Below are 56,425 nucleotides of genomic sequence, written 5' to 3'. Positions count from 1 at the left end.
TGATCCGATCCTGCCCCGACTCCGCTCGGTCCATGACGGGTGGCCCCCCGCGGCACGGAAGACCAGTGTCCGGGTGCCCCAGAAACGCAGCAGGGTGGCCAGCGTCATGCCGATTCCCGCGCCGGAGACGGTGTCGGCGCGCTGCGAGGTGAAGCCGAGGCCGTAGTGGCTGACGGCCAGGCAGCCCACCTGGACGGCGGCTCCGGCGAGGTTCACCGCGAAGAAGAGGGCGTACGACCGGGCTCCGCGCGTGCGCGTGTGCCGGTAGGTGCCGAGCGCGTGGCCGGCGTACGCGACCGAGCAGCCGGCGAGGAAGGAGAGCGCCTTGGCGGTGAGCGGGTCCAGTCCCGCCGGTCCGCGCAGCAGGGTGAACAGGCCGAGGTCGGCGGCGTAGGCGAGGAGTCCGACGCAGGCGAAGGAGAGCAGTTCCCGGCGGTCGGCTACCAATTGCCGACCGCCGCGGCGTACATCGCCGCCCAGACCAGGCCGATGCAGGCCAGGGCCCGGTCGCGCAGCACGACGTCCTCGGGCTCGCCGGCGGTGCCGCGGTCGGCGAAGACGGCGTACCTGAGGACGGCCAGGATGAAGGCGATCATGGAGAGTTGCCGCCAGGGCAGCACGCTGGTGTGCGGGACCCCGCCCTCCTCCAGGGCCCACAGGCAGTAGCCGAGGACGGCGACACCGGCCGCGAGCTGCCAGACGAACCGCAGGTAGCCGGTGGTGTACTCGGTGAGCAGCGCACGCGTGGCGCCCGGCTTCCCGGCCATCTGCACGGCTTCCGAGTAGCGCTTGGCGGAGACCATGAAGAGCGCGCCGAAGCCGGTGGTGATCAGAAACCAGCGGCTCAGGGGGATGCCGAGGGCGAGTCCGCCGATCACCGCGCGCATCAGGAAGCCGGTCGTGACGACGACGAGGTCGACCACCAGGACGTGCTTGAGGGCGAGGCAGTACGCCAGTTGCATGACCAGGTAGGCGGTCAGCAGGGCCGCGACCGCCGGTGAGCAGAGCCGGGCGGCCGCGAGGGGGGCGAGGACGCCGAGGGCGCCTCCCGCGGCGTACGCGACGGGTACGGGGACCCGGCCGGCGGCGACCGGGCGGTGCCGTTTGACCGGGTGGGCGCGGTCGGCCTCGGCGTCGCGGGCGTCGTTGACGAGGTAGACGGCGCTCGCGCAGGCGGTGAACAGGACGAAGACCAGGGCGAGGCGGCCCAGGGCGGGCGCGGAGGACAGTTCCCCGGCGGCTGCCGGGGCGGCGAGGACGAGGACGTTCTTGACCCACTGCCGGGGGCGTGCGGTGCGGACCAGGCCGCCCAGCAGGCCGCCGTAGCGGGGCGGGGCGGGGCGCTGCCGTTCGTCGCCGCGCTGTCCGAGGACCACCGTCTCAGTCACGGGCGCCGCCCCGCATCCAGTCGGCGCCCAGCGTGGCGGTGAGGGCGCCCAGCGCGGCGCCCGCCGCCACGTCGGAGGGGTAGTGGACGCCGCTGACCAGCCGGGACAGGCAGACCGCGGCGGCGACCGGCCAGACGGCGCGTACCCCGAGGGCGCCGAAGGCGAGGGCGGCGGCGGTGGCCGAGGTGGCGTGCGCGCTGGGGAAGGAGTACCGGCCGGCGGTGCGCATCAGGGGCCGGACGTGCGCGGGGCGCGGGCGGCGCACGACGCGCTTCACGCCCATGCCGGCGAGGTGGGCGCCCGCGGTGAGGGCGGTGCCGCGCAGCCAGGCGCCGCGCCGGGCGCCGTCCACGGCGGCTCCGGTGAGCCCGGCCGCGAGCCACAGCGCCCCGTGCTCGCCGGCGAAGGACAGGGCGCGGGCGGCACCGGCGACGCGGGGGTCGGCGGCGTACGCCGTGAGCGCCGAGACGATCCGGTGGTCCAGGTCGTCGGGGTGGTCGTCGAGGTCGTCCATGTGGACCCACTGTTCACCTCCGTACCGCCGGAACTCCGGAAAAACTCCGGCACTATTGAGCGACATCCCATTAATCACCCATTTCGGGGATGCAGTGGATGTTTCAGAACGAATGAGTGACAAAGGGGCGATACGGTCACCGCCATGTCCGCCGACACCGCTCCTCCCGCCGAAGGGGGCCCCGCCGTCGACCCGGGGCCCGTCGATCCGGGGCCCGTCACCTCGTGGGGGCCCGTCACCGGGTGGGGCCGCACCGCGCCCACCGCCGCCCTTCTGATCCGCCCCCGGACGTACGAGGAGGCGGCCGTCGCCGTCCGCGAGTGCGGCGCGCGGGGCGCCATCCCCCGGGGTCTTGGCCGGGCGTACGGCGACGCGGCGCAGAACGCGGGCGGCGCCGTGCTGGACATGACCGGCCTGGACCGCATCCACGCCATCGACGTCGAGGGCGGCACGGTGCTGTGCGACGCGGGTGTCTCCCTGCACCGGCTCATGGAGGTGCTGCTGCCGCTCGGCTGGTTCGTGCCGGTGACCCCCGGCACCCGGTACGTCACCGTCGGCGGGGCCGTCGGCGCCGACATCCACGGCAAGAACCACCACGTCGGCGGCGGTTTCTCCCGGCATGTGCTCGCCCTGGAGCTGCTCACCGCCGACGGGCGGGTGCGGAGCGTGGCGCGGGGCACGCCGCTGTTCGAGGCGACCACCGGCGGCATGGGCCTGACCGGCGTGATCCTCACCGCGACGGTGCGGCTCCAGCCGGTGCGGACCTCCCTGATGCTGGTGGACACCGAACGCGCCGACGACCTCGACGACCTGATGGCACGGCTCGCCGCCACCGACCACCGCTACCGTTACTCGGTCGCCTGGATCGACCTCCTCGCGCGCGGCGCCGCCACCGGGCGGGCCGTGCTCACGCGTGGCGACCACGCCCCCCTGGACGCGCTGCCCCGCCGCGCGCGGGCGCGGCGTGACCCGCTGGCCTTCCGCACCTCCCGGCTTCCGGCCGCCCCCTCCTTCGTCCCGGAGGGCCTGCTGACCCGGACGACGGTGGGCCTCTTCAACGAGTTCTGGTACCGCAAGGCCCCCCGGGCACGGACCGGCCGCCTCCAGCCCCTCCCGGCCTTCTTCCACCCCCTGGACGGTGTCCCGCACTGGAACCGGATCTACGGCCGCGGCGGCTTCGTCCAGTACCAGTTCGTCGTCGGCCACGGCCAGGAGGAGGCGCTGCACCGCATCGTGCGCCGGATCTCCGAGCGGCGCTGCCCGTCCTTCCTGGCGGTCCTCAAACGCTTCGGCGACGCCGACCCGGGCTGGCTCTCCTTCCCGGTGCCCGGCTGGACGCTGGCCCTGGACATCCCGGCCGGCCTGCCCGGTCTCGGCGCCTTCCTGGACGAGCTGGACGAGGAGGTGGCGGCGGCCGGCGGCCGGGTCTACCTCGCCAAGGACTCCCGGCTCCGCCCCGAACTGCTCACCGCGATGTATCCGCGCGTGGACGACTTCCGCGCCCTGCGCGCGGAACTGGACCCGCGCGGGGTGTTCACGTCCGACCTGTCCCGCCGGCTCGCTCTGTGAACCGGCCCGGGTAAACCCCTCAGCCCCTCCAAGAGATCAGGAGCCGCCGTGAAGGACGCCTTCGGCCTCCCCCAGTCCCTTCTCGTCCTCGGCGGTACGTCCGAGATCGCGCTGGCCACCGCGCGGCGCCTGATCGGCCGCCGCACCCGCACCGTCTGGCTGGCCGGCCGCCCCTCCCCCGGTCTCGACCTGGCCGCCGAGGAGCTGCGCGGACTCGGCGCCGAGGTCCGCACCGTCGCCTTCGACGCCCTGGACCCGGAGTCCCACGAGACCGTGCTCGGCAAGGTCTTCGCGGAGGGCGACGTCGACATGGTGCTGCTCGCCTTCGGCATCCTCGGCGACCAGGCGCACGACGAACGGCAGCCGGTGAGCGCCGTGCGGGTCGCCCAGACCAACTACACCGGCGCCGTCTCCGCCGGCCTGGTCGGCGCCGCCGCGCTCCAGGCGCAGGGCCACGGCTCGCTGGTCGTGCTCTCCTCCGTCGCCGGGGAGCGGGCCCGCCGCGCCAACTTCATCTACGGCTCCAGCAAGGCCGGCCTGGACGCCTTCGCCCAGGGGTTGGGCGACGCGCTGCACGGCACCGGCGTGCACGTCATGGTCGTACGCCCCGGCTTCGTCCGGTCGCGGATGACCGAGGGCCTGCCGGAGGCGCCGCTGGCGACCACCCCGGAGGCGGTCGCCGCGGCCGTGGAGCTGGGGCTGCGGCGGCGCTCGGAGACGGTGTGGGTGCCGGGCGCGCTGCGCCTGGTGATGTCCGCCCTGCGGCACCTGCCGCGGGGGGTGTTCCGGCGCCTGCCGGCGTAGCCGGACGAGGGTGCCGGGTCAGCGCGTGGGAAGTGAGCCGCGTTCGGCGTGGCCGCCCTGGGGCGGGACGACCGTGCTGCCGAAGGGGAACTCGCGCAGCTTGCGCCAGACCCCGTCGGCGCCCTGCTCGTAGAGCGCGAACCCGGTGCACGGCCACTCGGCCGTGTAGTCGGCCAGCTCCTCGAAGGCGCGGTCCATCGCCGCCTCCTCGATGCCGTGCGCCACCGTGACGTGCGGGTGGTACGGGAACTGCAGGTCGCGGGCGACCGGCCCGGAGGCGTCGCGGACCTGCTTCTGCAGCCAGGTGCAGGACTCGGCGCCCGCCACCACCTGGACGAAGACGACCGGCGACAGGGGACGGAACGTCCCGGTGCCGGAGAGCCGCATCGGGAAGGGCCGCCCGGCGGCCGCCACCTCCGCGAGGTGCGCCTCGATCGAGAGCAGCGCCGCGGCGTCGACCTCCGTCGGCGGCAACAGGGTGACGTGCGTGGGGATGCCGTGCGCGGCGGCGTCGCCGAAGCCCGCGCGCAGCTCCTGAAGCCGGCTGCCGTGGGGCTCCGGGACCGCGATCGACACGCCGATCGTTACGGTCCCCACGTCGTCTCCTGTCTTCTCATCGGTGTCGCCTTGTTGTCGACTGTACGGCCACGGCCGGGCCCCGGGCAGGCGCAGCCGACGTGATGTGCGGCGCGTGCGGGCGCGTTCAGTGCTTGGCGGGCAGGAAACCCACCCGCTCGTAGGTCCGGGAGAGGGTTTCCGCGGCGACGGCCCGCGCCTTCTCCGCGCCCTTGGCCAGGAGCGAGTCGAGCGTCTCCGGGTCGTCCAGGTAGCTCTGGGTGCGCTCCCGGAACGGTGTCACGAAGTCGACCACGACCTCGGAGAGGTCCGTCTTGAGCGCGCCGTAGCCCTTGCCCGCGTACTTCTCCTCCAGTTCCGCGATGCCCGCCCCGGTGAGGGTCGAGTAGATGGTGAGGAGGTTGCTGACGCCGGGCTTGGCGGCGGGGTCGTAGCGGACGACCGTGTCGGTGTCGGTGACGGCGCCCCTGACCTTCTTGGCGGTGGTCTTCGGTTCGTCCAGCAGGTTGATCAGGCCCTTGGGTGTGGACGCCGACTTGCTCATCTTGGCCGACGGCTCCTGGAGGTCGAAGATCTTCGCCGTCTCCTTGAGGATGTACGGCTCGGGGACCGTGAAGGTCTCCCCGAAGCGGCCGTTGAAACGCTCGGCGAGGTCGCGGGTCAGCTCGATGTGCTGGCGCTGGTCCTCGCCGACCGGGACCTCGTGGGCCTGGTAGAGGAGGATGTCCGCGACCTGGAGGATCGGGTAGGTGAACAGGCCCACGGAGGCCCGCTCGGCGCCCTGCTTGGCGGACTTGTCCTTGAACTGGGTCATGCGGCCGGCCTCGCCGAAGCCGGTCAGGCAGTTCATGATCCAGGCGAGCTGGGCGTGCTCGGGGACGTGGCTCTGGACGAAGAGCGTGCAGCGGTCCGGGTCGAGCCCGGCGGCCAGGAGCTGCGCGGCGGCCAGCCGGGTGTTGGCCCGCAGTTCCCTCGGGTCCTGCGGGACCGTGATCGCGTGCAGGTCGACGACCATGTAGAACGCGTCGTGGGTCTCTTGCAGGGCCACCCACTGGCGGACCGCGCCCAGGTAGTTGCCGAGGTGGAACGAGCCGGCGGTGGGCTGGATTCCGGAGAGCACGCGGGGACGTTCAGAGGCCATGCCCGTCATTCTCTCAGGTTCCGCGGGCCGCTCCGGAACGGGCCGGGCACCGGCCGGGCACGAGGGGGAAACGATCGTGCCCGGCGGGGTCACGGATCAGCCGAGGTCGATCTCCGGGTACAGCGGGAAGCCGGCCACCAGGTCGGTGGCGCGCCGGGAGATCTCGTCCGCGACCTTCGGGTCCAGGACGTGCTGGGCCTTGGAGGGGGCGCCCGACTTGGTGGTGCCGGGCCCGGTGGCGGTCAGGACGCGGTCGATGAGGCCGGCGACCTCGTCCATCTCGGCGGTGCCCAGGCCGCGGGTGGTCAGGGCGGGGGTGCCGATCCGGATGCCGGAGGTGTACCAGGCGCCGTTGGGGTCGGCCGGGACGGCGTTGCGGTTGGTGACGATGCCGGAGTCGAGGAGCGCGGCCTCGGCCTGCCGGCCGGTGAGGCCGTAGGAGCCGGCGACGTCGATCAGGTTGAGGTGGTTGTCGGTGCCGCCGGTGACCAGGGTGGCGCCGCGCTTGAGCAGGCCCTCGGCGAGCGCGCGGGCGTTGTCCACGATGCGCTGGGCGTAGTCCTGGAAGGCGGGCTGCCGGGCCTCGGCGAGGGCGACGGCCTTGGCGGCCATGACGTGCGGGAGCGGGCCGCCGAGGACCATGGGGCAGCCGCGGTCGACCTGGTCCTTGAGGGAGTCGTCGCACAGCACCATGCCGCCGCGCGGGCCGCGCAGCGACTTGTGGGTGGTGGTGGTGACGATCTGGGCGTGCGGGACCGGGTCGAAGTCGCCGGTCAGCACCTTGCCGGCGACGAGGCCGGCGAAGTGCGCCATGTCCACCATGAGCGTCGCGCCGACCTCGTCGGCGATCTCGCGCATGATCCGGAAGTTCACCAGCCGGGGGTAGGCGGAGTAGCCGGCGACGAGGATCAGCGGCTTGAACTCGCGGGCGGTGGCGCGCAGGGCCTCGTAGTCGATCAGGCCGGTGGCGGGGTCGGTGCCGTAGGAGCGCTGGTCGAACATCTTGCCGGAGATGTTCGGGCGGAAGCCGTGGGTGAGGTGGCCGCCGGCGTCCAGGGACATGCCGAGCATCCGCTGGTTGCCGAAGGCGCCGCGCAGTTCGGCCCAGTCGGCGTCGGTGAGGTCGTTGATCTGGCGGACGCCGGTCTTCCGCAGGAAGGGCACCTCGACGCGGGCGCCGAGGACGGCCCAGAAGGCGACGAGGTTGGCGTCGATGCCGGAGTGCGGCTGGACGTAGGCGTGGCGGGCGCCGAACAGCTCCCTGGCGTGCTCGGCGGCCAGCGACTCGACGGTGTCGACGTTGCGGCAGCCGGCGTAGAAGCGGCGGCCGACGGTGCCCTCGGCGTACTTGTCGCTGAACCAGTTGCCCATCGCCAGGAGGGTGGCCGGGGAGGCGTAGTTCTCGGAGGCGATCAGCTTGAGCATCTCGCGCTGGTCGGCGACCTCCTGCCCGATGGCGTCGGCGACGCGCGGCTCGACGGCGCGGATCACGTCGAGGGCGGCGCGGTAGGCGGTGGACGCGGGGGACAGGGGCGCGGACGTGTCAGACATCGGGGACCTCCGGACGTGGCGTTCGGCGTACACGGTTCGGCCCAGGCGCACGGCACACATTCCCGTTCGGGCCGCTCCCCGATGGTCGGTCCCATCCCAGCGCGCCAGTCACGGCCCCGCCGTCAGCCTACCGGACCGCGTCCGCCGGGGGCCGGACGGCCGCCACGGGCTGCCGTACGGCCGTCATCGGCTGCCGTACGGCCGTCACCGGTTGCCGTACGCCGTCACAGGATCACGTGCGGCAGGAAGCGGGCGTACTCGTCGGTGATCAGGCCGGCCGACTCCCGGATGCCGAGGCCCGCCGACTCGTTCTCCACCACCCAGGCGCCGAGGACCACGCGGTTGCCGTCGAAGTCGGGCAGCGGGGCCAGCTCCTGGTAGCAGCAGGGTTCGTCGCGGGGGCCGGGGGCGGTGCCGGCCTGGTGGATCGTGACGCCCGCGCCCTCGCGGCCCAGGAGGGGCTTGGCGACCCAGCCGGTGCCGCCGGCCAGCTCGCGGGGGCCGTCCAGGTAGGCCGGGAGGAGGTGGGGGTGGCCGGGGTACAGCTCCCAGAGGATGGCGAGCAGGGCCTTGTTGCTGAGCAGCATCTTCCAGGCGGGTTCGATCCACAGGGTGGTGCCGGTGCCGCCGCCGTTGTCGAGGGTGTCCAGGACGTGGCCGGCGAAGCGGTCGGTGGTGAGCCACTCCCACGGGTAGAGCTTGAAGCAGCTTCGGATGAAGCGGAGCCTGTTGTCGACGAAGCGGCCGGAGAGGCGGTCCCAGCCGATCTCCTCCACGGAGATCCAGTCGGTCTCCAGGCCGGCCTGCTCGGCGGTCTCCTTGAGGTAGGCGACGGTCATGAGGTCCTCGCCGAGTTCGTCGGCGGAGGAGTGCGCGAAGTACAGGGGGCTGCCCGGGGGCAGCAGGGCGGCCTGCTTCTTCCAGGCGTCGATCAGCCGCTCGTGCAGGGAGTTCCACTGGTCGGCGCCGGGGAAGCGCTCCTCCATCCAGAACCACTGCGGGGACGCCGCCTCGACCAGGGAGGTGGGGGTGTCGGCGTTGTACTCCAGCAGCTTGGCCGGGCCGGTGCCGTCGTACCGCAGGTCGAAGCGGGCGTAGACGGAGGGGAGTTCGGCGCGGCGCCGCCAGGCCTCGGCGACCGCGCGGGCCACCTGGGGGTCGGTGATGCCGAGGTCGGCGAAGCGGTCGGCGGCGACGATGTGCTCGGCGGCGGCCAGGCACATCCGGTGCAGTTCCTCGACCGTCTCCTCCAGCGCCTCGATCTCCGCCAGGGAGAAGACGTAGTAGGCGCTCTCGTCCCAGTAGGGGCGCAGGGAGCCGTCGGGGTAGCGGGTGAGGGGGTAGATCAGCCCCTGTTCCTCGACGGTCTGCTGCCAGCCGGGGCGGGGCTCGATGGTGCGGCGTTCCATGGGCGCGTCCTCGCTTCGCGGGCGGTGTGCGGCGGCCGGCTCAGCCGCCGCCGCTGCCGGACGAGGAGCAGCCGAGGCCGCCGCGGTCGACGGCCTCGTCGCGGCTGAAGGTGCCGTCGTCGGCGTAGCCGCGGCTGACGTCGGCGTCGTAGTACCAGTCGGCGTCGGAGACGGTGGAGCGGACGTTCCCCTTGCCCTTGCCCTTGCCCTTGCTCTTGCCCTTGCCCTTGCTCTTGCCCTTGCTGACGGAGCCCGAGGAACCGCTGCCGGAGTTGCAGTTCTTGTCGGCGACGACCTTGTAGCCGTTGGTGAAGTCGTAGCTGTCGCGGTCGACGCAGCGGCGGTCCGGGTCCGAACCGCACGCGCTCAGGGTCGCCGCGAGGACTCCCATCCCGCCGAGCACCACCGTGCTCGACCGCAGCCGCCGCCGGGTCTCCGCCATGTTCCTGTCTCCCCGTCGTCCGGTCGTATGAAGGCAGTACGAAAGGCAGTTGGGCCGTTCAGGTGTACGGCCACCGCCGGGGGTGGATGCTACGGCAGTACGCGGCACAGGGCGTCGAGCGCCCCCGTCCAGGCGTGGTCGGGCGGGGTGCCGTAGCCGACGACGACGGCGTCGAGCGGGTCGAGCACCGCCTGCGGGTGGCGGAACCTGGCCAGGCCGTACAGGGCGATGTTCTGCCAGGTGGCGAGACGGACGACGGAGCGTTCGGTGCCGGCGGGCAGGCGGAGCACGGCGTGCTGGCCGGCCGCGATGCCGGTGGCCCGGGTTCCGGGAGCGCGGGCGGCGAGCGCGGTGACCAGGGCGTCGCGGCGGCGGCGGTAGCGCAGGCGGGCGGCGCGCAGATGCCGGTCGTAGGCGCCGGAGGTGAGGAACTCGGCGAGGGTGAGCTGCTCCAGGGCGCCGCAGACGTCGACGTGTCCCTTGGCGGCCACCACCTCGTCGACGAACCCCGGGGGGAGCACCGCCCAGCCCAGGCGCAGGCCGGGGGCGAGGGACTTGCTGGCGGTGCCGAGGTGGACGACGCGGTCGGGGTCGAGGCCCTGGAGGGCGCCGACGGGCTGGCGGTCGTAGCGGAACTCGCCGTCGTAGTCGTCCTCCAGGACCAGGGCGCCGGTGCGGCGGGCCCAGTCCACGACGGCCGCGCGCCGGTCGGGGTGGAGGGCCAGGCCCATGGGGAACTGGTGGGCGGGGGTGAGCAGCACCGCCCCGGCCTCCCCGGCGGGTGCGCGGGGGTCGGTGCCCAGGTCGTCGTAGGGCAGTGGGACGGTGCGCAGTCCGGCGGCGGTGAGCAGGTCGCGGTGGACGTCCAGGCCGTAGGACTCGACGGCGACGGTGTGCACGCCCCGGCTCCGCAGGGCCTGGCCGAGCAGCGACAGGGCGTGCGCGAAGCCGCCGCTGACCAGGATGTGCTCGGGGTGGGCGCGTACGCCTCGGGCCCGGGAGAGGTAGCCGGCGAGGGCGGCGCGCAGTTCGGGGCGGCCGCGCGGGTCGCCGTAGCCGAGGGCCTCGTGGGGGGCGGCGGTGAGGGCGCGGCGGGCGGCCTTGAGCCACTCGGCGCGGGGGAAGGAGGAGAGGTCGGGGTTGCCGGGGCGCAGGTCGTAGGCGGGGCGGGCGGGCGCCTCGGTGCGGGGCGCGGGGGCGGTGGGCGGGGTGGCGACCGCGCGGTCGGCGACCCGGGTGCCGGAGCCCTGGCGGGCGGTGAGCCAGCCCTCGGCGACGAGGTCGGCGTAGGCGTCGGCGACGGTGTTGCGGGCGATACCGAGGTCGGCGGCGAGGGTGCGGGAGGAGGGCAGCCGGGTGCGGGGGGCGAGGCGGCCGGTGCGGACGGCGTCGCGCAGGGCGTCGGTCAGTCCCCGGCGCAGGCCCGGACCGGTCGGTTCCAGATGCAGGTCGATGCCGAGAGTGGCCCAGGGTTCCGCCATGGAAATGGACCATACTCCTGGGCTGCTTCGTTCCTAGGGTCGAGACCATGACGACCACGACCACGACCACGACCGAGACCACCGGGACAGCGGGCGGCGGGACCGCGGGGGGCGGGACCGCCGGGACCGCGGGGGGCGGGACCGCCGGGACCGCGGGGGGCGGGGCCCCCGCCACCGGCCGTTACGCCGAGGAGCACCCGCCCCGCCTTCAGTGGGCCAAGCACGCCCCCGACGTGTACAAGGCGATGCTGGGGCTCGACGCCGCTGCCCGGCGGGGGCTGGACGGGAAGCTGTGCGAGCTGGTGAAGATCCGCGCCTCGCAGCTCAACCACTGCGCGTTCTGCCTGGACATGCACACCAAGGACGCGCTCGCGGCGGGCGAGAGCGTCGAGCGGATCGTGCAGCTCAGCGCCTGGGACGAGTCGCGGCACTTCTACACGGAGAAGGAGCTGGCGGCGATCGAGCTGACCGAGGCGGTCACCGTGCTGACCGACGGTTTCGTGCCGGACGAGGTGTACGGGAGGGCGGCCGCGCACTTCGAGGAGGCGGAGCTGACGCGGTTGATCGCCGCGATCACGGTGATCAACGCGTGGAACCGGTTCGGTGTGACCTGCCGGCTGGCGCCGGGGCACTACCGGGCGGGGCAGCACGCGTGACGGCTCGTACGACGCATCTGGACAGCCGGGGTCCGCTCCGCGATGCGGGCGGTGAGCGCCGCCGCGAAGAAGGGGTTCGGTGATCCGGCCCTCGCGGAGCCGGTGCGGATCCGCGCCTCGCGGATCAACCACTGCGCGTTCTGCCTCTGCGGCCGCTGGTCACGGGCCGGGAGGAGGCGGGGCGGGCCGGGTGGGTCAGCCGGTGAACCAGCGGACGGGCTTGGGCGCGAGGTTCTGGTAGACGTGTTTGCTCTCGCGGTACTCGGCGAGGCCCGCGGGGCCCAGTTCGCGGCCGGTGCCGCTCTTGCCGAAGCCGCCCCACTCCGCCTGCGGGAGGTAGGGGTGGAAGTCGTTGATCCATACGGTGCCGTGGCGCAGGCGTCCCGCGACCCGGCGCGCACGGCCCGCGTCGGCGGTCCAGACGGCGCCCGCGAGCCCGTACTCCGTGTCGTTGGCGAGGGCGACGGCCTCGTCCTCGGTGCGGAAGGTCTCGACGGTGAGGACCGGTCCGAAGACCTCCTCGCGGACCACCCGCATCTCCCGGTGGCAGTGGTCGAGGACGGTCGGTTCGTAGAAGTAGCCCTCGGCGGGGCGGACGGCGGACGGCTCGGGGCGGCGGCCGCCGCAGCGTGACAGGGCGCCCTCGGCGAGCGCGGAGGCGACGTACTCCTCGGTCCTGGCGCGCTGCGCCGCGGAGACGAGGGGGCCGCACTCGACGCCGTCCTCGGTGCCGCGGCCGAGGCGGATGCGGGCGGCGCGGCGGGCGAGTTCGGCGACGAAGCGTTCCCGCAGCGGCTCCTCGACGATGAGGCGGGAGCCGGCCGAGCAGACCTGGCCGCTGTGCAGGAACGCGGCGTTGAGGGCCTGGTCGACGGCGGTGTCGAAACCCTCGTCGGTGGCGCAGGCGTCGGCGAAGACGACATTGGGGTTCTTGCCGCCGAGTTCGAGGGCGACCTTCTTCACGGTGTCGGCGGCGGCCCGGGCCACCTTGACGCCGCTGGTCAGGCCGCCGGTGAAGGAGACCAGGTCGACGCCGGGGTGCTCGGCGAGCCGGGCGCCGACGGTGTGGCCGGGCCCGGTGACGAGGCCCGCGACCCCGGCCGGCAGCCCCGCCTCCACCAGCAGGCCGATCAGGGCGACCGTGGTCAGCGGGGTGATCTCGCTGGGCTTGAGTACGAAGGTGTTGCCGGCCGCGAGCGCGGGCGCGACCTTCCAGCTCGCCTGGAGCAGCGGATAGTTCCAGGGCGTGATCAGCGCGCAGACGCCGACGGGTTCGTGGACGACGACGCTGTGGATGTCGGGCGTGCCGGCGTCGACCACCCGGCCCGGTGCCTCGGCGGCGATCAGGTCGGCGAAGTAGCGGAAGGCGTCGGCGACGCAGTCCACGTCGACCCGGCCCTCCTCGACCGTCTTGCCCGCGTCCCGGCTCTCCAGCAGGCCGATCCGCTCCCGGTCGCGCGTGAGGAGAGCGGCGACGCGGCGCAGCAGGGCGGCGCGTTCGGCGACCGGGGTGTGGGGCCAGGGGCCCTCGTCGAAGGCGCGGCGCGCGGCGGCCACCGCGAGGTCGGCGTCCTGCTCGTCGCCCTCCGCGACGACGGCGAACGGCCGGGCGTCCGCCGGGTCCACGATCTCCCGCGTGGCACCGGAGGACGCGGCCCGCCACTCGCCGCCCACATGAACGGTCCGCTGCGCCCGCTCGGCCTGTGGTGCCGTTCCGTCCGCCGTGATGCGCGCCATGATCCGGTACGTACCTTCCCTCTTCGCTGTTCCCTCGGACCTCGGGGTCACCGAGGGACCCGTCCGGCGTGACCGGAAGGGCCCCCGGCCGGCGTGACCGGAAGGGCCCCCGTCCGGCGTGACCGGAAGGGCCCCCGTCCGGCGTACCGGAAGGGGGCCCGTCGACTGCTGCGGGTGGGGCTCAGAGGAGGCCGAGGGCGCGGACCGCGTCGCGCTCCTCCGCCAGCTCCTGGACGGAGGCGTCGATACGGGAGCGGGAGAAGTCGTTGATCTCCAGGCCCTGGACGATCTCGTACGTGCCGTCCTTGACGGTGACCGGGAAGGAGGAGATGAGGCCCTCGGGGACGCCGTAGGAGCCGTCGGACGGGATGCCCATGGAGACCCAGTCGCCGTCGGCCGTGCCGTTGACCCAGGTGTGCACGTGGTCGATGGCGGCGTTGGCGGCGGAGGCGGCCGACGAGGCGCCGCGGGCCTCGATGATGGCCGCGCCGCGCTTGGCGACGGTCGGGATGAACTCCTCGGCCAGCCACTTCTCGTCGTTGACGGCCTCGGCGGCGTTCTTGCCGGCGACCGTGGCGTGGAAGATGTCCGGGTACTGGGTGGCGGAGTGGTTGCCCCAGATCGTCAGCTTCCTGATCTCCGAGACCGGGACGCCGGTCTTCTTCGAGAGCTGGGTCAGCGCGCGGTTGTGGTCCAGTCGGGTCATCGCGGTGAACCGCTCGGCGGGCACGTCCGGCGCGGCGGCCTGGGCGATCAGCGCGTTGGTGTTGGCCGGGTTGCCCACGACCAGGACGCGTACGTCGTCGGCGGCGTGGTCGTTGATGGCCTTGCCCTGCGGCTTGAAGATGCCGCCGTTGGCCTCCAGGAGGTCACCGCGCTCCATGCCCTTGGTGCGGGGGCGGGCGCCGACGAGCAGACCGACGTTGGTGCCGTCGAAGGCGACGTTCGGGTCGTCGGTGATCTCGATGCCCTGCAGCAGGGGGAACGCGCAGTCGTCCAGCTCCATCGCCGTGCCCTCGGCGGCCTTCAGCGCGGGAGTGATCTCCAGCAGGCGCAGCTTGACCGGCACGTCCGCGCCGAGGAGCTGGCCGGAGGCGATGCGGAAGAGGAGGGCGTAACCGATCTGGCCGGCCGCGCCGGTGACGGTGACGTTCACGGGAGTGCGGGTCATGGCGTTCTCCGTATGGCTGCTGGCGGTGGGGCGTCCCAGCCCCGCTACGTTTGATCGATCTCTCGGTATCAAGAGACCGACCCGGCGGTCAGGCTATCGCGCATCCAGGATGCCGGACGTCCGGGTCGGTGTGGCCCGGCCCACAGGGCCGCGGTCCGCGGCGGGGCGGTCCGGGGCGGTCCGGGGGACGGCGTTCGTGGCGTGACTGCCGCGCACACCGAGAGGCGGTCGCCTGTCCGGGGGGGGAACGGAGACGACCGCCTTGAGGGGGCGCCCGTTGACGGGCTCCCGTGGGGGTACTGTGCGCGTGCCCGGGACGGCGTCGGTCATGCCTGTCCCCGGCGCGTGGATTTCTGCGGCTGGTAGCGCGGTGCGCCACGGCGGTGGTGCTGTGCGCGCCGCCCGCGCCGCCCGCGCGGGTCGCGTGCGCCGCCCCGCCCGCGCCCGGGGCCCTGCTCCGTACAGCCCTGCTCCCCGTGCAGCCCTACTCCGTGCAGCCCTTCTGTCCGGACGCCAGTGTCACGCACGCCGTGGCGTCGGTGGCGTTCTTGACCGCCACCATCGGCGTGTACGCGATCGTGTCGCCGGCCGTGGTGATCGAGCCGGTCAGTTCGGCCTCGCCCACGCTCACCGCGACCTCGTCGCCCTGTCCGGCCTGGGTGACCCGGCCCCAGGCGGTGCCGCAGGTCTCGCTGTACCGGACCTCGACCAGGGCCGTGCCGACGGTGACCGTCCGTTCGGTGGTCACGAGGTCGCCGCCGCACCCCATGGCCTCGGCGTCCTTGCCGGTGCACTGGTCGCCGCCGCACTTCACCCCGGGCGGCAGGTCGGCGTCGGTGCTGAGGGTGGGCGAGGGTGAGGGTTCGGCCCGGCGCTCCCCTTCTCCCCTGTCATCGAGCAGGAGGAAGGCGCCGACGAGCACCACCAGGACACCGACCGCACCCGCGACGAACGTCGTCAGCCGCTTGCCGCCGCGCCGGGGCGAGGCACCTCCCCGGCCACCGGGCGGCGGCCCGACCCGCCCGCCCGGTCCGTCCGGCCCGCCGGAGGGCCGGACGGTTCGCGGACGCGGGGCACGCGCGGTGCCCGGACCGCCCAGAGCCATCGTGGCGTCCCGCACGGGAACGCCGGCCGTGCCGTTCGCACCGGGGCCGCCGGGCCTGCCGCCGGGTGCCACGGCCTGGCCCCGGCCGGAGGGCGACGGTCCCCGGTAGCCCGCCATTCCCCAGGAGTTGACGCCGGACGGAGTTCCGGGGACCGCGTCGGAAGGCTCCTCGGGGGCCGCCGGCGCCACGGTGGCACCGCCGCCCCCCTTGCCTCCGTTCCCGATGCTCCAAGCGGGACCGTTCCGCCGGCCCGCCGAGTCGGCGCTGTCCGCGGCCGTCGGCTGCGCGGGGACCGGCGGCAGCGTGGGCGCCACCCCGGCCGGTCCCGCGATCCCGGTCATGAGCACGGCGCTGCCGCCGCGCCTGCCGCCCCGGCCACCACTCGCACCCGCCCCGCCCCCGGCACCCCCGGCGCCCTCGGTGCCCGCAGTGCCCCCGGCCCCGTCCCCGGCCTCCCCCCTGACCTCATCCTCGGTCCCCGCAGGAGGCGCACCCAGTGCCGTGCGCGCCTGCGAGATCCGGATCGCCTCCATGGTCAGGTCGTGCCGCATCTCCGAGCGGCTCCACACCCGTTCGGCCAGCTCCCACATGGTGGTCAGGTGGACCGGATTGGTCCGGGTGACCTCGGCCAGCGCCACGACCGCGCCCTTGGGCGCCAGCAGCCGGCCGTTGAGGTACCGCTCCCAGGACGTCTTGCTGTAGCCCGTGGCGTCGGCCAGCGCCGCGATGCTCAGTTCGCCGCGGTCGACGAGCCGGCGCAACTGGCCGGCGAACTCTCTGATCTGTGGATCGAGTTCGTCGGGCAGGGCCTTCCAACGAGGCATTGCTTCTCCTCTTCCCCCCGGACGACGTGCTGGTCGTTCCCGGTGCGCGGTGCTCTGCGCCGAGTCTTCCACCGGCGCTCCCGTGCGCCCAAACGAACAGCGGGCCGACTGCGCGAGACGCCCCGAGCCGTCCCGATTGACCAAGTCAACCCGATGTCGGGCGGCTTGACGAGCTATCCGCGAACTTGTCGGCACTTCGTCATACGCATCGCACATGTACGGTCACGCCGGGCGCACGGGCCACCCAGTTCACGTACTCGGTAGCGGAACTGTCACTTCCGTGCCACAGCGCCCGGACAGGCGTTGAACAGCCGGTCCGGCGTGCAGGAGGGTGGAGCACGGACCGCGGCCCGTCCTCCCACGGGGGAGAGGACGGGCCGCGGTCCACGGCATCCGGTCCGTGGGGGATACGGGTACGGGCTACTCGCTGCTCACCGTGAAGTGCAGCGTGTCCTTCAGGAACGGGATCTGCAGCAGCGGATCGGGCTGGACCATCATCGCCAGCAGGACGATGACCAGGCCGAGCACGCCGTAGGTGGCGATGTCGGTGAAGCGGGACCGTACGGCGAGCATGCCGACGTCCGGCACGAACCAGCGCAGCGCGGCGCCGCCCAGCAGCGCGAGGCCGATGACGAGCGTCCCGAGCCGGAACAGGTCCAGCGCGGTCAGCAGCAGCCCGAGCCCGACCACGCCGACCACGGCGAGCACCGGCCACTGCCGGGCGGGTGCCGGGGCGTCGCGGGGCGCGGCCCGGCCGCCGCCCTCGGGGCGGGCGGTGTCCCGGGTGAACAGCGGGAAGCGGCGCGTGGTGCGGCGCGGCCTGCCCTGGGCGTCGGGGGCGCTGACCGGGTCCCGGACGGTGAGCGCGCCGGCGCCCTCACCGAAGTCCCCGGCCTCGTCGAGATCCCTCACCGCGTCGACGTCGCCCGTCCCCTCGGCGTCCCCCGCCGCGTCGAAATCCCTCGCCGCGTCGGCGGCCGTCCCCCCGGACACCTCACGCCCGTCGGCCGCGGGGCCCGCGGCCTCGTGCGTGGCCTTTCCCTCAGCCGGCACTGCGCTCGGCCGCCTCGACCACGTTCACGAGAAGCTGGGCCCGGGTCATGGGGCCGACGCCGCCGGGGTTCGGGGAGATCCAGCCGGCGACCTCGGCGACACCCGGGTGGACGTCGCCCACGATCTTGCCCTCGGCGTTGCGCGAGACGCCGACGTCGAGGACAGCCGCGCCCGGCTTGACGTCCTCGGGGCGGACCAGGTGCGGGAAGCCGGCCGCGGCGACGATGATGTCCGCCCGCCTGAGGTGGGCGGCGAGGTCACGGGTGCCGGTGTGGCACTGGGTCACGGTGGCGTTCTCGCTGCGCCGGGTGAGCAGCAGCGGCATCGGCCGGCCGATGGTGACACCGCGGCCGACGACCACGACCTCCGCGCCCTTGATCTCGACGCCGTGGCGGCGCAGCAGGGTGAGGATGCCGTTGGGGGTGCAGGGCAGCGGCGCCGGCTCGCCCAGGACGAGGCGGCCGAGGTTCATCGGGTGCAGGCCGTCGGCGTCCTTGTCGGGGTCGATCAGCTCCAGGATGCGGTTCTCGTCGATGCCCTTGGGCAGCGGGAGCTGGACCAGGTAGCCGGTGCAGGCCGGGTCCTCGTTCAGCTCGCGGACGACCGCCTCGATCTCCTCCTGCGTCGCCGTGGCCGGCAGTTCGCGCTGGATGGAGGCGATGCCGACCTGGGCGCAGTCGCGGTGCTTGCCGGCGACGTACTTCTGGCTGCCGGGGTCGTCACCGACGAGGACGGTGCCGAGGCCGGGCGTGATGCCCTTCTCCTTCAGCGCCGCCACGCGGGCGGCCAGTTCGGACTTGATCGCGGCTGCGGTGGCCTTGCCATCGAGAATCTGGGCGGTCATGCCCCCATCCTCGCGGATGACCGGCCTTCTGTTCCAATCCGTCCGCCGTGCGGTCACCGGCCACGAGGCGACCCGGAGGCGATCAGGAGGCGGCCGGGAGGCGATCAGGAGGCAACCGGGCAGGCCGGGACGGGTCCCGCCGTATCCGCCCATGATCACGGATGTTGCACTTGCACAACGGGTGAAGCCGGTGGCTGGACAAGGAAAGGGCCGGTCACGAACGATTGACGGGCACAGTGCCGCGGGGCAGTACCGGGGGGGACGAACCGCATCGCAGACCTTCCTCCGAGCCGTGCCGCGCGTCGTCCCCGCAGGTGATCGCAAACGGAGGAAGGACCGCCATGAGTTTCGGCGACCCGAACAACCCCTACGGCCCCCCGCAGGGCCAGCCGGGACATGACGCCCCGCAGGGCCGGCCCGGACACGACGCGCCGCAGGGCCAGCAGCCACCCGGGTACGGCTATCCGCAGGGCCAACAGCCCGGGTACGGCTACCCGCAGCAGCCCGCCGGCCAGCCCGGTTACGGCTACCCCTCGGCGCCGCCGGTCCAGGGCTACGGCGGCGGGGGTTACCCGGCCCCGCCCGCGGTCATGCCCGGCAGTGTGCGGGCCGCGCGCGTGATGCTGTTCGTGCTCGGCGCGCTCCAGGCGCTCGGCGGCATCGCGCTGATGGCGGCCAGCGCCTGGTTCGCCGACCGCTTCGAGGACACGATCTCCTCCGACTCGTCCCTCTCCGCCGAGGACGTGGACACCGCGACCAGCGTCGGTACGGGCGTCATCATCGGCATGGGCGTGCTCGTCCTCGCGTTCGCGGTCTGGGCGATCCTCACCGGCGTCAAGATCGCCACCGGCCGGGGCGGGGCGCGGGTCTCCGCGATCATCTACTCCTCGCTGGTCGTGCTGTTCTCCCTGCTCAGCCTGCTCACCGCCAACGTCTTCGCGCTGATCAGCCTGGTCCTCGGCATCCTGATCATCGTGTTCTGCGCCAACAAGAACGGCAGCTACTGGTTCAACCGGCCGCAGTACTGATCCGCTCCGCGCCACCGCGCGCTCCCGGTCGTCACGTCTCAGGGCCGTGTCTCACCCGAACGAGGGGGACACGGCCCTGACGCGTCGCCCTACTCTGAGGTAGGTAGCCGTCAGGCACGGGGAGACGCACCTTGTACAGCATCATCGTGGTACCTCCGCCGACCACGGAGCGCGGACGCGACGACACCGGCAGCGACCGTACGCAGCTCCGGCTCGCGCCCGGCGAACGGCTCGTCTTCGGGCGGGCCGCGCCCCCGGGCGGCCTGCCGATCGCGCACGAGGGGGTCTCCCGGAGAGCCGGTGAGATCATCGCGCGGGGCACCTTCTGGACGCTCAGCAACCTCTCGGCCCACCAGACGTACGTGGTGGAGAACCCGGAGGGGGCCGGCGAGCACATCAAGGTGGCGCCGGGCCGGCTGGACGCACCCGTGCCGTTCGAGTTCTCGCGGATCGTGCTGCCCGCGGCCGGTGACCTGCTGCCGCTGGAGGTGTGGGCGCCGCGCCACGACTATCTGCGCGACGAGGACGGCGCCGCCGAGGGCGAGGTGACCGCCCCGGCCTTCTCCGTGGACCGCACCAAGCGCTACTTCGCCGTCCTGGCCGCCCTGTGCGAGCCACGCCTGCGCGGTACGCCGCACGCCGCGCTGCCCACCGTCGAGCAGGTCGTGGAGCGGCTCCGCCCGGCCTGGCCGGCCGCCTCCCGCACCTCGGTGCAGTGGAACATCGACTACCTCGCGGTGAAACTGCGGCTGAAGCCGGGCCCGGAGACCGCGGAGCCCGGCCCGCGCCTGAACGGCAAGAAGGAGACGCTGGTCTCCCTGGCGCTCCGCTTCGACCTGGTCCGGGAGGACGACCTGGTCGTCCTGGCGAGACCGGCGGCACCCGCGTCCGGGCGGGCCGCGCGGTGACCGAGGTGTACGCCGTGCCGGTCCCGAAGGGGTACCGGGTGGGCGACTGGGAGGTGCGGGAGCCGATCGCGACGGGGGCGTTCGGCAGCGTGTACGAGGGACGGCACCGGCCGGCCGGCGGCGGGGCGGCCGAGGGACTGCCGAGGACGGCGGCGCTGAAGTTCCTGCCGACCGGCACCGCGACCCCGCGCCGCCTCGCCCACCTGCGCGAGCTGATCGACCGCGAGGTCGAGCTGCTGCGCCGCCTCAGGCAGCCCCGGCTGATCCGGATATACGACACCCTCACCGTCGACGACCCCGCCCGGCCCGCCCTCGACGGCGCCACCGTCCTCGTCCTGGAGCGGGCGGAGCGTTCGCTGGCCGCGCTGCTCGCCGGGCCGCCCCGGCCGGCCGCCGGGCCCGCGCTGCTGGCGCAGATCTGCGAGGGTCTGGCCCAGTTGCACGGGGCGGGCTGGGTGCACGGAGACCTGAAACCGGCCAACGTGCTGCTGATGAAGGACGGCTCGGCCCGGCTGGCCGACTTCAACATGGCCGCCGAACTGGAGGGCACCCACGCCTACACCCCGGCCTTCTCCACCCCCGACTACACCCCGCCCGAGCTGCTCTGGTCGGAGATCGGGGAGCGCGGCCACCGCATCCGCCCCTCCACCGACGTGTGGGCGTTCGGCATCCTCGCCCACCTGGTCCTCACGGGGACGTTCCCGCTGCCCGGCGGCAGCCCGACGGCCCGCCGGGACGCGGCGGTCGCCTACGCCCGGGGCGACGAGGAGCTGCGCCTGTCGCCCGGACTGCCGGAACCCTGGCGGGAGATCGTGCGCGCCTGCCTGGCCCGTACGCACCGCGAGCGGGTCGGCACGCCCGCGCTGGCGCGGCGGGTGGCCGCCGTCTCCGGCGGGGCGGGCCGGTTCCCGCCGCGCCGCGCCCGCGTCCGCAGCCGTGCCCGTACCCGTGGCTGGCGGACGGCGGTCGCCGGCGCGGCCGCGGTCGTCGCGCTCGGCTACGGCGTCAGCGTGCTGACCGGTGCCGGGGCCGGGCGGGGGGCCGGCGGTGCGAGCGCCGGCGGCGCCGTGAACGTCGCCGCGGCCTCCTACGGCGCCGAGGAACTGCGCACCGACCGGGGCGTGCCGCCCGCCTACCGCCTGCTGATCGTCGAGACGGCACGCGACTGCGGCCGCAAGGAGGTCTCCGCGGTCCTGATCGCGGCGATACTGAAGGTGGAGAGCGACTTCGATCCGCTGCTCGCCGATCCCGCGACGGACGAGTACGGCATCGCCCGCTGGACCCCGTCCGTGCTTCGCTGGTGGATGAACGAGGACGGCTCCCCCGGCGAGACCGTCCCCGAACCCCCGTTCCCGCCCGCGGAGTCCGTGCCGGCGATGGGCCGTTACCTGTGCTGGATCGCGCCCCGCCTGGACACCGCCCTGCCGGGCGACCGGCGGACGCTGATCGCCGCCGCCTACCGGACCTCGTACCGGAAGGTGAACGACGCGGGCGGAGTTCCCCCGAAGCAACGTGCCTACGCCGCCCGCGTCGGTCACTACCTCAAGGAGTACACCCCGCCGGGACGCGAGTGACCCTGAGAGTTGCGAGGTACCCCGCGGCGGCCGTCCCGGGCACGGTGAGAGCACACCGCTTCGGCGGAACGACCACCGACGTTCATGGGGGAACACCAGTGAACATCCTCAAGTCCGCAGTAACGCTCGTCGCCGGCGCCGCCGCTCTGATCGCCGGCACCACGGTCGCGGCCACCGCCGCCGACCCGGCCGGCCTCCGGGCCGCCTCTCTGCGGCAGGCCGCCGACAAGGTGCTCGCCGACCGTCACCAGCCCCTGAGCGTGTCCGCCGACGCCGTCCGCTACGAGGGCCTGACCGTCACCGACGCGCCCAGGACCAAGGCGGCCCAGGACCTCGCCTGCGCCTACGGCCACCTGTGCATGATCGTCAACGGCACCAAGTTCGACTTCTACAAGTGCCAGACGTGGAACGTGACCAACTGGTCCGGCAACGGCCCGTTCACCAACAACCAGACCTCGGGCACGGTCGCCAAGTTCAACAACAAGGACGGCAGCGTCCGCTGGACGTCGAGGGCCTACCAGGCCGGCACGGCCACCTGGGACCCGATCTGGTCCGTGCGCCCCTGCTGATCCGCCCGCAGGCCGCATGGCCCCCGGCCCCGGGGACGGCCGGGGGCCATGCCCGCGCCCGCGAACCCGCTGAATCCGCCGACCCGGGAGGAGGCGGTCCTCGTGGATCGGACAGGGGGACGAGTCCATGTACAGCGTCATCGTCGTGCCGCCGGCCTGTGCCGGGCCGGCGGGTCAGATCAGGATCAGCTCGGGTGAGCGGCTCCCGTTCGGCCGCGAGGAGACGGACGGCGGCCTGACGATCGCGCACGAGGGGGTGCCCCGGATCGCCGGGGAGGTCACCGCGCACCGGAACTTCTGGCTGCTGACCAACCTCAGCCAGGACCAGACCTACGTGGTGGAGAACCCGGAGGGCGCCGGTGAGCACCTCAAGGTCGCGCCCGGCCGGGTGGACGCGCCGGTGCCGTTCGAGTTCGCCCGCGTGGTCCTGCCGGCCTCGCGCGACCTGCTCACCTTCGACGTGTGGGCACCGCGCCACACCTTCCGCGGCGTCGCCCGGCACGGACTCTCCGGAGCCCTGACCGCGCCCGCCTTCACCCTCGACCGGGGCAAGCGGTACTTCCTGGTCCTGACCGCCCTGTGCGAACCGCGCCTGCGCGGCGAGCCGCACGCCCCGCCGCCGGCGGTGGAGGAGCTGGTGGAGCGGCTGCGCCCGGTGTGGCCCGCGGTCAACCGCTCCGCCGTCTACTGGAACGTCGACTACCTCGCCCTGAAACTCGGGCTGCGACCCGGCCCCGGTGGCGCCGAGCCCGGCCGGCGCGTCCACGGCCGGAAGGAGACCCTGGTCTCGCTGGCCCTCCGCTTCGACCTGGTGCGCGAGGACGACCTCGCCGTGCTGAGCGGCGAAGGGGCCCGCGGCCCGAGCGCTCCGGACGGTGTTTCCGCACCGCGCGAAGACCGTGCGGAGGAAGACCGTGCGAAGGGGGACCGTGCGAGGGGGGACCGTGCGAGGGGGGACCGTGCGAGGGGGGACCGTGCGAGGGGGGACAGGACATGCGCGACGACGTGCTTCTGAGCGTTCCGAAGGGCTATCGGGTCGGCCGCTGGGAGGTCGGCGACCCGCTCGCCTCGGGCGCGTCCGCCACCGTCTACGCGGGCCGGCTGGTCGGATCCGGTCCGGCCGGACTCCCCCGCCGGGCCGCGCTGAAGTTCCTGCCCACCGGCGCCCGTTCCCCGCACCGGGCGCGCGAACTGGCCTGCCGGGAGATCGAGCTGCTGGGTCGGCTGCGCTCGCCGCGGCTGATCCGGATGTACGAGACCCTGACCGTCGACGCCCCTGAGGTCCCGGAGCTGGACGGCGCCACCGTCCTCGTACTGGAACGGGCCGAGGGGTCCCTGGACGCCGTGGCGCCCGCGGGGCCCGCCGCCAGCGCCGCGCTCGCGCAGATCTGCGAGGGGCTGGCCCAGCTCCACCGGGCGGGCTGGGTGCACGGCGACCTGAAGCCGGCCAACGTGCTGCTGATGTCCGACGGCTCGGTACGGCTGGCCGACTTCGGCGGAGCCGCCGAGATGGAGGGCGCCCACGCCTGTACGTCCACCTTCGCCACGCCGGACTACACCCCTCCGGAGCTGCTCTGGCCGGAGGTCGACGAGCGGGGCGCGCGGACCCGGCCGGCCGCCGACGTCTGGGCCTTCGGCGTCCTCGCCCACGTCCTGCTGACCGGCACCTTCCCGCTGCCGGGCGAGACGGAGGAGGCCCGCTGCGACGCGGCCGTACGGTACGCGCGCGGGGCGGCGGAGCTGCGGCTGTCGCCCGCGCTCCCCGACGCCTGGCGGGGCATCGTGCGGGACTGCCTGGCCCCCGCGCACACCGACCGGGCCGGCACGCAGGCGCTGACGCGCCGGACGGCGGAGGCGGTCGGGGACGGAAGCGGGGGCGGGGGCGGGAAGGGGAGCGGCTACGGGGCCGGGGGCGGGAGCGGCTACGGGGCCGGGGGCCGGGGCGGGGGTGGGCGCTCGCCCCGTCGGCCCGGGTCGCGTGCCGTCCTGACCGGCGCCTTCGCGGCGGTCCTCCTGGGCGCGGTGGGCATGGGGGCCGCCCCGTACCTCGCCGACCGGGCGGGGCCGGCGGGCGACGGGCGGGCGGCGACCCGGACCGTGCCCGGCGGGCCGGACGCCTCCGCCCGGGACGCCCCTGCCCGGGACGCCCCTGTCCAGGACGCCTCCGCCCAGGGGTACCACCGCTGCCCGGCGGACAGCGTCTGCCTGTTCAGCGAACACGACGGGCACGGACACATGTGCAGTTGGCCGCGGCGCGACCCGGACCGGCGGGCCGGGACGAGGACGTGCGCCTGGACCGCCCGGCATCCGGTGCGCTCCGTCTTCAGCAACGTCGCGGACGCGCGCAACCTCGCCGGCCCCGCCCGCCCCCGCACCGCCGTGCTCAGTGGAAGAAGTGCCGCGTCCCCGTGAAGTACATCGTGACGCCGGCCTTCTTCGCGGCTTCGACGACGAGTTCGTCACGGACCGAACCGCCGGGCTGGACCACGGCCCGGACACCGGCGCCGGTGAGGATCTCCAGGCCGTCCGGGAACGGGAAGAACGCGTCGGAGGCGGCGTACGCCCCCTGGGCGCGTTCGGCGCCCGCGCGTTCCACGGCGAGCTTCGCGGAGTCGACCCGGTTGACCTGGCCCATGCCGACGCCGACCGAGGCGCCGTCCTTGGCGAGCAGGATCGCGTTGGACTTCACGGCCCGGCACGCCTTCCAGGCGAAGGCCAGGTCGGCCAGTTCCGCCCCGGTCAGGGCGTCGCCGGTGGCGAGGGTCCAGGTGGCCGGGTCGTCGCCCTCGGCCTGGAGGCGGTCGGTGACCTGGAGGAGGGCGCCGCCGTCGATCGGCTTGACCTCGACCGGGGCGGTCGGCGCCGCGGCGGCCCGCAGCACGCGGATGTTCTTCTTCTTGGTGAGGACTTCGAGGGCGCCGTCCTCGTAGTCCGGCGCGACGATGACCTCGGTGAAGATCTCCGCGACCTGCTCGGCCATCGCCTTGCTGACCGGCCGGTTCACGGCGATCACGCCGCCGAACGCGGAGAGCGGGTCGCAGGCGTGCGCCTTGCGGTGCGCCTCGGCGACGTCCGCGCCGACCGCGATGCCGCACGGGTTGGCGTGCTTGATGATCGCCACGCACGGCTCGGCGTGGTCGTACGCGGCACGGCGGGCGGCGTCCGTGTCCGTGTAGTTGTTGTACGACATCTCCTTGCCGTGGAGCTGCTCGGCCTCGGCGAGGCCACCGGCGTGCGAGGTGTACAGGGCGGCGGGCTGGTGCGGGTTCTCGCCGTAGCGCAGGGTGTGGGAGCGGTCGTAGGTGGCGCCCAGGAAGCCGGGGAAGCCGGACTCGTCGACGGGGGCGTACTCGGAGGCGAACCAGGAGGCGACGGCCACGTCGTAGGCGGCGGTGTGCCGGAACGCCTCGGCGGCCAGGCGCTTGCGGGCGACGAGGTCGAAGCCCCCGTCCCTGACCGCGGACAGCACGTCCGCGTACCGGGCCGGGCTGGTGACCACGGCCACCGAGGGGTGGTTCTTCGCGGCGGCGCGGACCATGGAGGGACCGCCGATGTCGATCTGCTCGACGCACTCGTCGGGGGTGGCGCCCGAGGCGACGGTCTCGCGGAACGGGTAGAGGTTGACCACGACCAGGTCGAACGGTTCCACGCCCAGCTCGCCGAGCTGCTGCCGGTGGCTGTCCAGACGCAGGTCGGCGAGGATGCCGGCGTGCACCTTCGGGTGCAGGGTCTTGACCCGGCCGTCCAGGCACTCGGGGAAGCCGGTCAGCTCCTCGACCTTGGTGACCGGGACCCCGGCGCCGGAGATGCGGGCGGCGGTGGAACCGGTGGAGACCAGCTCCACGCCGGCCTGGTGCAGGCCGCGGGCCAGCTCTTCGAGCCCGGTCTTGTCGTAGACGCTGACCAGTGCGCGGCGGATGACCCGCTTGTTGCTCTCGGCGGTCACTGGATAACTACCTTTCGTCCCTCGATCGCATAGCCGTTGCGGGCGAGCCGCCCCACGACATCGACGAGCAGCCTTCGCTCGACTTCCTTGATGCGCTCGTGCAGAGCGCTCTCGTCGTCCTCGTCCCGGATCTCCACCACGCCCTGCGCGATGATCGGCCCGGTGTCGACGCCGTCGTCGACGAAGTGGACGGTGCAGCCGGTGACCCTGGCGCCGTACGCGAGCGCGTCCCGTACGCCATGCGCCCCCGGGAAGGCGGGGAGGAGGGCGGGGTGGGTGTTGACCAGCCGCCCGCCGAACCGCGCGAGGAACTCCTTCCCCACGATCTTCATGAACCCGGCCGAGACCACGAGGTCCGGCTCATGGGCGGCGACGGCCTCGGTGAGCGCCGCGTCCCACTCCTGCCGGGTCCCGTGGTCCCTGACCTTTCGTACGAAGGTCGGCAGCCCGGCGCGCTCGGCACGGGCGAGACCCTCGATGCCGTCACGGTCGGCGCCGACGGCCACGATCTCGGCTCCGTACGCCTCGACGCCGACGGCGGCGATCTCGTCGAGGAGCGCCTGGAGGTTGGTGCCGGATCCGGAGACCAGCACGACGAGGCGCTTGGCCACGGGCTTGGCGGCCACGGCGGGGCCCTTTCTCGGGGAAGCGGGTGCGTACGGCCGGTTCGCACCGGCACGTTTGTGCGGTCGTACGAATGCTTCACGCCCCCGGATACGGGGAAGTCTACGAAGCGGCCGACCGCCGGCAACGATACCGGCACTCCGGACGGCCCCCTCGGGACGGGGGCGTGGCCGGAAGGTAGCGTCTGGACGGAGGCGGGCCGGGAACGCTGTCCGCGCACCGCGCGTTCACCAGGCGTACCAGTTCGATCGTCCGAAGACCTCCGCCACCACAGCCAAGGGGAAGACGCTCACTTGATGCCGGACCGCAGCCTGCGACTGCTCACGCTCCCCCAGCAGTCGGCGCCGGGAGGGGGGCGCAGCGCCGCCGTGCTGCTGCGGGAGCGCCCGTCCTCGCCGCCCGACGCCCCTTCCGGCCAGGGGGACGGCGAGGGCCGGGGCGGCGCGCAGCAGGACGACAACCCCTTCGCCCCGCCGCCCGAGGGCACCCCGGACCAGCCTTGGCGGCCGCGGCACCCGACGGACGGCGACGGTTCCCGCGAGGGCGGCCGCACGCCGTGGGGCGGCCAGTGGAGCGACCGCCAGCCGGGGCGTTCCGCCAGCGGCTTCGGTGAGCGTTCCGGCGGTTCCGGCCACGGTGCCGGCCCCGGCCCCGGGGGCCCGGCCGGCGGTTCCGGACCGCGCTGGGACCCGGCCGACCCGGTCCAGCGGCGCGCCCGTTACGCCCTGCTGAGCGGCATGTGGACGCTGTTCTTCGCCCTGTTCAGTTGGCCGTACGTGGCGCTGCTGCTGGGTGCGCTCGCCCTGTACTGGGGCATCAGCGCGCTGCGCGCCAAGCCGCGCGCCGCCGATCCGGACGGCCCGGCGGCAGCGACGGGAGTGACAGGAGCGACAGGAGCGACGGGAGCGACGGGAACGAGGGCACCGGAGCGGACCGGCGGTTTGCCGCAGACCGGCCGTCCGCAGACCACCGCCGCGGTGAGCGGGCTGGTCACGGCTTCGCTGGGCCTGCTGCTGGTCGCCGCAACCTTCGCCGCGCAGCTCGTCTACAGCGACTACTACACCTGCCGGAGCGACGCGCTGACCCGCGAGGCCTCGCAGACCTGCGACCGGCATCTGCCGGATGAGCTGCGCGGCGTGCTGGGGACGGAGAACTGACACCGGCCCGTCCGCGCCGTCCGTCCCGCTCGCCGGTGCCGCGTCAGCGCGCCGGTGGGGATTCCGGCCCGGGCGGCCGGAGCGGAAGGGGCGGTTCGGCGGCGTGGTCGACCGGGGAGCCGACCGGGGAGTCGGCTGCGCGATCGGCGGGAGAGTCGGTGGGAGAGTCGGTGGGAGAGTCGGTGGGCAGCAGGTCGTAGGGCCTGGACTTCTCCGGTGCCCGCGGTCCGCCCCGGCGGGTCGGCTCGGCGCCCGCAGCGGTGTGGTTCCGTCCGGCTCGCCGCCCCCGGCACCGCCAGGCCCGTACGGTCAGGGCGGTCGGCACGGCCACGAGCGCCGTGCACACCAGTGTGGCGCCCCCCGTCTGCCACCACACCGGTCCGAACGCGGCGAGCACGCCCTCACCGAGCGGGCCGCCGGCCAGGGCGGTGAGCAGGGCGACCAGGACGCCACAGAGCGCGGCGGCGACGAGGGCGGCGTGGGCGGTACGGCCGCTCGCCCAGGGGTTCGCCGCACCCGTCGCACCGCCTTCGTCGCCGCCGGTGCGTCCCCCCGCGTTCACACCGCCCCGGGCCCTGCCCCGCACCCGGTCCCACCCCCCGCCCCACGCCGGACCGGCGTCCGGCCGCCCTGGCCGGAGCGACCCCGCGACCCGCGCGACCACGGTGGACCGGCCGGGGGTGGCCCCCGGGGACGTCATGCCGCGCCGGCCCGCGGTGCTCGCGGGGTCACCGGTGCCACGCCGGTCCGCGGCGGTCGCCGTGCCCCCGCCGGTCCACCAGCCCGCGGAGTCCGCGGGGTCCGGCACACCCCGCCGGCCCCCGGCGGCGGGCGCCCGCACCGGGCCCGCGGTCAGGGTTTCCGGTGGGATCCAGCCCGGGGACGTGGCGGAGTGGGCCGTGAACCATCCGATCGTCAGACCGGCCGCCAGCGGTACCACCCCGGCCGCCACCCAGTGCAGCGGCGTCCCCGGGCCCGCGTCCGGCACCGCCGCCAGCAGCGGGAACGGCGGCAGCGAGGGGGCGGGGGCGGAGACGAGCGGAGCGACGACGTGCCCGGTGCCGAGGGCGAAGCCGGGGCCCAGGGAGTACGCCGACGCCCAGACCGCCGCGTTCGGCACCAGCGCCAGACAGAGCAGCAGCACGGCGAACTGTCCCGACCAGCCCTCCGCCAGCCGCGAGAAGGACGCCCGTACCGGCCCGCCGTGCCAGACCAGCGACACCGCGAGCAGCAGCGCCCCGCCGCCGACGATCACCGCGGCGCCCGCGCCCGCCGCCCGCGCCGAGGCGCCGGCCCGGGCGTCCGGCTCCACGATCAGCTCCCGCAGGGTGCGCGGCAGTACCCGCAGCGCCCGGCCCACCGGTCCCCCCGGACGGCCGAACGCCGTCCACACCCCCGCACCCGCCGCCGCCATGGTGACCAGCGGCAACCACACCACCACCCCCGCCCACGAGGGCGGGAACCCCCCGCCGGCCGCGTAGAGCACGACGGGGGCGGCGACGCCGAGATAGCCGAGGACGACGCCCGCCCAGGCGATGCGCGCGGAGACGGGCGGCGGCCCGTCGTCCCGGCCGCCGCCCGCCCCGGGCACCCCGCGCGCCCCCGCGCCGTCGAGGATGCCCAGCCCCGGGCCCACCACCACGCCCGCCCCGTCCCCGGTGTCGGTGGCGTCCCGGGCGGCCCGGTGCAGCAGCCACACCGGCAGGACGAGGAGCAGCAGCGGGGCGAACCCCACCGGCGCGGGGCGGCCGGAGAGGGTGTCGAGGCGGACCAGTTCGACGCCGTGCGCGAAGAGCCACAGGGACGTGGCCGTGTGCAGCGCGCCGCCGGGGCCGCTGTCGGGGTACGGCGAGCAGATCCACGCCACCATCACCAGCACCGCGACCGAGGCGAGCCCCAGCCCGGCGGCGACGGCGCCGCCCGTCAGACCGGCGGCGAGCCCGGGAGAGCGATCACGCCAGCGGGCGTGCAGCAGGGACAACAGCGGTCGGCGTGCGCTCGTGTCGATCACGCCGGTCATGCTCCCAACGACACGCGCCTTCCCGTCGTAACAGGCGAAGCGCCGCTGTGTCGCTCAATATATGTTTATGTACTTTTTCGCACGGAAGGGTGTCTGGTGACGGAGAGCCCAGCGGTCCCGCTTCCCCCTCCCAAGGCATGCCGACGCCTGCGCGAAGCGGCCTCGTTGACGCAGGCTCAGCTCGGCGCGCGGGTGGGCGTCTCCCGCGAGACGGTACGTGGGTGGGAGACCGGGCGCTCGACGCCGGCCGGCCGCGAACGGGAGGCGTACGCGAAGCTGCTGAACGCGGTGGCGCGGGAGAAGGGGATGACGGCCGGTCAGGGGACGACCCGGCCGGCACAGTCCGCGCAGCCCGCGCAGCCCGCGCAGCCGGGTTCCCGGCGGGCGGTGGTGGTCGCGAAGCCCGGAGGAGCCGTTTCTCCGGCTGTCGGCACCGTGAAGGAGACGGCGCAGGAGGCGGCGCAGGAGGCGGCCAAGGGAGCCCCGCAGGAGATCCCGCAGGAAGCCGCGGCGGAGATCCCGGAGGGGACCGCGGAGGAGACCCCGGAGGGGACCGCGGCCGCACTGACGCCCGCTCAGGCGTTCGACGCGCTGTACGCGTTCTGCGCCCCCGCCCTCGTACGGCAGACCTATCTGCTCACCGGGCGGCGCGAGCTGGCGCGGGAGTCGGTGGAACGGGCCTTCCAACTCGCCTGGGAGCGCTGGCCCGAGGTGGCCCGGGACCGTGACCCGGCGAGCTGGGTGCGGGCGGCGGCGTACGAGTTCGCCGTCTCCCCCTGGCACCGGTTCCGCCTGCGCTTCCGGCACCCCGAACCGCCCGCCGCCGATGCCGCCGACCGCGTCCTGATGGCCGTACTGCTCCGACTTCCGCCGTCGCACCGCCGCACCCTCCTGCTGTACGACGGTGTCGGTCTCGGGCTGCCCGAGACCGCGGCGGAGACGGAGGCGACGACGCCGGCGGCGGCGAACCGGCTGATGGGCGCCCGCGAGGCGGTGGCCGCGCACCTGCCGGAGCTGGCCGATCCCGAGGCGCTCCACCACCGGCTGGCCGAACTGGCGTCCACCGAACGGCTGCGGGCCGCCCAGCCGTCGGCCGTACGGCTCGGCAGTGAGCGCCGGGCGCGGTTCTGGACGCGGGCGGCCATCGCGTTCACCGTCGCCCTGATCGGGAGCACGGCGCTGACCCTGCGGACGGCTCCGACGAAGTACGAGCCGCCGGTGCCCGCGGGTGAGACGGTGCGCGGGGTGCCGCCCCGGATGGCACCGGGTGCCTTGTCGGAGGCGGAGCAGGAACTGCGGGCCAAGCTCCGCGAGGAGTTGCAGGACGGGCCGGAGCGGCTGGTGCCGCTGGGCCGCTGACCCGGGCGGCGACGCGCCGGTTCGGGCATGCGCAAGGGCCCGCGTCCCGAAGGGGCGGGCCCTTGTGTCACACGCTGCCGCGGCCGCCGCTGATCCAGGCGGCCGGGTGGTGCCCGGCGGCCAGGCGGCCGGGTGGTGCCTAGGCGCCGAGAACGGCGCGGGCGAGCTTCGCCGTCTCGGTCGGCGTCTTGCCGACCTTGACACCGGCGGCCTCCAGGGCCTCCTTCTTCGCCTGGGCGGTGCCGGACGAACCGGAGACGATGGCGCCGGCGTGGCCCATGGTCTTGCCCTCGGGGGCGGTGAAGCCCGCGACGTAACCGACGACCGGCTTGGTCACGTTCTTCGCGATGAAGTCCGCGGCCCGCTCCTCGGCGTCGCCACCGATCTCGCCGATCATGACGATCAGGTCGGTCTCGGGGTCGGCCTCGAACGCGGCGAGCGCGTCGATGTGCGTGGTGCCGATGATCGGGTCGCCACCGATGCCGACGGCGGTCGAGAAGCCGATGTCCCGCAGCTCGTACATCATCTGGTACGTCAGCGTGCCGGACTTCGAGACCAGGCCGATGCGGCCCGGCTTGGTGATGTCGCCCGGGATGATGCCGACGTTGGACTGGCCCGGGGTGATGATGCCGGGACAGTTCGGGCCGATGATCCGGGTCTTGTTGCCCTTCTTGCCGGCGTACGACCAGAACGACGCCGAGTCGTGCACGGCGATGCCCTCGGTGATCACGACGGCCAGCGGGATCTCGGCGTCGATGGCCTCGACGACCGCGTCCTTGGTGAACTTCTCCGGTACGAAGATGACGGAGACGTTCGCGCCGGTCTTCTCGATGGCCTCCTTGACGGTGCCGAAAACCGGTACCTCGGTGCCGTCGAAGTCCACGGACTGACCCGCCTTGCGCGGGTTCACGCCGCCCACGACGCTGGTGCCATCGCCGAGCATGAGCTTGGTGTGCTTCATGCCGGTGGCGCCGGTCATGCCCTGGACGATGACCTTGCTGTCCTTGTTGAGCCAGATAGCCATGGTGTGTTGGTGTCCTCGTCCTGAGTGCTTACTTGGCGGCGTGGGCCAGCTCGGCTGCCTTGTCGGCCGCGCCGTCCATGGTGTCGACGCGCTGGACCAGCGGGTGGTCGGCGTCGGTGAGGATCTTGCGGCCCAGCTCGGCGTTGTTGCCGTCGAGGCGGACGACGAGCGGCTTCTCGACCTTCTCGCCGCGGTCCTCCAGGAGCTTCAGCGCCTGGACGATGCCGTTGGCGACCTCGTCGCAGGCGGTGATGCCGCCGAAGACGTTGACGAAGACGGACTTGACGTCCGGGTCGCCGAGGATGATCTCCAGGCCGTTCGCCATGACCTGGGCGGAGGCACCGCCGCCGATGTCCAGGAAGTTGGCGGGCTTGACGTCGCCGTGCTTCTCACCGGCGTAGGCGACGACGTCCAGGGTGCTCATCACGAGACCCGCGCCGTTGCCGATGATGCCGACCTCGCCGTCGAGCTTGACGTAGTTGAGGTTCTTCTCCTTGGCGGCGGCCTCCAGCGGGTTGGCCGCGGCCTTGTCGTGGAGTTCCTCGAAGTCGGGGTGGCGGAACTCGGCGTTGTCGTCGAGCGACACCTTGCCGTCCAGGGCGATGACCTCGCCGGAGGCGACCTTGGCCAGCGGGTTGACCTCGACCAGGAGGGCGTCCTCCTTGATGAAGGTGTCCCACAGCGTCACCAGGACGTTGACGATCTTGTCGGCGACGTCGGCCGGGAACTTCGCGGCCTCGACGATCTCGCGCGCCTTCTCGGGCGTCACACCGTCGATCGCGTCGATCGGGGTCTTGGCGACGGCCTCCGGACGGGTGGCCGCCACCTCCTCGATCTCCATGCCGCCCTCGACGGAGGCGATGGAGAGGAACGTGCGGTTGGCACGGTCGAGGAGGAAGGAGACGTAGTACTCCTCGACGATCTCCGGAGCGGTCTCGGCGATCATCACCTTGTGGACCGTGTGGCCCTTGATGTCCATGCCGAGGATGTCCGTCGCGCGCGCGACGGCCTCGTCCGGGGTGGCGGCGAGCTTGACGCCACCGGCCTTGCCGCGGCCACCGACCTTCACCTGCGCCTTGACGACGGACTTGCCGCCCAGACGCTCGGTGGCTGCGCGGGCCGCCTCAGGCGTGTCGATGACTTCACCGGCCAGCACCGGTACATCGTGCTTGGCGAAGAGGTCCCTCGCCTGGTACTCGAACAGGTCCACGCGCTTCCGTCCCTATCAGTGATCTCGCGGTCGTTGGGTGCGTGGGCGTGCCGCGAAGGGCAACGTGACGTCCGCTGTCACAAGGGAGGCGCACACGGTGTCCGAGCGCGCGGCATGTCCGTCCCGCAGGTTATCGCCGCTGGCCTGGCGTCTCTAAATCGCATCTCACACCTGAGCGGTGATACCTGTCACATGATGCCGCCCTCTCTGGCACCGGGTGCCGCAGGTGAGGGGGTCGCGGGCCGGCGTGGAGGGCCCCACCGGGCTGGGGTTGGCCCGGTGAGGCCCGTGGGGCGGCTCGTCCCCACCCCAACGGGGACGGAACCGGCCCCGGACCGCGGGGCTCTCGGTCGACCGGACGGGACCGACGGATTTCGGCTGTCCGGCGCCTTGAGGCTCCGCGGGGTCGGCTGCCCGTCCGGCACGGCTATCCACGGCGCTCGCGGGTGCGCGGGGTGCGCGGGGTGCGCGGGGTGCGCGGGGTGTGCGAGGCGGTGCGCTGGTACGCGGGTGGCTGCCGGGCGGGAACGGGCGGGGGGGGCCTGCAGACGGCGCGGGCGGCCCCGAGGGGCGGCCGGCGCGGGACGTCTGCCGGGGAGGAGACGCCTGGTCAGGCGGGAGAGACGAGGATGTCCCGATACCGGTCGCGGGTCTCGGTCACCTCGGCGCGCGCGACGGCTCCGGGCGCCAGGAGCAGCGGCGGCCGGTGGTACGGGGTGACGGCGGACGCGTCACCGGGCCGGGGGGTGCCGTGGTCGGCGGCGGACCGGTTGCCCAGCGCGCCGTCGGGGTCACCGGCGGGCGTCCGGTGGCCGGGGGCGGAGGCGAGGGCGGGGGCGTGGCCCTCGGCGACCGGGGGTGCGGGGTGAACGCCGTCGCGAACCTCGGCCGGGGAGGGCGTACCGCCACCGCCGGGAAGCAGCGGCCCGTACGTCGCGCTCCGCGGCGGTACGGAGGTGTGGTGGCTGCCGGTGAGGTCCGGGGAAGGGGCGCCCTCGGCGGCCGGCGTCCGGGAAGACGCGGGCGGGGCGGCGGAGCCGGGGGCCGTCGGCGCCGGCGGCCGCACGGGGCCGAGGTCGGACAGCGCGGGCAGGGTCGACACGTCCGGGAGCGCCGGGAGGGTCGACGGGTCCGGCAGCGCGGGCAGGGTGACCGGGTCCGGCAGCACGGGCTCGGCGGGGAGCGCGGGAGCGGTCGGGAGTGGGGGGAGGGACGGAAGGGTGGGGAGCGCGGGGTGGGACGGAAGGGTGGGGAGCGCGGGGTGGGACGGAAGGGTCGGGAGCGCCGGGAGCGCCGGGAGGGAGGGGGCGGTCGGGAGCAAGGGCTGGAGGGTCTCCCGCACCGAGGCGAGACCCTGGACCACCGTGTCCACCAGGTCACCGAGGGGCGCGTCACTGATGGCCTCGTCACCGAGGGGCGGGGCGGGATCGGGGTCGGGGTCGGCCTGGTCGTCTGCGCCCGACGTCGTCGCCGCAGCCGTCGAACCGGAAACCGCCCCTGACGCCACCGTCCCGGTCTCGGCCGCCTGCGCGTGCCCGCCGAGGAGCAGCCCGAGCAGGAACAGCCCGCCCGTCAGCAGCACGACGAGCAGCGCACGCCGCCCGACCGCGGCGCGCGGCAGGCGCGGAGCGGTACCGGACAGAGCGGCCGACCAGGTCAAGGAGGAGGTTCTTCCCGTGCGGTGGAACGTGCGGTGAGACGTGCGGTGAGACGTGCGGTGGAAGGAGGGCGCGTCCAGGCCGAGCGGAGCGCACCGCACCGCCGACCAGCGTCGATATTCGCACGGACATGCGTGGGTTGCGCAAGACCCTCGTTACTCATGAGTACCCATGTCCCTTTTGGCGAGGCGTGACAGGAAGTCAAGCTGTGTCCGGTATCGGCAGCGGCCGTTTCTCGATCGCCGCCGCCATCACCTCCGGGAACAGGTCCGGCGTGCAGGCGAAGGCGGGTGCGCCCAGCGCGGCGAGCGCCGCCGCGTGCTCCCGGTCGTAGGCGGGCGCCCCCTCGTCGGAGAGGGCCAGCAGGGTCACGAACCGCACCCCCGACGCCTTCATCGCCGCCACCCGCTTGAGCATCTCGTTCCGTATCCCCCCTTCGTAGAGGTCGCTGATCAGCACGACCACCGTCTCGGCGGGCCGGGTGATCTGCGACTGGCAGTAGGCGAGCGCGCGGTTGATGTCCGTGCCGCCACCGAGCCGCGTGCCGAACAGCACGTCGACCGGGTCGTCCAGTTGGTCGGTGAGGTCGGTGACGGCCGTGTCGAAGACGACGAGCCGGGTGCTGATCGACCGCATGGAGGCCAGCACCGCCCCGAACACCGACGCGTACACCACCGAGGCCGCCATCGACCCGGACTGGTCGATGCAGAGGACGACCTCTTTCCGCATCGACTGCGACGCCCGCCCGTAGCCGATCAGCCGTTCCGGGACGACGGTCCGGTACTCCGGCAGGTAGTGCTTGAGGTTGGCCGCGACGGTGCGGTTCCAGTCGATGTCGTGGTGGCGGGGCCGGTGCACGCGGGCGCTGCGGTCCAGGGCGCCGGTGAGGGTGGCCCGGGTGCGGGTGGCGAGCCGCTTCTCCAGGTCCTGGACGACCTTGCGCACGACGGCCCGGGCGGTCTCCTTCGTCGTCTCGGGCATCGCCTTGTTGAGGGAGAGCAGCGTGCCGACCAGGTGCACGTCGGCCTCCACCGCCGCCAGCATCTCAGGCTCCAGCAGAAGTGTGGAGAGCCCGAGCCGGTCGATGGCGTCCCGCTGCATCACCTGGACGACGGAGGACGGGAAGTACGTCCGGATGTCGCCCAGCCAGCGGGCGACCGAGGGCGCCGACGCCCCGAGGCCCGCCGAACGGTCCCGTCCCTTCTGCGGCCGGTCGCCCTTGCCGTAGAGCGCGGTGAGTGTCCCGTCCATCCCCACGTCCCGTCCGGCGAGCGCGCATCCGGTGCCGTCGGCGGTGTCGCCGCCGAGCACCAGCCGCCATCTGCGCAGTCGCTCCGCCGCCGCCCGGTCGGTCTGCTCGGTCGTCATCTCCGCACCCCCACGAGGTCGCTGTCGTCGGTCCCGTCGTGCTCGCGCCGGTCCGCGCCGGCCCCGTCGCCGCCCGTGGCGCGAAGGGTCCCCCCGTCCCCGTCCCTGTCCCCGCCTCCGTCCCCGTCCCCGTCCCCGTCCAGGCCGAGCAGCAGCCGCACCACCGGCACCACGGCGTCGGCCCGTGCGGTGTCCGGCTCGGCGGCGAACCCGGGCAGGCCGAGCGCGGTGGCGGTCCCGGCGGCGCCCCGCGGGCCGGGTCCGCGCCGGACCAGTTCGCCGAGGGTGCGCCGCACGCCCGGTTCGTACGCCGAGAACGTGCGCCGCAGCAACGGCAGTACGTCAGTGAACGCCGCCGCCGGTACGCCGGTCAGCCAGGCGTCGACCAGGCCGAGCAGCCGCTCGTCGTGGACGAGGAGCATCCCGCCTCCGGCGCCGCCGCCGACGAAGCCCTCGATCCAGGCGGCGGCGTCCCCCGGTGGCGTCCCCGGGGAGAGCGCCAGCCCCATGAGCCGGGCGGTCTCCTCCGGTGGCAGGTCCCCGTCGTCCAGCAGGAGCCGCACGGCCCGGCCGCGGAGGACACCGGGCACGGTGTCCCGCGCGGCGAGCACCCGGAGCACCCGGAGCCAGCGGTGGCGCAGTTCGCCGTGGCCCGGGGCCGGGTCGTCGCCCAGCAGACCCACCGCGCCGTGGACCGCGTCCACCTGGCGCCGCATCTCCTCGGCCGCGTCCGCGTCCAGGGCGGTACACGCCGGGGGCAGGCCGACGAAGACCCGTTCGGCGAGGCCCGCCGCGACCTCGGCGAGCGCGCCGGTGTCCGTCCCGCGTACGTCGCCGTAGCGCAGCGAGCGGACCAGGGCAGGCAGGGCCTGCGCGAGGTGGCCGACGTCCGTGTCGAGCGCCGCCCGGTCGGCCAGGACGCGCATCACCACGGGCAGCGCGGCGGGCAGTTCGGCCAGCAGGCAGCGTTCCGCGAGCGCGGTGACGTCGGCGAGCGAGCGTGCGGTGCCGGCGTCCGCCTCGGCCTTGGCGGTCGCGGCGCCCAGCACGGTGGTGCCCCACACCCCGGCCTCGGCGACCCGTACGAAGAGTTCCGGTTCCCAGCGCAACCGCCAGGTCTCCCGGAACGTGCCCGTGCTGCCGCGCGACGCGGCGGGTTCGCCCCAGCCGACGCCGAGCAGCCGCAGCCGGTGCAGGAGTCTGCCGCGCCCGGCGTCGGTCTCCTTGCGCAGGTCGAGTTCCAGCTCCCGTTCGAGCGCCTCCGGCCTGAGCCGCAACCGGCGCTGGATCCGCGCCAGGTCCCGCTGCAACGGCACCGCGGGTGCCTCCTCGGGCACCTCCCCCAGCACGTCCCCGACGACCAGCCGGTCGTGCACCAGCCCCAGCGGTACGTCCGACCCCTCACACATCACCGCGCGCACGGCGTCGGTCGTCTCGCTCAGGCCCGGCAGTGGCCGTCCGCGCATCGCGGCGAGCGTCTCGGCCAGCCGTACCGCCTCGATGACGTGTGCCGGGGAGACGATCCGGTCCTCCTCCCGCAGCAGACCCGCCACCTTGGTCAGCCACCGCTCGACCGGCCGGTCCGGTACGCCGAAGAGATGGCCGTACCAGCCCGGCGAGTCGATGCCCGCGCCGTATCCGCTGCTCCGGGCGAGCCTGCGATGGGTCCACGGCACCCAGGTCAGGTCCGCCTTGACCTTGGGCAGTCCCTTCAGCAGCGCCCGGTCGGCGGCGACCGCGGCCCCGCGGCGCAGGGCGGGAACGTGCCAGGCCCCGCACACCACGGCCACACCGGAGCCGAACTCGCGCCGCGCGGCCCGGAGCCGGAGCCGCATGTACGCCTCCCGCACCAGGTCCCGGTCGCGCCCGGAGCCCTCGTCGGTGTCCTCGCGCAGCGCCCCCATCGCCTCCTCCAGCGCGGCGAACGGGGCGAGCGGGTCCTCCCCGGCACCCCGGTGCTCGACGACGTCCTCCCACCAGCGCTCGGGGTCGTCGTACCCGGCCGCCGCCGCGAGCACGGCGAGCGGATCGGTCCGCACGTCGGGAAGACCCGCCGGCCGACCCGCACCCGGGTCCGCAGGGGTCCCCAGGTCACCCGGTGCGCCCTGCTCCCCCTGTTCCCTCGGCTCCCCCTGTTCCCTCGGCTCCCCCTGTTCCCTAGGCTCCCCCTGCTCCCTCGGCTCCCCCGACTTCCCCTTCTCCCCCGTCTCCTCCTGCTCCGGGGGTTCCTCCCCGGGCGCCCGCCAGGCCAGCGTGTGGGTGGCGGGCAGGTCGATGAAGCGGGCCGGGACGCCGTGGTCCAGGGCCCAGCGCAGGGCGACCCACTCCGGGGAGAACTCCGCCAGCGGCCAGAAGGCCGAGCGGCCCGGCTCGTCCACGGCGTGGGCGAGCAGCGCGACCGGTGGCCGCATCTCCTCGCGCCCGGCCAGCGGGATCAGGACGTCGGCCTCGGGCGGCCCCTCGATCAGCACCACCTCCGGCCGGCACGCCTGCAACGCCGCCCGGACCGCCCGCGCCGACCCCGGCCCGTGATGGCGCACGCCGAGCAGCACCGGTTCCGCCGGGGCCGCCGCCGGGCCGCCGCTCACGCGCTCACCTCCCGGCAGGCCCGGTAGAAGTCCTTCCAGCCGTCGCGCTCGCGCACCACCGTCTCCAGGTACTCCTGCCAGATGACCCGGTCGGCCGCCGGGTCCCGGACGACGGCGCCGAGGATGCCCGCCGCGACGTCGCCGGACCGCAGCACGCCGTCGCCGAAGTGGGCGGCGAGCGCCAGGCCGTTGGTCAGGACGGAGATGGCCTCGGCCGTCGACAACGTGCCGCTCGGCGACTTCAGCTTCGTCCGCCCGTCGGCGGTCACCCCGTCGCGCAGTTCCCGGAAGACGGTCACGACGCGGCGGATCTCGGCGATCCCGTCGGGCACGGCCGGCAGGTCCAGGGAGCGGCCGATCTGGTCGACGCGGCGCGAGACGATGTCGACCTCGTCCTCGGCGCTGGCCGGCAGCGGCAGCACCACGGTGTTGAAGCGGCGGCGCAGGGCGCTGGACAGCTCGTTGACCCCCCGGTCCCGGTCGTTGGCCGTGGCGATCAGGTTGAACCCGCGGACCGCCTGCACCTCCTGCCCCAGCTCCGGTATCGGCAGCGTCTTCTCCGACAGGATGGTGATGAGGCTGTCCTGCACATCGGCGGGGACCCGGGTCAGTTCCTCGACCCGCGCGGTCCTCCCCTCGGCCATGGCCCGCATCACCGGGCTCGGCACCAGGGCGTCCCGGCTGGGTCCGTGGGCGAGCAGCCGGGCGTAGTTCCAGCCGTAGCGGATGGCCTCCTCGGGGGTGCCGGCCGTGCCCTGCACCAGCAGGGTCGAGTCGCCGCTGACCGCCGCGGCCAGGTGCTCGGACACCCAGGTCTTCGCGGTGCCGGGCACGCCCAGCAGAAGCAGGGCGCGGTCGGTGGCCAGCGTGGTCACGGCGACCTCGACGATGCGGCGCGGGCCCACGTACTTCGGTGTGATCACGGTGCCGTCCGGCAGGGTGCCGCCGAGCAGATACGTGGCGACGGCCCAGGGGGACAGCTTCCAGCGGGCCGGACGCGGGCGGTCGTCCCGCGCGGCCAGCGAGGCGAGTTCGGCGGCGAAGGCGTGCTCGGCGTGCGGACGGAGCACCTCCGCCGGGCCCTGCGGGTCCGCGCCGCCGCGCACGGGCACGGGCCCGTTCCGGCTCGGGTCGACGAACGTCGGTTCTGCGGATACGGACATGGCTTGAGTCCCCCTCCAGCTCGGCCGGTTCGGATCTGTCGTCAACGGTGCACCACCCCACTGACAATCGCGCTTACCTGCACGAATGCCGGCGTGAGGGCCGTTGTCAGTGGGTGGACCTACCTTCGATGACATGACTCAGCAGGGGGAGCGCTGGACGGTGGAGCAGGTGCTGGTGCTGGCGCCTGACGCGGCGTCACGCAGAGCGGGGAGCAGACTCGGCACGGCGGGGCCGTGGTCGGAGGCGGGCTGTTCCGACGAGGGGGCGGTGTGGGGACTGGCCAAGGGCAGCGGCAGCAGGCCGTACCGGACGGTCGTGGACCTCGCGGACGCGGCGGGGCCCGCGTACGGGTGCAGTTGTCCCAGCCGGAAGTTCCCGTGCAAGCACGCGCTGGGGCTGCTGCTGCTCTGGACGGGCGGCGCCACGACGGTGCCCCGGGCCGGGGCGCCGGACTGGGCGGAGCAGTGGCTGACGACGCGGCGCCGGAAGGGGGCGGAGAAGCGAGCGGCCGCCTCCGCGAGAACCCAGGCGGGTTCCGCGGCGGGTCCCGTGACGGGCTCCACGGCCGGTTCCGACGCCGGCTCCGAGGCCCGCTCCGAGTCGGCCTCCGGCGCCGGTTGCGACGCGCATTCCGAGTCCGGTTCGGGTTCCGTCGGTCCGGAGGCGGCGCGGCGGCGGGCTCAGCGGCGGGCCGAGCGGATCACGGCGGGGGCGACGGAGCTGGAACAGCGCCTGGCCGACCTGCTGCGGAGCGGTCTGGCGGGGGCGGAACAGGCCGGGTACGAGCTGTGGGAGGAGACGGCGGCCCGCATGGTCGACGCGCAGGCGCCGGGCCTCGCGGCGCGGGTGCGGGAGTTGGGTGCCGTGCCGGCGTCCGGTCCGGGCTGGCCGGTGCGGCTCCTGGAGGAGTGCGCGCTTCTCCACCTGCTGGACCAGGGCTGGCTGCACCGGGACCGACTGCCGGACGGCCTGGCCGCGACGGTCCGCTCCAGGGTGGGACTGTCCGCCTCGCCGGACGGTCCGGCCGTCCGCGACCGCTGGCTGGTCCTCGCTCAGTACGACCTGACGGACGCTCGCCTGACGACCCGTCGGATGTGGCTGCACGGTGCCGACTCGGACCGCACCGTGCTGCTCCTCTCCTATGGCGCCGCCGGCCGCGCTCCCGAGCTGGCGCTGCCGGTGGGCCGGGCGCTGGACGCGGAGGTGTCCGCCTATCCGGGGGCCGGGCAGTACCGGGCGGCCCTGGGCGAGCGGTACGGCGCCCCCGAGCCGACGCCGGCCCGGCCGCCCGGGACGACCACGGTCCGGGCGGCCGCCCGCTACGGCGACGCCCTGCGCGACGACCCGTGGCTGGAGTCCGTCCCGGTGACCCTGGACCGGGTCGTCCCGGTGCCGGACGGGGACGAGTGGCAGTTGGCGGACGCCGACGGCGACACGGCACTGCCGCTCACCGCCGCCGCACGCGACCGGCCGGGACTGTGGCGCCTGGTCGCCCTCTCCGGTGGCACGCCCGTCAAGGTCTTCGGCGAGTGCGGCCACCGGGGATTCACCCCCCTGACGGCCTGGCCGACCGGACCGGGCGCCGCCGTCCCCCTGTGCTGACGGTCACCCCCTCCCTACCCCCTCTCATCCCCCCGAGCCCCCAGAGCCCCGGAGCCCCCCGCACGCCCGCCCACGGAACCGAAAGGACACGTATGCCCAGGACACCCGGTCCCGCGACTCCAGCGACTTCCGCGACTCCAGTGACTTCCGCGACTTCCGCGGCTTCCGCGGCTTCCGCGACCGCGGCGCCCGGCTGGGAGGATCTGGTCACCTCGGCCCTGCTCGGCACCGAGCGGCGCACTCCCCCGGGCTGCGCGCCCGGCCGGGACGCCCCGGCGGCCCTGCTGGACGCGGCGGCCGTGGAGACCGTACGCCGCAGGGCGGGGCTGCGACCCGCGCGTTCGGCGGAGCGCCTCGCGCCCGCTCCCGACGATCACCGCCCCGCGCTCCCGCAGGCCGCCGCCCGCAGGCTGGCGATGCTGCTCACCGACCGGCCCGGCAGCGGGAGCGGGGGCCGCCGGGGCACGACCCCCGACCTGATGGAACTGCTCCCCCAGTGGCTGGCGGCGGCGAACGACCGCGGCTTCGCCGCTCCCCCTCCGTCGCTGCCCGCCCTCCTCGACGCGGCGCGCGGCCGTACCGACCTGCGTCCCGCGGCCCTGACCTTCGCCGGACCGCGCGCCCTGTGGCTGGCCCGGCTCAATCCGGACTGGCGGTTCGCCCTGCGCGCGGCGCCGGGCGGGGACGCCTCGCTGCCGCGCCCCGAGGACACCGAACGGGTCCGCGAGCTGTGGCAGGAGGGGCTGTTCGCCGAGCGGGTCGCGCTGCTGGCGTCCCTGCGGGCCCGCGACCCCGCCGAGGCGCGGGAACTGCTCGCCGGCACCTGGGCGACCGAGCGGGCCGAGGACCGGCTGATGTTCCTCGACTCGCTGCGCACCGGCCTGGCGGCGGCGGACGAACCGTTCCTGGAGGAGGCGCTGGCCGACCGCAGCCGGAACGTACGGTCCACGGCGGCGGAGCTGCTCTCCGCGCTCCCGGGGTCGGCACTCGCGGGCCGGATGGCGGCCAGGGCCCTGACCTGCGTCTGGGTCGAGGGCATCCGAACCTCGGCGGCGATCACCGTGGAGGCACCGCACGAGTGCGACGCCGCCATGGAGCGCGACGGCGTGATACCCAAACCACCCACCGGCCGGGGCGAAAGGTCCTGGTGGTTCGGCCAGTTGCTGGAGGCCACGCCGCTCGGCGCCTGGAGCGGCCGCCTCGGCGGGCGGACCCCCGAGGAGAGCGTCGCCCTCCCGGTGACCGACGACTGGCAGAGCGAGTTGCACGCCGCCTGGTGCCGGGCGGCCGTACGCCAGCGGGACGCCGCCTGGGCGCGGGCACTCCTCGGCACACCCACCGCGCCCGAGGCCGGGGGTCCCGGCGCGGTCTCCCTGGCCGAGCGGGCCAAGCTGCTCGGCATCCTGGGGGCCGGTGAACGGGCCGAGTGGGTCGCCGGGTTCATCGCCACGCACGGTCTGTCCGAGGCGTTCCAGCTTCTGGGGGTGTGCGCGATCCCGTGGGCCGCGCCGCTCGGGAGGGCGGTGGTGGACGCGCTGAACATCGCGCGGGACGCCGGCAACTACCCCTGGAGCTTCAGCGGGGTCATGGGCCTGGCCGAGCGCTGCCTCGATCCCGGGGAGGCGGGCCGGCTCGACGGTCTCCTCGCGATCCCGGACGAGTCGGAGGACGCCGCGCCGGGCGCCGGCGGGTACTGGGCGGAGGCGTTCCAGCGCCTGGTCAGCACGTTGCGTCTGCGTGCGGCGATGGCCGAGGAACTGGGACCGGCCGTCCCGGTCACGCCCCGGCCGGCTGCCGCGCGTTCTCCCGTACCCACTCCACGATCGACGTCGTCGTCGCCCCCGGCGTGAAGATCTCCGCGACACCCTTCTCCTTCAGCGGCGGGATGTCCGCCTCGGGGATGATCCCGCCGCCGAAGACCAGGATGTCCGCCGCGTCCCGCTCCCGCAGGAGGTCGAGCACGGCGGCGAAGAGGGTGTTGTGCGCCCCCGAGAGGATGGACAGGCCGATCGCGTCGGCGTCCTCCTGGATCGCGGTGCCGACGATCTGCTCCGGAGTCTGGTGGAGGCCGGTGTAGATGACCTCCATACCGGCGTCGCGCAGCGCCCGCGCGATCACCTTGGCCCCGCGGTCATGGCCGTCGAGTCCCGGCTTGGCCACCACCACGCGGATCGGACCGGCTGCCACACCCATCACTGCCTCCATGTGAACGAACGTTATCTCCAGCATCCCGCAACCGGCGGTTTCGCGGCCAGAACCGAGGGGGAAATCACAGAGCGGGACCCCTTCGTCGCGCAGCGTCTGCGAGCACCGGCTGCGGGCCGGAGACGGGCCCGGCGGCATCCGTGTCGCGGCTCCCCATGAGGGCACTCGGGCAACAGAGGCGTTCTTCCGCGTGCCGACGGGAGGTCGGCCATGAAGGTCACTTGGGCAGCGCCGCCCTTTCTTCCACTCCGCCTGGGCTTGGACCTGCACCTGGACGTGAAGCTGGATCTGGACCTGGAGCTGCTGAAGGCCACCGCTCTGGACGTCGCCATCCTCGCGGGCCACGCCCTTCTCTACCCCTCGGGCATCGTCCAGGAACGCCTGACCGCCGCCCCGACACCGCAGGCACCCGCCCCGACACCGCAGGCACTCCCCCTTCCCGACCCAGACCCGGATTCCGAGGCCGCCCCCGCCCCCGGCCCCCGCCCAGGCCCGGATCTCCGCCCCGGTCACACTCCGGTCGTCCTGCTGCACGGCTTCATCGACAACCGCTCGGTCTTCGTCCTCCTGCGCCGCAGCCTGGCCCAGCACGGCAGGCGGCAGGTCGTCCCGCTCAACTTCTCGCCGCTGACCCGCGACATCCGTAGGGCGGCCGAGCTGCTGGGCAGGCGCGTGGAGGAGATCTGCGAGCGCACCGGCAGCCGGCGGGTCGACATCGTCGGGCACAGCCTCGGCGGTCTGATCGCGCGGTACTACGCGCAGCGCCTCGGGGGCGACCTGCGCGTCCGGACGCTGGTGACCCTGGGCACGCCGCATGCCGGCACCCGCGTGCTGCCGCTGGCCGACGCGCATCCGGTCATGCGCCAGATGCGCCCCGGCTCGGCGGTGATCGAGGAACTGTCCCGGCCGGCGCCCAACTGCCGTACGCGGTTCGTGAGTTTCTGGAGCGATCTCGACCGGGCCATGGACCCGCTGGAGACTGCGCGCCTGGACCATCCGGACCTGGCGGCGCGGAACGTCCGGGTGAGCGGCGTCGGCCATCTCGCCCTGCCACTGCATCCGGCCGTGGCCACCGGAATCCGGCAGGCCCTCGACGCGCCCGACCCCGCGCCCGACCCCGCGCCGGACTCCGACGTGGGCCCCGCCGGTCTCACAGTCGCCTGAAAGCAGATCCACAGCCGACCGCCCGGGAGGGGAAAGCGGGGGAAAAGCTGTCTGACGAGTTCCGGTTAATTCGAACGCGTATCGAACACAAAGCCAAACTCGCGTCCATCGACCGCCGAATCACGGCCGATTGCCCGTTTCCTGCGCGAGCGAAACCCACGGAAGATTGTCGTGCCCGCATACCGCCGGGTACAGTCGCCGCACTGCTCTGGCAGCCCCTGTTGTCGAGGCGAAAGAGAAGTTGGTGAACGACCGTCACCCGTCGGGGACCATGACCACCCCGGCTTCGGCATCCGACGCCGACGCGGCGCATTACGCGTCGTACGGCACCCAGGAAGCCGCGTACGGCGACTTCATCACGCACAACGGCTACGACACCACCGGATATTCCTCGCCTTCGTCCACCGGCGGTTCCTTCGCGGCGGACCCCCTCTTCGGCAGCCTTCCCGGACAGAACACGGGGGCGTACGACGCCCAGGCCGCCGCCGCCTTCGACACCACCGGTTCGTCGCACGCCACCGGCGCGTACGACGACACGACAGGCGGGTACGACACCGCCCCGTGGGCGACCGGCGCCCACCAGACCCTCAACTACGACGGGTACGCGGCCCAGCACCACGCCGCCTACGACACGGGGTCCTACGACACCACCGCCTGGACCGACGGCCGGCAGCCGTTCCCCACCGTGCCGGCGCAGGCGGACGGCCCCGAGACGAGCGGCCAGTGGGACAGCGGCACTTGGCTCCAGCCCGAGCAGTCCGGTTCCGGCCAACCCGCCGATCCGACCCAGCAGTGGAACTGGTCCACGCAGACCTTCGACACGGGGACCTTCGACACGGGGGCCTTCGACGCCACCGAGTGGAATTCCGACGGCGCGCCGGAAGCCGAGCCGGCGCAGGCCACGTCACCGCAGGACCCCGCCCCCTGGGCGACCGAGAACGAACCGCCGGACACGGCCCCTTGGGCGACCGGTGACGAACCGCACGAGGAACTGACCGGCACCGGTGAACTCCCCGCCGTCGGTCACCTCCTGGAGGAGCAGGAGGAGAGCACCGCGTTCGTCGCGGACGCGGGCACGGGTCCGGTCCCGGCGCCCACCCGGCGCTCCGGCTCCCGCGGCGCGAACCGTTCCCGCCGCCGCCCGCCCGCCAGGCGCTCCGCGCTGCTGACCATCGCCGTGCCCTCGGCCTGCGTCATGGGCGTGGCCGGTATCGCCGCCGCCTCCGTCGGCACCCTGGGCGGCGAGGACGGCCAGGAGACCCAGGCTTCGGCGCCGGACGTGCAGCCGGTGAAACCGTCCGCCGCCAACAGCAAGCTCGACACCCAGCTCGCGAGTCTCTCCGCCGGGGCCGACGACTTCGCCGACCGGGCCAGCCGGACCCAGGAGCGCATCGACCTCAAGGCGGAGCAGGACGCGGAGAAGAAGCGCGCGGCGGAGGAGGCGGCCCGCAAGGAGCGGCTGCGTCCGAAGTTCTCCCTGCCGGTCGCGCAGCACGGGCTCAGCGCCTACTACGGCCAGGCCGGCGTCAACTGGATGTCGTCCCACTCCGGCATCGACTTCCCCGTCTCGTACGGCGCGACGGTGATGGCCGCGACCGACGGCACGGTCCGCACACAGTTCAACGTCGCGTACGGGAACATGATGATCGTGACGGCGAAGGACGGCACGGAGACCTGGTACTGCCACCTCTCCACGTACCGGGTGCCCCCGGGTTCGACCGTCAAAGCCGGCGATCCGATCGCGTACTCCGGGGACTCGGGCAACTCGACCGGCCCGCACCTGCACTTCGAGGTCCGCCCGGCCGGCGGCTCGGCCATCGACCCGCTGCCGTGGCTGCGCAGCCACGGCCTCGACCCGACGTAGTAAGCCCCCGCCCCCGACGCGGCAGACCCGTCCGGGGCCCCTGTCATCAGGCCCCGGAGTCGAGTCGGGTCAGCGCACTCAGAGCTTCTCCACCGGCGCGTACCGCAGAAGCAGCCGCTTCGGCTTGGCCTCACCGAAGTCGATCGTCGCCTCGGCGTTGCCGCCGGTGCCCTTCACCCCGACGACCGTGCCCAGGCCGAACTGGTCGTGCGTGACCCGGTCGCCGACCGCCAGCGACACCGTCGGCTTCTCGCCGGAGCGGCGGGTCGCGAAGCCGGACCCGCCCGAGGCCGAGGAACGGGACCGGGACGACGACAGCGACGCGGCCACCCCGGAGACCGGCCCGGCCGGGGCCGACGCGCTCGACCCGGTCCGCTTCCACTCCAGATGGGCGGGCGGGATCTCCTCCAGGAAACGGGACGGCGGGTTGTACGACGGCTGGCCCCAGGCGCTGCGCAGCGTGGACCGCGTCAGATACAGCCGCTCGCGCGCGCGCGTGATCCCGACGTACGCGAGGCGCCGCTCCTCCTCCAGTTCCTTGGCCTGGCCGAGGGCGCGCATGTGCGGGAAGACGCCGTCCTCCATGCCGGTCAGGAAGACGACCGGGAACTCCAGGCCCTTGGCGGTGTGCAGGGTCATCAGGGTGACGACGCCGTCGCCGTCCTCCTCGTCCGGGATCTGGTCGGAGTCGGCGACCAGGGCGACCCGTTCCAGGAAGTCGGCCAGCGTCCCCGCCTGCTCGCCCTCCGCCTCGGCCCGCTCCTGCTCGAACTCCAGGGCGACGGCGGCGAGTTCCTGGAGGTTCTCGACGCGGGTCTCGTCCTGCGGGTCGGTGGACGCCTGCAACTCGGCGAGGTACCCGGTCCGTTCGAGGATGGCCTCCAGCACGGTGGCCGGTCCGGCGCCGGACTCCACGACCGTACGGAGATCCTCCATCAGCGTGTTGAAGCGTTTGACGGCGTTGGTGGAGCGCGCGGCCATGCCGTACGCCTCGTCCACCCGCCGCAGCGCCTGCGGGAAGCTGATCTTCTCCCGCTGGGAGAGCGCGTCGATCATCGCCTCGGCGCGGTCGCCGATGCCCCGCTTGGGGACGTTGAGGATGCGGCGCAGCGGCACCGAGTCCTCGGGGTTGGCGAGCACCCGCAGGTAGGCCAGGACGTCCCGGACCTCCTTGCGCTCGTAGAAGCGGACGCCGCCGACGACCTTGTAGGGCAGGCCGACGCGGATGAAGATCTCCTCGAAGACACGGGACTGGGCGTTGGTGCGGTAGAAGACCGCGACGTCACCGGCCTTGGCCTCGCCCGCGTCCGTGAGGCGGTCGATCTCCTCGGCGACGAACTGGGCCTCGTCGTGCTCGGTGTCGGCGACGTACCCGGTGATCCGCGAGCCGGCGCCCTGGTTGGTCCAGAGGTTCTTGGGGCGACGGGACTCGTTGCGCTCGATCACCGCGTTGGCGGCGGTGAGGATGGTCTGCGTGGAGCGGTAGTTCTGCTCCAGCAGGATCGTGGTCGCGTCCGGGTAGTCCTCCTCGAACTGGAGGATGTTGCGGATGGTCGCGCCGCGGAAGGCGTAGATCGACTGGTCGGCGTCACCGACGACGCACAGCTCGGCGGGCGGCACCTCGGCCTCGCCCCCGGCCTCGCCCCCGGCCTCCGAAGGCACGTCGACCGGCTGCGCGGCGGAGTGCCCGGCGGAGTGCCCGGCGGAGGTACCGACCAGTTCGCGCACCAGGCTGTACTGGGCGTGGTTGGTGTCCTGGTACTCGTCGACCAGGACGTGCCGGAAGCGGCGGTGGTAGTGCTCGGCGACGTCGGGGAAGGCGCGGAGCAGGTTGACCGTCGTCATGATCAGGTCGTCGAAGTCGAGAGCGTTGGCCTCGCGCAGCCGCGACTGGTACAGGGCGTACGCCTGGGCGACCGTCTTCTCGAAGCCGTCGGTCGCCTGCGCGCTGAAGTCCTCCTCGTCGATCAGCTCGTTCTTCAGGTTGCTGATCTTGGCGCTGAAGGACTTGGGCGGGAAGCGCTTGGGGTCCAGGTCCAGGTCGCGGCAGACGAGCGCCATCAGGCGCTTGGAGTCGGCGGCGTCGTAGATCGAGAACGACGAGGTGAAGCCGAGCCGCTTGGACTCCCGGCGCAGGATGCGCACGCACGCGCTGTGGAACGTCATGACCCACATGGCGTTGGCGCGCGGGCCGACGAGCCGCTCGACGCGCTCCTTCATCTCGCCCGCGGCCTTGTTGGTGAAGGTGATCGCGAGGATCTGGCCGGGGTGGGCGCCGCGCTGGGCGAGCAGGTGGGCGATGCGGTGGGTGAGCACCCGGGTCTTGCCGGAACCGGCTCCGGCCACGATGAGCAGCGGGGAACCGGCGTGCACGACGGCGGCCCGCTGGTTCTCGTTGAGCCCGTCCAGCAGGGCCGCGGGGTCGGTGACCGGGCGCGGGGCGCCGTCCCGGTAGTACGCCTCCCGGTCCGGCGGCGCGTCGAACCTCCCGGCGAACAGGCCGTCCGGGACCGGCTCCGGACCGTGCTCGTCCTCGGGTGGCGGCGGAGGCTCCTCCTCGTGGCCGCGGGGGGCCTGGAGGTTCGCCAGGAAGCTGTCGTCAAAGAGGCTGCTCATCGCTCCCCGAGTCTAGAGCGCCCCACTGACAACCGGACGCCGCCCGGAGAACCCGCCCGCACGCGGCACGTGACCTCCGTCTCCAGCGCGGCCACAACCGCCTCCGCCACGTTCCCGACAGAAACCCTCACGCCCAGTGACACCCCACCACAAGGTCACGAAAATGTATCGGGCATATCACCCGTCAACCTTCACAGGTGGCACACGAGTTGGCTACGGTGCTCCGCAGGCCGCACGACCCCCACCGGCGAACCGTCGCCGGGCCGCGCGGCCTCCGCCGAGTCCGGCGCGTCCGCACGACGCGTGGAGCCGGGGACCCGACCGAGATCTGGGGTGAATCGGTTCACAGCCCTGCGGGGCCGCGACCGTAGGGCACACCTTCCGTATTGCCCCCGCCCGAACCCTCCCCCAGAGCCTGAACGGCCTGGGGGGACCCCAGCCAACCCGGCAGGCGGAGCACGGAAGGAGTCGCCAGCCTTGGCGTCGCACCGCAAGTCCCGTCCCGCAGGCACGCGGGTGGCGGGGATACGCACCCCCGTCCTGGCCACGGCCGCCCTCACCTCCGTGGCGCTGCTCTCCCAGACGGCCACCGCCGCCCCCGCCGACGACCGGCCGAGCCTCGAAGAGGTCCAGAAGAAGGTCGACGACCTCTACCGCCAGGCCGGGTCGGCCACCGAGAAGTACAACGCCGCCAAGGAGAAGTCCACCAAGCAGCGCAAGCAGGTCGACACCCTCCTCGACGACGTCGCCACGCGCACCCAGGAGCTGAACGACGCGCGGGAGGAGCTGGGCACCTTCGCCGCCGCCCAGTACCGCACCGGCGCCTCCCTCCCCGACACCGCGACCTTCCTGCTGGCCGACTCCGCGCAGGACTACTTCGACCAGAACCAGCTCATGGACCGGCTCACCGGCCGCCAGAAGCTCGCGGTCGACGACTACGTCACGCGGCAGGCGGAGACGATGGAGAAGCGCCAGGAGGCCACCGAGAGCCTCCAGACGCTCACCGAGTCGCAGAACGACCTGAAGACGGCGAAGGCCACCGTCCAGAAGAAGCTCACCACCGCGCGTGAGCTGCTCTCCGAGCTGACCGCCGAGGAGAAGGCGCGGCTCGCGGCGATCGAGAAGAAGAAGCAGGAGGCGGCCGCCCGCAAGGCCGAGGAACTGGCCCGGCAGCAGGCCGAGGAGCGGGAGCGGGCCGAGCAGGCCGCCCAGGAGAGCGCCCCCGCCGACTCGTCGTCGGACTCGTCCGGAACCGGCACCGGCACCGGCACCGGGTCGGGCTCGTCCACGTCGGACCCCGCGTACGCCACCAAGGCGGAGAAGGTGCTCGCCTTCGCCCGCGCCCAGATCGGCAAGCCGTACGTGTGGGGCGCCACCGGCCCCGACTCCTACGACTGCTCGGGTCTGACCGGGGCCGCCTGGAAGGCCGCGGGGGTGCCGCTGCCGCGCACCACCTATGACCAGGTGAACGCGGGCACGACCGTGTCGATCTCCCAGGCACAACCCGGTGACCTGGTCTTCTTCTACGACGACATCTCTCACGTCGGCATCTACATCGGCAACGGGATGATGATCCACGCGCCGAAGCCGGGCGCGTACGTCCGCGAGGAATCGGTGTACTACGACGGCGAGTCCTCGATCCACAGCGTGGTGCGACCGGCCTGAGGGGCGCCGCTCTCTAGCATCGGCCCATGTCATCCGGCACCGCCCCCGTTCCCGGCGTCCCCGGCCCCGGCGCCGCCCCCGCCTCCTTGCGCGCCTGGTGGGCGCGGCGTCCGCCGGCCGCCGGGGCCGCCGTGATGGCGACCGGCATCGTCTCCGTCGGCCTGCACCTGACCGGCCACGAGACGCTGTCCCGCATCGCCCTGGTCCTGGCCTGCGTGGCCTGGCTGGGGCTGGCGGCGAACTTCGTCCTGCTGCTGGTGCGCGAGCGGGCGCGGTGGGTGGCGCAGGCGGTGACGCCGGGCGCGCTCACCGCGGTCGCGGCGACGACCGTGATCGGCACCCGCTTCGCGCTGCTCGGCCGGCCCACCCCGGCCGAGGCCCTGCTCGCCCTCGCCACACTGCTGTGGCCGGTACTGATCGTGCTGGTCGTACGGCACTGGGGGCGGCGCATGCCGGGGGCGGTGTTCCTGGGCTGCGTGGCCACCGAGGGGCTCGCCGTGCTCGGCGCCACGCTGGCCGCCGCCACCTCCACGGCCTGGCTCGCGCACGCGTCCCTGGTGCCGTTCTGGCTGGGCCTGGTGCTGTACGCCGCCGCCCTGTTCCGTTTCGACCCGGCGCAGGTGGTGCGGGGCGCCGGGGACCACTGGGTGGCGGGCGGCGCGCTCGCCATCTCGGCGCTGGCCGGCGCCAAGCTGCTCGGCGCCGCCGGCTCCGGCATGTACCTGTGGAACCGGGACGACGGCGACGTCCTGCGCACCACCACCGTCGCCCTGCTCACCCTGGACCTCGCCTGGTACGCCGTCCTGCTGATCGCCGAGATCGTCCGCGTCCGGCCCCGTTACGACGTGCGCCGCTGGGCGACGGTCTTCCCGCTCGGCATGACGTCGGCGGCGACACTCTCCGTCGGCGCCGTCCTGGAGGTGTCCTGGCTGGACGGCCTGGGCGAGGTGCTGCTGTGGATCTCGGTGGCCGCCTGGCTCGCGGTGGCCGCGGGTGCGGTGACCTCCGCGCGGCCCGTACCGGAAGGGCGGCGGCCACGGTGACCGTGGGCGACGATGCCGTTCGCGGGGGCGGCGCGGGTGGTGTGAGGGTCAGACGCGGCGGGCGTGGGCGACGAAGGCGCCCCAGACACCGGCCGGCACGACGAGCCGCGGACTCCGCACACCCAGCTTCGAGTCCCGGACATGCGTCAGGGAATCACCGGACTCAGGTCCGGTGCGGGCGACTTCGACGCAGTCGCTGCCTTGGCTGTCGCTGTAGCTCGACTTGACCCATACCAGTCGGTCGCTCATAGCTCGTCCGCCACCTTCCTGAGGAACAGCGCCGACTCCTCGACGCTGAGGGCATGCATGCGGATCATGCCATGTGCCTGGGCCATCCTGCTGACCTTGTCGGCACTGGCATAGAGGGCACTCGTCTCCTGCCCTTCGGCGAAGGCGTAGTAGTCGTGGTCTGCGGTCTCCAGAAGCACGATGGGACCGTTCAGAGCCACCCCGCTCGCCCTCCCGACGGGCAGCACCTGGATCGATACATTGCGAAGTTTCGTCACTGCCAGCATGTGAAGCAACTGCCGGTGCATGACCTCACGGTCCCCCACCATCGTCCGCAACGCCGCTTCGTAGATGACGAAGCTGAAGACGCCGCCGTTCTTGGCCGTCAGCGCCTCCTGTCGTCGCAACCTCGCCGTCACGCGCTCCTCGACGGTCTCATCGTCGAGTGGTGGGCAGCTTTCGCTGATCAGCTCACGCGCGTACTCCTCCGTCTGCAACAGTCCCGGGATCAGCAGCGGCTGGTACGAGTGCACGGCGATGGCGTCCTTCTCGATCGCCACGAACTCCTGCGACCGAGCCGGGAACGGCTCCGGCTTCAAATGCTCATGCGCCGCCGCCAGTTTCCCCTTGGCCGCGCACAATTGGTCCGCCGTCTGCAACAACCGCAGAGTCGGACGTCGCCTCCCGCACTCCATCGACTTCACGTACTCGTAGTCATAGCTGGCCTCCTTCGCCAGTTGCTGACGGCTCACCCCGGCCTCCTCGCGCCACATCTTGATCTGGCTGCCGCAGTACCGCCACGCCTGTTGGGGCTGCTGAGCATCTCCGGAAGTCGCCACGCCCGTCCCACCTCCCACCGACACACCATGTACAGGCACGCTGTGTACCCGAGCCGCTACTCCAGAGGTTAAGCGGCATGCAGCAGCCTGATCCCGACAATCGACTGAGAACCACACCCAAGGACCGAAGCACATGCCGACCACCGCCGCCCCGAAGGACATCGAGTGGCGCCTGCCGCGTCACGCCCGCAGCGTCGGCCGGGCGCGTACGTTCCTTCGGGAGCAGGCCGCTTCGTGGAAGGTGCCGGACGAGGTGGCGGAGACGGCGGTGCTGCTCCTCAGCGAGCTGATGACGAACGCGTACCGCCATGCGAAGGTCTCCCCGGGCCGGGAGATCTGGGCCCGGTGCGCGCTGACCGACGACCGCCTGCGCGTGTGGGTGACGGACGCGGACGGCACGCTGCCGGCGACCCGGCACGCGGCGCCGGACGACGAGTCGGGCCGGGGCCTGGCGCTGGTGGCCGTGCTGGCGGACGACTGGGGTGCGGCGCTCCGGGAGAAGGGCGTCGGCAAGACGGTCTGGTTCGAACTCCGCCTGCCGGACGGGGTCAGACCAGCCGCCGTGCCGTAGCCCACCGGGTCAGCTCGTGGCGGTTGGAGAGCTGGAGTTTGCGCAGTACGGCCGAGACGTGGGACTCGACCGTCTTCACGGAGATGAAGAGCTGTTTGGCGATCTCCTTGTAGGCGTAGCCGCGGGCGATGAGGCGCAGTACTTCGCGTTCGCGCTGGGTGAGGCGGTCGAGGTCCTCGTCGACCGGTGGGGCGTCGGTGGAGGCGAAGGCGTCCAGGACGAAGCCGGCCAGGCGGGGGGAGAAGACGGCGTCGCCCTCCTGGACCTGGAAGATGGAGTCGACCAGGTCGGCTCCGGTGATCGTCTTGGTGACGTAGCCGCGGGCGCCGCCGCGGATCACGCCGATCACGTCCTCCGCGGCGTCCGAGACGGAGAGGGCGAGGAAGCGTACGGGCTGTTCCGCGTCGGCCATCAGCGGGGCGCAGCGGCGCAGGACCTCGACGCCGCCGCCGCCGGGGAGGTGGACGTCGAGGAGGACCACCTCGGGGCGGGTCGCGGTGATGACCGTGACGGCCTGGTCGACGTCGGCGGCCTCGCCGACCACCTCGACGCCGGTCTCCTCGGTCCGGCCGATCTCGGCCTGGACGCCCGTACGGAACATGCGGTGGTCGTCGACGAGGACGACCCGCGCGTGCCGTCCGGCCGTCGCGCTCGTCTCGGTCGTCGGTTCGCTCATGACGTGTTCTCCGCCCTCTCCATCTCCAGTTCGACCTCGGTGCCGCCATCCGGCACGGCACGCAGCCGTGCCGTACCGCCGTGCCGTTCCATGCGGCCGATGATCGATTCTCTGACACCCATCCGGTCGGCGGGTATCGAGTCGAGGTCGAAGCCGGGCCCGCGGTCACGGACGGACACGAAGACCGTCCGGCCCTCGACTTCGGCGTAGACCTGTACGGCGCCGCCCTCGCCACCGTACTTGGCGGCGTTCACCATGGCCTCGCGCGCGGCCTGCATCTGCGCGGACGTCTTCTCGTCGAGCGGGCAGTCGCCCACGACGACGACTTCGAGGGGGACGCCGTGCTTGTCCTCGACCTCGGCGGCGTTGCGCTTGACGGCCTCGGCGAGGGTGGCGGGCTCGTCGTCCTCGTCCTTGCCGTTGCCCTCGGGCCGGTAGAGCCAGGCGCGCAGGTCGCGTTCCTGGGCGCGGGCCAGGCGGCGCACCTCGCCCGGCTGTTCGGCGTTGCGCTGGATCAGGGTCAGGGTGTGCAGCACCGAGTCGTGTACGTGCGCGGCGACCTCGGCGCGCTCCTGGGCGCGGATGCGCATCAGGCGTTCCTCGGACAGGTCCTGCGTCATCCGGACGAGGTAGGGCCCGGCCAGCAGCGTGATGCCGACCAGGACGGCGAGGGCGGCCTGGAGCACCGAGCCGAGGTGGGCGGCGGAGCCCTGGAGCACGAAGATGGCGGAGACCCCGGCGGTCACCAGCAGCACGCCGGCTCCGGTGCGCAGGAGTGTGACCGTACGGCGGTTGCGGCCGACCTCGGCCCAGCGGGCCCGGCGGGCGTTGTCCGCCTGGCGCCACACCAGGGCGACACCGGCGCCGACCAGCACGGTCGGCCAGAGGTAGGCGCGCGCGCCGCCGCCGAGGTTGACGTTGCCGACGAAGACCATGGCGACGACGACCATGAGGAGCAGGGCGACGATCTGGCCCTTGTCGGGTCTGCGGGCGACCAGTCTGCGCCGGCCGTCCGGCGCGGTCTCGGCGCCGACCAGGGGGGACGGCCGCGGGGTGTCGACGCCGCCGACGCCGAGCGGGACGAAGAACCAGAACGCGGCGTACAGCAGCGCGCCGAGGCCGTCCGCCATGAACAGGCCGACGAAGACCAGCCGCACCCAGACCACGGGCAGCCCGAGGTGCCCGGCGAGGCCCCGCGCCACTCCGCCGAGCCAGCGTCCGTCGCTGCTGCGGTAGAGCTTGCGCGGCGGCCGGGGTTCGGCGACGGGCACTGTTGCGGCTTCCGGCATGTCACCGATGGTCACACGGCGGCCCCGCACCGGGCATCAGGGTCGGCCCGGAGACTTCCCTGATCTCGGACGGCCGCGCTCCCCCGGGGCCGCCCGGCGCCGATATCAGGGTCGGACCAGGGTCGTCCCGCCTGCCGCCGGGCACCCGCGGCCGTCACCATGGACCCATGACAGAACACGACCCCGCCGCGGCGGGCCCG

At 73.7% G+C, this 56,425-nt stretch carries 48 protein-coding genes, 1 pseudogene and 1 riboswitch (3 of these 50 cut by a window edge); of the genes and pseudogenes, 19 read left to right on the top strand and 30 right to left on the bottom strand.

Annotation, left to right across the window (positions count from 1 at the left end; translation table 11 throughout):
• Position 1: a 1-nt sliver of a YihY/virulence factor BrkB family protein gene (locus ABEB00_RS22875; protein ID WP_345621928.1), read on the bottom strand. It extends 908 nt beyond the left edge of the window; just 1 of its 909 coding nucleotides falls inside the window; its start codon straddles the left edge of the window (only 1 of its three bases is visible, at position 1); the stop codon falls past the left edge of the window.
• A protein-coding gene (locus ABEB00_RS22870) for a GtrA family protein (protein ID WP_345621927.1) crosses the window boundary here: on the bottom strand, positions 1 to 447 show its 5' portion. 12 nt of this gene lie to the left of the window's left edge; 447 of the gene's 459 nt are visible here — the first part of the coding sequence; its start codon is at positions 445 to 447; its stop codon lies off the left edge, out of view. Before ABEB00_RS22870 ends, ABEB00_RS22875 begins: the two co-directional genes overlap by 13 nt.
• Positions 441 to 1,388, bottom strand: coding sequence for a decaprenyl-phosphate phosphoribosyltransferase (locus tag ABEB00_RS22865; RefSeq protein ID WP_345621926.1), 948 nt, complete (start codon positions 1,386 to 1,388; stop codon positions 441 to 443). Before ABEB00_RS22865 ends, ABEB00_RS22870 begins: the two co-directional genes overlap by 7 nt.
• Complete coding sequence (locus ABEB00_RS22860; protein WP_345621925.1) at positions 1,381 to 1,902, bottom strand: phosphatase PAP2 family protein; 522 nt, start codon at positions 1,900 to 1,902, stop codon at positions 1,381 to 1,383. Before ABEB00_RS22860 ends, ABEB00_RS22865 begins: the two co-directional genes overlap by 8 nt.
• Before the next feature lie 144 nt (positions 1,903 to 2,046).
• On the opposite strand from ABEB00_RS22860, the gene dprE1 reads away from it, so the two are divergent.
• Both dprE1 and dprE2 read left to right on the top strand, forming a co-directional pair.
• Positions 2,047 to 3,471: a decaprenylphosphoryl-beta-D-ribose oxidase gene (gene dprE1 / locus ABEB00_RS22855; protein ID WP_345621924.1), complete on the top strand. Its 1,425-nt coding sequence runs from the start codon at positions 2,047 to 2,049 to the stop codon at positions 3,469 to 3,471.
• 48 nt (positions 3,472 to 3,519) lie between these two features.
• Positions 3,520 to 4,275 carry a decaprenylphospho-beta-D-erythro-pentofuranosid-2-ulose 2-reductase gene (dprE2, locus tag ABEB00_RS22850; protein WP_345621923.1) on the top strand — a complete coding sequence of 252 codons (756 nt, stop codon included), beginning with the start codon at positions 3,520 to 3,522 and terminating at the stop codon, positions 4,273 to 4,275.
• 18 nt (positions 4,276 to 4,293) lie between these two features.
• Here dprE2 and ABEB00_RS22845 read toward each other — a convergent pair whose 3' ends face one another.
• The 6 genes from ABEB00_RS22845 to pdxR all read right to left on the bottom strand — a co-directional run bounded on the left by ABEB00_RS22845 (position 4,294) and on the right by pdxR (position 10,875).
• Positions 4,294 to 4,872 carry a 2'-5' RNA ligase family protein gene (locus ABEB00_RS22845; protein ID WP_345621921.1) on the bottom strand — a complete coding sequence of 193 codons (579 nt, stop codon included), beginning with the start codon at positions 4,870 to 4,872 and terminating at the stop codon, positions 4,294 to 4,296.
• A 106-nt stretch (positions 4,873 to 4,978) separates the two neighbouring features.
• Positions 4,979 to 5,992, bottom strand: a complete 1,014-nt coding sequence (gene trpS, locus ABEB00_RS22840) for a tryptophan--tRNA ligase (RefSeq protein WP_345621919.1) — start codon at positions 5,990 to 5,992, stop codon at positions 4,979 to 4,981.
• A 96-nt stretch (positions 5,993 to 6,088) separates the two neighbouring features.
• On the bottom strand, positions 6,089 to 7,543 hold the full coding sequence (locus ABEB00_RS22835) for a glycine hydroxymethyltransferase (RefSeq protein ID WP_345621917.1): 1,455 nt from the start codon (positions 7,541 to 7,543) through the stop codon (positions 6,089 to 6,091).
• A 32-nt stretch (positions 7,544 to 7,575) separates the two neighbouring features.
• A riboswitch (ZMP/ZTP riboswitch) is annotated at positions 7,576 to 7,665 on the bottom strand.
• 102 nt (positions 7,666 to 7,767) lie between these two features.
• Positions 7,768 to 8,952: a glutathionylspermidine synthase family protein gene (locus ABEB00_RS22830; RefSeq protein ID WP_345621916.1), complete on the bottom strand. Its 1,185-nt coding sequence runs from the start codon at positions 8,950 to 8,952 to the stop codon at positions 7,768 to 7,770.
• Positions 8,953 to 8,992: 40 nt separating this feature from the next.
• The gene (locus ABEB00_RS22825) at positions 8,993 to 9,394 is read right to left on the bottom strand and encodes a hypothetical protein (protein WP_345621914.1); all 402 of its coding nucleotides are present in this window, start codon (positions 9,392 to 9,394) and stop codon (positions 8,993 to 8,995) included.
• 89 nt (positions 9,395 to 9,483) lie between these two features.
• Complete coding sequence (pdxR, locus tag ABEB00_RS22820) at positions 9,484 to 10,875, bottom strand: MocR-like pyridoxine biosynthesis transcription factor PdxR (protein ID WP_345621913.1); 1,392 nt, start codon at positions 10,873 to 10,875, stop codon at positions 9,484 to 9,486.
• A 47-nt stretch (positions 10,876 to 10,922) separates the two neighbouring features.
• Between pdxR and ABEB00_RS22815 the strand changes: the two genes are divergently transcribed.
• The gene (locus tag ABEB00_RS22815; RefSeq protein ID WP_345621911.1) at positions 10,923 to 11,531 is read left to right on the top strand and encodes a carboxymuconolactone decarboxylase family protein; all 609 of its coding nucleotides are present in this window, start codon (positions 10,923 to 10,925) and stop codon (positions 11,529 to 11,531) included.
• Positions 11,532 to 11,726: 195 nt separating this feature from the next.
• Here ABEB00_RS22815 and ABEB00_RS22805 read toward each other — a convergent pair whose 3' ends face one another.
• The 5 genes from ABEB00_RS22805 to ABEB00_RS22785 all read right to left on the bottom strand — a co-directional run bounded on the left by ABEB00_RS22805 (position 11,727) and on the right by ABEB00_RS22785 (position 18,266).
• Complete coding sequence (locus ABEB00_RS22805) at positions 11,727 to 13,268, bottom strand: aldehyde dehydrogenase family protein (RefSeq protein ID WP_345621910.1); 1,542 nt, start codon at positions 13,266 to 13,268, stop codon at positions 11,727 to 11,729.
• Between the two features lie 181 nt (positions 13,269 to 13,449).
• Complete coding sequence (locus ABEB00_RS22800; protein ID WP_345621909.1) at positions 13,450 to 14,439, bottom strand: malate dehydrogenase; 990 nt, start codon at positions 14,437 to 14,439, stop codon at positions 13,450 to 13,452.
• 484 nt (positions 14,440 to 14,923) lie between these two features.
• A complete protein-coding gene (locus tag ABEB00_RS22795) occupies positions 14,924 to 16,369 on the bottom strand; it encodes a helix-turn-helix domain-containing protein (protein WP_345621907.1) in 1,446 nt (481 codons plus the stop codon).
• 420 nt (positions 16,370 to 16,789) lie between these two features.
• Positions 16,790 to 17,281: a DUF3017 domain-containing protein gene (locus ABEB00_RS22790; RefSeq protein ID WP_345621933.1), complete on the bottom strand. Its 492-nt coding sequence runs from the start codon at positions 17,279 to 17,281 to the stop codon at positions 16,790 to 16,792.
• A 130-nt stretch (positions 17,282 to 17,411) separates the two neighbouring features.
• Positions 17,412 to 18,266, bottom strand: a complete 855-nt coding sequence (locus ABEB00_RS22785) for a bifunctional methylenetetrahydrofolate dehydrogenase/methenyltetrahydrofolate cyclohydrolase (protein WP_345621906.1) — start codon at positions 18,264 to 18,266, stop codon at positions 17,412 to 17,414.
• A gap of 341 nt (positions 18,267 to 18,607) precedes the next feature.
• Between ABEB00_RS22785 and ABEB00_RS22780 the strand changes: the two genes are divergently transcribed.
• The 6 genes and pseudogenes from ABEB00_RS22780 to ABEB00_RS22755 all read left to right on the top strand — a co-directional run bounded on the left by ABEB00_RS22780 (position 18,608) and on the right by ABEB00_RS22755 (position 24,757).
• Complete coding sequence (locus ABEB00_RS22780; protein ID WP_345621905.1) at positions 18,608 to 19,294, top strand: hypothetical protein; 687 nt, start codon at positions 18,608 to 18,610, stop codon at positions 19,292 to 19,294.
• Between the two features lie 131 nt (positions 19,295 to 19,425).
• Complete coding sequence (locus tag ABEB00_RS22775) at positions 19,426 to 20,202, top strand: FHA domain-containing protein (RefSeq protein WP_345621903.1); 777 nt, start codon at positions 19,426 to 19,428, stop codon at positions 20,200 to 20,202.
• The gene (locus ABEB00_RS22770) at positions 20,199 to 21,776 is read left to right on the top strand and encodes a protein kinase domain-containing protein (RefSeq protein ID WP_345621901.1); all 1,578 of its coding nucleotides are present in this window, start codon (positions 20,199 to 20,201) and stop codon (positions 21,774 to 21,776) included. Before ABEB00_RS22775 ends, ABEB00_RS22770 begins: the two co-directional genes overlap by 4 nt.
• Before the next feature lie 98 nt (positions 21,777 to 21,874).
• Positions 21,875 to 22,345 carry a hypothetical protein gene (locus ABEB00_RS22765; RefSeq protein WP_345621900.1) on the top strand — a complete coding sequence of 157 codons (471 nt, stop codon included), beginning with the start codon at positions 21,875 to 21,877 and terminating at the stop codon, positions 22,343 to 22,345.
• 127 nt (positions 22,346 to 22,472) lie between these two features.
• Positions 22,473 to 23,201: pseudogene (locus ABEB00_RS22760) on the top strand (FHA domain-containing protein); the annotation flags it as partial.
• A 137-nt stretch (positions 23,202 to 23,338) separates the two neighbouring features.
• Positions 23,339 to 24,757, top strand: a complete 1,419-nt coding sequence (locus tag ABEB00_RS22755; protein ID WP_345621898.1) for a protein kinase domain-containing protein — start codon at positions 23,339 to 23,341, stop codon at positions 24,755 to 24,757.
• Here ABEB00_RS22755 and purH read toward each other — a convergent pair.
• A complete protein-coding gene (gene purH / locus ABEB00_RS22750; protein WP_345621897.1) occupies positions 24,729 to 26,291 on the bottom strand; it encodes a bifunctional phosphoribosylaminoimidazolecarboxamide formyltransferase/IMP cyclohydrolase in 1,563 nt (520 codons plus the stop codon). The genes ABEB00_RS22755 and purH overlap by 29 nt on opposite strands.
• Complete coding sequence (purN, locus tag ABEB00_RS22745) at positions 26,288 to 26,917, bottom strand: phosphoribosylglycinamide formyltransferase (protein WP_345621895.1); 630 nt, start codon at positions 26,915 to 26,917, stop codon at positions 26,288 to 26,290. Before purN ends, purH begins: the two co-directional genes overlap by 4 nt.
• A gap of 294 nt (positions 26,918 to 27,211) precedes the next feature.
• Between purN and ABEB00_RS22740 the strand changes: the two genes are divergently transcribed.
• On the top strand, positions 27,212 to 28,072 hold the full coding sequence (locus ABEB00_RS22740) for a hypothetical protein (protein WP_345621893.1): 861 nt from the start codon (positions 27,212 to 27,214) through the stop codon (positions 28,070 to 28,072).
• Positions 28,073 to 28,115: 43 nt separating this feature from the next.
• Here ABEB00_RS22740 and ABEB00_RS22735 read toward each other — a convergent pair whose 3' ends face one another.
• Entirely contained in the window at positions 28,116 to 30,092 is a 1,977-nt protein-coding gene (locus tag ABEB00_RS22735; RefSeq protein WP_345621892.1) for a cell division protein PerM, read from the bottom strand.
• Positions 30,093 to 30,188: 96 nt separating this feature from the next.
• Here ABEB00_RS22735 and ABEB00_RS22730 point away from each other — a divergent pair, with 96 nt between their 5' ends.
• Positions 30,189 to 31,451 (top strand): helix-turn-helix domain-containing protein, encoded by a 1,263-nt coding sequence (locus ABEB00_RS22730; protein ID WP_345621891.1) that lies wholly within the window; start codon positions 30,189 to 30,191, stop codon positions 31,449 to 31,451.
• Positions 31,452 to 31,590: 139 nt separating this feature from the next.
• Here ABEB00_RS22730 and sucD read toward each other — a convergent pair whose 3' ends face one another.
• From sucD to ABEB00_RS22700, 6 genes are all read right to left on the bottom strand, one after another.
• Positions 31,591 to 32,475 carry a succinate--CoA ligase subunit alpha gene (gene sucD / locus ABEB00_RS22725; protein WP_345621890.1) on the bottom strand — a complete coding sequence of 295 codons (885 nt, stop codon included), beginning with the start codon at positions 32,473 to 32,475 and terminating at the stop codon, positions 31,591 to 31,593.
• Positions 32,476 to 32,503: 28 nt separating this feature from the next.
• Positions 32,504 to 33,685, bottom strand: a complete 1,182-nt coding sequence (gene sucC / locus ABEB00_RS22720) for an ADP-forming succinate--CoA ligase subunit beta (RefSeq protein WP_345621888.1) — start codon at positions 33,683 to 33,685, stop codon at positions 32,504 to 32,506.
• A gap of 610 nt (positions 33,686 to 34,295) precedes the next feature.
• Positions 34,296 to 35,345 carry a hypothetical protein gene (locus ABEB00_RS22715; protein WP_345621887.1) on the bottom strand — a complete coding sequence of 350 codons (1,050 nt, stop codon included), beginning with the start codon at positions 35,343 to 35,345 and terminating at the stop codon, positions 34,296 to 34,298.
• Positions 35,346 to 35,544: 199 nt separating this feature from the next.
• Positions 35,545 to 36,711 (bottom strand): VWA domain-containing protein, encoded by a 1,167-nt coding sequence (locus ABEB00_RS22710; protein WP_345621886.1) that lies wholly within the window; start codon positions 36,709 to 36,711, stop codon positions 35,545 to 35,547.
• Entirely contained in the window at positions 36,708 to 39,263 is a 2,556-nt protein-coding gene (locus ABEB00_RS22705) for a DUF5682 family protein (protein ID WP_425586553.1), read from the bottom strand. The genes ABEB00_RS22710 and ABEB00_RS22705 overlap by 4 nt, the downstream gene beginning before the upstream one ends.
• Positions 39,264 to 39,295: 32 nt before the next feature.
• Entirely contained in the window at positions 39,296 to 40,462 is a 1,167-nt protein-coding gene (locus ABEB00_RS22700; protein WP_345621884.1) for an ATP-binding protein, read from the bottom strand.
• Positions 40,463 to 40,595: 133 nt separating this feature from the next.
• Between ABEB00_RS22700 and ABEB00_RS22695 the strand changes: the two genes are divergently transcribed.
• Both ABEB00_RS22695 and ABEB00_RS22690 read left to right on the top strand, forming a co-directional pair.
• Entirely contained in the window at positions 40,596 to 42,065 is a 1,470-nt protein-coding gene (locus ABEB00_RS22695; protein ID WP_345621883.1) for an SWIM zinc finger family protein, read from the top strand.
• A 92-nt stretch (positions 42,066 to 42,157) separates the two neighbouring features.
• Positions 42,158 to 43,915: a DUF5691 domain-containing protein gene (locus ABEB00_RS22690; RefSeq protein ID WP_345621882.1), complete on the top strand. Its 1,758-nt coding sequence runs from the start codon at positions 42,158 to 42,160 to the stop codon at positions 43,913 to 43,915.
• On the opposite strand, the gene icmB is transcribed toward ABEB00_RS22690, so the two are convergent.
• Complete coding sequence (icmB, locus tag ABEB00_RS22685; protein WP_345621881.1) at positions 43,842 to 44,258, bottom strand: coenzyme B12-dependent isobutyryl CoA mutase small subunit; 417 nt, start codon at positions 44,256 to 44,258, stop codon at positions 43,842 to 43,844. The genes ABEB00_RS22690 and icmB overlap by 74 nt on opposite strands.
• 222 nt (positions 44,259 to 44,480) lie before the next feature.
• Here icmB and ABEB00_RS22680 point away from each other — a divergent pair, with 222 nt between their 5' ends.
• Both ABEB00_RS22680 and ABEB00_RS22675 read left to right on the top strand, forming a co-directional pair.
• A complete protein-coding gene (locus ABEB00_RS22680; protein WP_345621880.1) occupies positions 44,481 to 45,434 on the top strand; it encodes an esterase/lipase family protein in 954 nt (317 codons plus the stop codon).
• A 244-nt stretch (positions 45,435 to 45,678) separates the two neighbouring features.
• On the top strand, positions 45,679 to 47,298 hold the full coding sequence (locus ABEB00_RS22675) for a M23 family metallopeptidase (protein WP_345621879.1): 1,620 nt from the start codon (positions 45,679 to 45,681) through the stop codon (positions 47,296 to 47,298).
• Between the two features lie 78 nt (positions 47,299 to 47,376).
• Here ABEB00_RS22675 and pcrA read toward each other — a convergent pair whose 3' ends face one another.
• Positions 47,377 to 49,914: a DNA helicase PcrA gene (gene pcrA, locus ABEB00_RS22670; protein WP_345621878.1), complete on the bottom strand. Its 2,538-nt coding sequence runs from the start codon at positions 49,912 to 49,914 to the stop codon at positions 47,377 to 47,379.
• 477 nt (positions 49,915 to 50,391) lie between these two features.
• On the opposite strand from pcrA, the gene ABEB00_RS22665 reads away from it, so the two are divergent.
• Positions 50,392 to 51,579 (top strand): C40 family peptidase, encoded by a 1,188-nt coding sequence (locus tag ABEB00_RS22665; RefSeq protein WP_345621876.1) that lies wholly within the window; start codon positions 50,392 to 50,394, stop codon positions 51,577 to 51,579.
• A gap of 26 nt (positions 51,580 to 51,605) precedes the next feature.
• Positions 51,606 to 52,622 carry a tellurite resistance/C4-dicarboxylate transporter family protein gene (locus ABEB00_RS22660; protein WP_345621875.1) on the top strand — a complete coding sequence of 339 codons (1,017 nt, stop codon included), beginning with the start codon at positions 51,606 to 51,608 and terminating at the stop codon, positions 52,620 to 52,622.
• Positions 52,623 to 52,670: 48 nt separating this feature from the next.
• On the opposite strand, the gene ABEB00_RS22655 is transcribed toward ABEB00_RS22660, so the two are convergent.
• Together ABEB00_RS22655 and ABEB00_RS22650 are read right to left on the bottom strand one after the other, a co-directional pair.
• Positions 52,671 to 52,871: a DUF397 domain-containing protein gene (locus tag ABEB00_RS22655; RefSeq protein WP_345621873.1), complete on the bottom strand. Its 201-nt coding sequence runs from the start codon at positions 52,869 to 52,871 to the stop codon at positions 52,671 to 52,673.
• Positions 52,868 to 53,689: a helix-turn-helix domain-containing protein gene (locus tag ABEB00_RS22650; RefSeq protein ID WP_345621872.1), complete on the bottom strand. Its 822-nt coding sequence runs from the start codon at positions 53,687 to 53,689 to the stop codon at positions 52,868 to 52,870. Before ABEB00_RS22650 ends, ABEB00_RS22655 begins: the two co-directional genes overlap by 4 nt.
• A 133-nt stretch (positions 53,690 to 53,822) precedes the next feature.
• On the opposite strand from ABEB00_RS22650, the gene ABEB00_RS22645 reads away from it, so the two are divergent.
• Positions 53,823 to 54,260 carry an ATP-binding protein gene (locus ABEB00_RS22645; protein WP_345621871.1) on the top strand — a complete coding sequence of 146 codons (438 nt, stop codon included), beginning with the start codon at positions 53,823 to 53,825 and terminating at the stop codon, positions 54,258 to 54,260.
• Here the strand turns inward: ABEB00_RS22645 and ABEB00_RS22640 are convergent.
• The gene (locus ABEB00_RS22640) at positions 54,238 to 54,936 is read right to left on the bottom strand and encodes a LuxR C-terminal-related transcriptional regulator (RefSeq protein WP_345621869.1); all 699 of its coding nucleotides are present in this window, start codon (positions 54,934 to 54,936) and stop codon (positions 54,238 to 54,240) included. The two genes, ABEB00_RS22645 and ABEB00_RS22640, sit on opposite strands and share 23 nt — an antisense overlap.
• Positions 54,933 to 56,225 (bottom strand): ATP-binding protein, encoded by a 1,293-nt coding sequence (locus ABEB00_RS22635; protein WP_345621868.1) that lies wholly within the window; start codon positions 56,223 to 56,225, stop codon positions 54,933 to 54,935. Before ABEB00_RS22635 ends, ABEB00_RS22640 begins: the two co-directional genes overlap by 4 nt.
• A gap of 167 nt (positions 56,226 to 56,392) precedes the next feature.
• Here ABEB00_RS22635 and ABEB00_RS22630 point away from each other — a divergent pair, with 167 nt between their 5' ends.
• Positions 56,393 to 56,425, top strand: partial view of a PspC domain-containing protein gene (locus tag ABEB00_RS22630; RefSeq protein WP_345621867.1) — the 5' portion only. 1,314 nt of this gene lie beyond the right edge of the window; only the first 33 of its 1,347 coding nucleotides appear in the window; it begins with the start codon at positions 56,393 to 56,395; its stop codon lies off the right edge, out of view.

Origin of the sequence: Streptomyces ziwulingensis, from assembly GCF_039542605.1 — a bacterium.
In the GTDB taxonomy this organism is placed as follows: domain Bacteria; phylum Actinomycetota; class Actinomycetes; order Streptomycetales; family Streptomycetaceae; genus Streptomyces; species Streptomyces ziwulingensis.
The sequence above is the reverse complement of the archived record's forward strand: the minus strand, read 5'-3'. Positions and strand labels throughout refer to the sequence as shown.

What these genes read in the sequence shown, in the direction of transcription:
- ABEB00_RS22860 (WP_345621925.1), bottom strand. Translation starts at nt 1,902, where the DNA reads ATGGACGACCTCGACGACCACCCCGACGACCTGGACCACCGGATCGTC.
- dprE1 (WP_345621924.1), top strand. Translation starts at nt 2,047, where the DNA reads ATGTCCGCCGACACCGCTCCTCCCGCCGAAGGGGGCCCCGCCGTCGAC.
- trpS (WP_345621919.1), bottom strand. Translation starts at nt 5,992, where the DNA reads ATGGCCTCTGAACGTCCCCGCGTGCTCTCCGGAATCCAGCCCACCGCC.
- ABEB00_RS22835 (WP_345621917.1), bottom strand. Translation starts at nt 7,543, where the DNA reads ATGTCTGACACGTCCGCGCCCCTGTCCCCCGCGTCCACCGCCTACCGC.
- ABEB00_RS22830 (WP_345621916.1), bottom strand. Translation starts at nt 8,952, where the DNA reads ATGGAACGCCGCACCATCGAGCCCCGCCCCGGCTGGCAGCAGACCGTC.
- ABEB00_RS22825 (WP_345621914.1), bottom strand. Translation starts at nt 9,394, where the DNA reads ATGGCGGAGACCCGGCGGCGGCTGCGGTCGAGCACGGTGGTGCTCGGC.
- pdxR (WP_345621913.1), bottom strand. Translation starts at nt 10,875, where the DNA reads ATGGCGGAACCCTGGGCCACTCTCGGCATCGACCTGCATCTGGAACCG.
- ABEB00_RS22815 (WP_345621911.1), top strand. Translation starts at nt 10,923, where the DNA reads ATGACGACCACGACCACGACCACGACCGAGACCACCGGGACAGCGGGC.
- ABEB00_RS22805 (WP_345621910.1), bottom strand. Translation starts at nt 13,268, where the DNA reads ATGGCGCGCATCACGGCGGACGGAACGGCACCACAGGCCGAGCGGGCG.
- ABEB00_RS22800 (WP_345621909.1), bottom strand. Translation starts at nt 14,439, where the DNA reads ATGACCCGCACTCCCGTGAACGTCACCGTCACCGGCGCGGCCGGCCAG.
- ABEB00_RS22795 (WP_345621907.1), bottom strand. Translation starts at nt 16,369, where the DNA reads ATGCCTCGTTGGAAGGCCCTGCCCGACGAACTCGATCCACAGATCAGA.
- ABEB00_RS22785 (WP_345621906.1), bottom strand. Translation starts at nt 18,266, where the DNA reads ATGACCGCCCAGATTCTCGATGGCAAGGCCACCGCAGCCGCGATCAAG.
- ABEB00_RS22780 (WP_345621905.1), top strand. Translation starts at nt 18,608, where the DNA reads ATGAGTTTCGGCGACCCGAACAACCCCTACGGCCCCCCGCAGGGCCAG.
- ABEB00_RS22755 (WP_345621898.1), top strand. Translation starts at nt 23,339, where the DNA reads ATGCGCGACGACGTGCTTCTGAGCGTTCCGAAGGGCTATCGGGTCGGC.
- ABEB00_RS22740 (WP_345621893.1), top strand. Translation starts at nt 27,212, where the DNA reads ATGCCGGACCGCAGCCTGCGACTGCTCACGCTCCCCCAGCAGTCGGCG.
- ABEB00_RS22735 (WP_345621892.1), bottom strand. Translation starts at nt 30,092, where the DNA reads ATGACCGGCGTGATCGACACGAGCGCACGCCGACCGCTGTTGTCCCTG.
- sucD (WP_345621890.1), bottom strand. Translation starts at nt 32,475, where the DNA reads ATGGCTATCTGGCTCAACAAGGACAGCAAGGTCATCGTCCAGGGCATG.
- ABEB00_RS22710 (WP_345621886.1), bottom strand. Translation starts at nt 36,711, where the DNA reads ATGACGACCGAGCAGACCGACCGGGCGGCGGCGGAGCGACTGCGCAGA.
- ABEB00_RS22700 (WP_345621884.1), bottom strand. Translation starts at nt 40,462, where the DNA reads ATGTCCGTATCCGCAGAACCGACGTTCGTCGACCCGAGCCGGAACGGG.
- ABEB00_RS22695 (WP_345621883.1), top strand. Translation starts at nt 40,596, where the DNA reads ATGACTCAGCAGGGGGAGCGCTGGACGGTGGAGCAGGTGCTGGTGCTG.
- ABEB00_RS22690 (WP_345621882.1), top strand. Translation starts at nt 42,158, where the DNA reads ATGCCCAGGACACCCGGTCCCGCGACTCCAGCGACTTCCGCGACTCCA.
- icmB (WP_345621881.1), bottom strand. Translation starts at nt 44,258, where the DNA reads ATGGGTGTGGCAGCCGGTCCGATCCGCGTGGTGGTGGCCAAGCCGGGA.
- ABEB00_RS22680 (WP_345621880.1), top strand. Translation starts at nt 44,481, where the DNA reads ATGAAGGTCACTTGGGCAGCGCCGCCCTTTCTTCCACTCCGCCTGGGC.
- pcrA (WP_345621878.1), bottom strand. Translation starts at nt 49,914, where the DNA reads ATGAGCAGCCTCTTTGACGACAGCTTCCTGGCGAACCTCCAGGCCCCC.
- ABEB00_RS22660 (WP_345621875.1), top strand. Translation starts at nt 51,606, where the DNA reads ATGTCATCCGGCACCGCCCCCGTTCCCGGCGTCCCCGGCCCCGGCGCC.
- ABEB00_RS22655 (WP_345621873.1), bottom strand. Translation starts at nt 52,871, where the DNA reads ATGAGCGACCGACTGGTATGGGTCAAGTCGAGCTACAGCGACAGCCAA.
- ABEB00_RS22645 (WP_345621871.1), top strand. Translation starts at nt 53,823, where the DNA reads ATGCCGACCACCGCCGCCCCGAAGGACATCGAGTGGCGCCTGCCGCGT.
- ABEB00_RS22640 (WP_345621869.1), bottom strand. Translation starts at nt 54,936, where the DNA reads ATGAGCGAACCGACGACCGAGACGAGCGCGACGGCCGGACGGCACGCG.
- ABEB00_RS22635 (WP_345621868.1), bottom strand. Translation starts at nt 56,225, where the DNA reads ATGCCGGAAGCCGCAACAGTGCCCGTCGCCGAACCCCGGCCGCCGCGC.